Source organism: Candidatus Saccharibacteria bacterium oral taxon 488 (assembly GCA_013100805.1).
Lineage (GTDB): Bacteria > Patescibacteriota > Saccharimonadia > Saccharimonadales > Saccharimonadaceae > Nanosynbacter.
Genome location: CP040000.1, coordinates 115,344 through 173,014, shown reverse-complemented (window position 1 = coordinate 173,014; position 57,671 = coordinate 115,344). Strand labels below are relative to the sequence as shown.

Genomic DNA, 57,671 nt, shown 5'->3' with positions numbered 1-57,671 from the left:
GCATTTCGCAATGGCGCGACTGTGTTGAGCTCTATTATCCGTGCCATGGTATACTCTCGTCCACTCGTCTTCGTCCGATACCATACGACGTGGTAGAGGTCGTCTTCTGATGTCTGCTCGATCAGTTGGTCAAGCGCTGCCACCGCTTCATCAAGCTTTGTCAGTACGGCACCATACGCTATATCAGCATATTGCATATAGAACTTTTGCGCTACCGCACCATAGCCAGTGGTAATAATCGTCGGCACCATATGAGTCTGATGATATGCACTGCCCCACTCTAGCACCGTGGTAGCCCACCCTAGTAGGTAGCCGGCTAGCTGGTGAGGATTCATCATCGTGCCTTTTATCTGCCCCGGAAGCACCAGCTCATCCGCCCAGGGAGCGGCTGCCTCGAGCAGTGGCCACAGCGCCGCACACTCATGGCGAATGGCGTGCTGCAAGGCTGACTTGTGGGCTGGTATCGGCATGGCTACTCCTTATATAACTAAAATCACCTCTTCTGACTTCGAGAATCCGCTGGAGGTGCTTCAAACGGACGGTACCATCTCGATTCCAAAAGAAGTGATTCTTCGCGATCTTTGCCAAGTTGACCGGTATCCACGCACTCTTTTAGCGCTCAATCGTCACTTTGTCGCAGTGAGTCACGGCGGGGTCTAATCTCAGCTGATAAAAAGCCAATTTCTTCCCGCAGGCTTCGCGGTTGATAGTCGCTCATTTCGCGCTAATGTCGCCAAGACTACTACCCAGCACACGCGAAAACGCCCTACGACAATTGTAGCGCGTTTTCACCAAAATCCCAAGGGAATTATTTAACTTCCAAGCCGCCCAAAATACACTCACCCCTCAGGTGGATTATCTTTTTGGCAGAAGACTTCGGCGCAGTTTTATCCTCACTGCCGCCCAAAATACCGCGAACATCATTTTGGACAATTACGTCGTCCGGCAAACTAATGTCAATACCACCACAAAACGTAAACACATCAATCACTGCACCGTCCTTAATCTTTGCCTGGCGTAGATCCAACTCCACACCGCCAAATATCGCCGTTAGCGAGCCGCCAGTATAATCGCCTTTCACCCGCGATTCTTCGCCGTAAAAAATTGCAACTTTTTCGTTATCACTACCATCAGCGGCCAGCTTTTTAGATCGTCTGCGGCCCCCAGACCCGATACTCAGCATGATTACCAAGCCAACAATGATTAATATCACTGGCCAAAATAGCTTCCAGACACTAATATTAATCACATTATAAGCGTTCAGTCCGATCGCCGTACCAACAGCTATCAACAGTAGCCCCCATACCCAAGCCGCTGGTCTACGGGAGCTGAATAGTGCTGATAAGCCAGCCAGGAGAAATATACCTGCCCAAAAAGTACCCCAAAATAGGTGCCAGTCATCAAACTTAATAATCCCGAGATTCCGCAGCAGCAGAATCCCGCCGAGCGCCACAATGGTAATGCCTAAGAACGCTCTGACGAGAAAATTTTTCTTCATATGCCCAGTATACGGATACCAGCACCATTATTCAATACGCCTACTCTTAATTTATGCAAACAGCTCACGCCCGAATGTTGCCAAAATAACAACAACGATCACAACAGCCGCCAGCACCAACAGGAATGTATCAAATCCTCGATCAACAAACTTCCTCATACGTTTGCCACCAATCGCACCAGTCACCACATTATATCTCGTCAATCCGTAACAGACCAGCAGCATACCCGAATCTAGCGTCAAACACCACGGACACAGCGCACCAATATCGACATAGCTCATATAGAACATCCAGCCAGCAAACAACAGGCCGACCACCGCACCCAGCTGTGCACCCCACATAAACCATTTCGGAAACTTCGCACCTGCCAGCAATGCCACCCCGATAGTCACCATCACCGGCAGCGTCATCATGCCGATAAAGCTATTAGGGAAGCCGAGCAACGCCGCTGACCAGTGATTTGCCACTACCGAACAACTTATGGCCGCATTTAGATCGCAGTTCAGCACAGCATGCGAATTTTTAGCAAGCGTCAGCGCCTCGATCGACAGCACAAACGAGGCCAACAAGCCCAAACCGCTGCCGAGCAGCAGCGCTAATGCCGCGAGCTGCCGGCGTTTTGAATCTTTGTTCGAGAGCCACTTACGCAGCATGTCAAACATAAAAACTCACCTCACTAATCGTCGGTAGCGGTAATCCGCGCCACATGTTCTGCATCTGGCTATCAGCGCTCAGCGCGATAACAGTCGGGTATTCAACGATGTCGTATGTCCGGCAAAAATCGCTGCCCTCGGCCGAATCTGGGTCAAGCTCTTCAATCGTGTGCCCCGTCTGCCGACTAAAGTCATGCAGAAAACTAGTGACTTGGCGCGCGTAATCACTTTCCGCCCGGTATACGACAACGACTCGCATTATTCTTGTCCTTTCTGGCGACGCTGTTCCAATATCTTGACGAAATCATCCAGCGTTTCAAACTTCTGAAACACGCTGGCAAAACGCACATACGCCACTTCGTTACATTTCGCCAATTCATCCAGCACAAACTCGCCGATTTGCCGCGACGGTACTTCTGATGCACCGAGTGCATATAATTTATCTTCAACTGCCGTGATAATCGACTCAACTTCCTCGTCGGACTTGAGAAATTTGCCGACCGACTGGCGCACCGCATGCGCAAGCTTGACGCGGTCAAATAACTCGCGGCCACCGTTGTTCTTGATCACGATGAGATTTGGTTTTTCGACTCGCTCATAGGTGGTAAAGCGTCGTCCATCCGGCGTCTCGCGGCGGCGGCGAATCGCTACGCCATCAGAAACCTCTCGCGACTCAATCACGCGGCTATCACCAATGTTAAATCCGCTCATTTATTCCTCCTTGTTCTTTTTGCGGCGACGAAGGAATGCTGGCGTATCATCTTCGTCCGCCTCATCCTCGGCTGGCTGATCCCAGATATTATTTTCCTGCTCGGACGTAAAGTCTGTCGCTCCGCTCTGCTCACTGAGCTCCAGATCAATCCCTTCAACCACCTCGTCATCAACCTCAGTCTCTGATTCATGCGACGCTTCACTCGTCAAACTCACCTCATGATCATGATATGTCTCGCTATCAAACCCAGTAGCGATAACCGTGATGATCACCTCGTCTTCAAGCTCTGGCTTGAGCGTCGCTCCAAAGATAATATTAGCATCAGGACTGACCGCACTGGTAATTACCTCGGCTGCCTCCTGAATTTCTGCCATACTCATGTCATAGCCACCAGTCACGTTAAACAGCACACCCTTCGCGCCGTCAATCGACACTTCGATCAGCGGGCTCTCAATCGCTTGCTGAGCGGCCTGCACTGCACGGTTCTCGCCATCGGCCCGACCGATCCCCATCAGCGCCGAGCCAGCCCGACTCATCACTGCCTTGACGTCAGCAAAGTCGAGATTAATCAGCCCATGTTCGGTAATAAGCTCAGAAATACCCTGCACACCTTGACGCAGCACGTCATCAGCAATCTTGAATGTCTCGAGCAGCGGCGTCCGTCGATCAATCGTCTGCAGCAAGCGATCATTTGGAATGGTAATCAACGTGTCAACTTGTCGACCCAGGTGAGTAATTGCCCAGTCAGCATTCACTCGGCGCTTTTCACCCTCAAAGCTAAACGGTCGTGTTGCCACACCAACCACCAAGATGTCCATCTCGCGAGCGATCTCCGCCACAATGTGTCCAGCACCCGATCCAGTTCCGCCACCAGCACCAATCGTCACAAACACCATGTCCGCACCCTCAAGCGCCTGGCGAATCTCCTCGCGCGACTCATTAGCCGCCGCCTCACCAACCATCGGATCAGCACCGGCACCCAGCCCATTAGTCGTAGTGTGCCCGAGATGAATCTTGACATCCGCCTTGGAATTGTGCAGCGCCTGAGCATCAGTGTTCATGGCGATAAACTGCACGCCAGCGAGCCCCGCATCTTTCATCCGATTAATGGCCGAACCACCAGCTCCACCGACACCGACAACTTTGATACTGGCAAACGTTTGAACTTCACTTGGTGTAATCTGCGGCATTTTCCTCTCCCTATCTTTCTCTTATCAAGTATACCATCTTTGTCTACTAGCTTCTACTTAAACCTCGCTAGCAATCGACTAATCATTCCTCCGGCTTTCTTTGTCACCGAACCTACCTTGCTCTGCGCGTGCTCAGCCCGCTCGGCCCCTGCCCCGTCAATGAGCATCAGACCAATTGCCGCTGCAAACTCCGGCCCATTCGCCTCGTCGCTCACGCCCGCATATCCTGCCGGCACGCCTAGTTTAGCCGCCACGCCGAGGCTATTTTTCGCAAATTCGACCAGATCCTTAACCTTGGCGCCACCACCAACCAGCACCACACCACTTGGCAGCCGTCCGATACCGCCGGCCCGCTTCAACTCTTTGGCAACCAGCTCGAAAATCTCCTCATAGCGCGCCTCGACAATCTCGTCAATCTCGCTTTGTTCAAATGTATACACCTGTTTGTCGTATTTGGTATCAACGCGACCAGCCTTACCGCCGCCCAGCCGGGCGTGCACCAATTTGACCGCCTCAGCGATCTCCGGGTCGGTCTTTAGCCCAATCGCCACATCATTTGTCACGTTCTGCGCCCCCATCGGGATTACCGCCACATGCTGCAAATCGCCCTCTTCAAACACGGCCACACCGGTCGTGCTACCACCAATGTCGATAACCGCCACGCCGTTCTCAATCTGCGACTCACTGAGCACCGCTCGCGCCGCTGCCAACACGCTCGGTGTCAGGCTCGAGGCAGTGACATTCGCCATCTCGGCCGAGCGGCGTAAATTCGCCACATACGGCGTCAAGCCCGAGACCACATTTGCTCGTAGCTCCAGGCGCGTGCCGCTCATCCCCACCGGATCCTTAATATTGTCCTGCCCATCCAGCCGATAGGCATGCGGCACAATCTCCAAAATTTCTCGATTCGCCGGCACCTTCCCGGTCGTCGCCACTTCCTCAATCCGCAGCACATCCTCGTCCGTCACTTCACCGCCACTCATCCCCACCGCGATCATACCATCAGCCTTGGTGCTCAAGATATGCGACCCATTAACACTCAATGCTGCTGCATTGATATGATGACCGCTCATGCGTTCGGCCGCCTCTAACGCCTTGTCAATTGCTGCCGCCGGCCCCGTCAAGTTCGATACCGCGCCCTTACGCATGCCGCTATTCTCACTAACGCCAACACCAACGATGTTCGGCAGCCCCGACTCCCCGATATGCCCAACCACGCAGCGCACGGTCTTCGTACCAACATCAATTCCTACCACATATCGAGATTGTTCTTGCATATGCTTAGTATACCAGATAGCCTAGAGTGTCGTCAAAATCTCCGCACCCGTCTCAGTAATCAATACGGTGTGTTCAAAATGTGCACCCAAACTGCCGTCTTTCAAGCTAATCGTCCAGCCGTCGTCCTCGGTCACAATTTTCTCACTACCGAGGCTGGCCATTGGCTCAATAGCAATCGTGTCGCCTGCGTGCAGCACTGGGCCAGTACCGCGGCGGCCATAATTTGGAATCTCTGGGCTCATGTGCATTTCTAACCCCACGCCGTGGCCAACCAGCTCGCGAATGATACCCAATTTGGCTTTCTTCAATACTGCTTCCACGCCCGCCGAGATATCGCCAACGCGCGTTCCCTCGCCAGAAATCGCATCGATTCCGGCATATAAACTCTGTTCCGTCGCGTGCAGCAAATGCTTTTTAGCACCGCGCGGCTCTTCGTCAATCACCATAGTAAAAGCGCTATCCGTTTTCATACCACGGTAGCCAATCACCAGGTCAAAACTCACCACGTCGCCCTTCTCAAACACATATTCTGTCGGAAATGAGTGCACTAATTGCTCATTAGTCGACACGCAAATCACCCCTGGGAATTTCACCTCATCCGTCAAATACGTCGCTTCCGCACCGAAATCCTTAATTCGCCCAGCCACAAACTCATTAACATCCAGCTCGCTCATTCCAGCCGTCACCCGCTGGCGCAATTCATCATAAATCGTCGCCAACATCCGCCCACATTCGCGCATATCCTTCATCTGCTGCGGCGTTTTTTCGCCAGTAATTAAAGTTGGCATGCGTACGCCGCCTCTTCATAAATCCGGTCATGCACTTCGCCAGCCGTACCGACGCCATCCAAATGGACAATCCTAACGCCCGCCTCGGCAAAAATCCCCAACACCGGATACATTTTTTGCCGATAAATCGTCATTCGCCGGGCAATTGCCTCTGGCGTATCCTCCAACCGACCGCGCTTTTCTAGCCGCCGCATAATTTCCGCCTCCGGCACTTCCAGTGAAATCACCGTATCAATTTTCTCATTCATCCGCGCCATGTACTCATCCAGCCATGCCGCCTGCTCCTTCGTCCGCGGAAAACCATCAACGATAATATTCGAATATTTTTTATCGCGCGCATCCTGCACCGCCTGCTCAAACACTTGGTAAATCAATTCATCGCTCACCAACTCGCCCGAGCGTAAAATATCAATCACCGCCGGATCATTACTTCGGCGCAGCATCTCGCCGGTTGATAGCCATTTCCAACCCTGACGTGCCGCCAGCATCTGCCCCTGCATACTTTTACCAGCCCCCGGCGGCCCAAATAATAAGATCATCCTTTGCTCCTTTTCTGTGTTGTTATTGTTTTGCTAGCGTTTCTTTGGTAATTTTCGCAATCAAGGCGCCGTCAGCCGCATTGCCGGCTTTAGTCTTCACCGCGCCAATCACCTGACCCATCTGCTGCATCGTCGCACCCAAATCAGCAACCGCTGCCTCGACCATTACCCGAATCTCGTCTTCGCTCAGCTGTTTAGGTAAAAATTCCTGTAAAATTACTGCTTCTTTCTCCTCTGGTTCAGCCAATTCCGCCCGGCCATTCGCTCGGTATAACGTGGCGCTTTCTTTGCGTTTTTTAACTTCGCGGGCAATAACCTTCTCGACTTCTACATCGTTTAGACCCTCGTCACGCTTACCGAGCGACACCTCCTCGTTAAGGATTGCCGCCTTCAAATTACGCAACACATCGCCTCGAAAACGATGCCGCCCTAGAAGAGCGGCTTTCATCTCATCAGCAATATGCGCTTTTAGCGCCGACATTAACGCGTTGCCCCCATACGCATCCTGGCTGTTTTCTCGGCTCGGCGCTCGCGGCGAATAATTGCTTTCTTGCGGCGCTCAACTTTGGAAATCGGCTTGGCAAATCGCATCACCGACTTTGCCCGCGCGAGGACACCGCTCTGCAGCACCCTGCGATTAAAGCGACGAATCACATTCTCGTTCGCTTCTTTCTGATCTTTACGTGTAACTTGAACCATACTTTTTGGATTATAACAGATGAGAAATATTTTTGCAAAACAAAACCCTCGCCCTGATTAGCCTCGGAGCGAGGTTTTGTGTGGTGTCATTGTCTCAGAGGGATGTAGCCCGAGTATCTATACACCGATCTCTTCAGGATTCTGCTGAGCTTCAAGCCAACCCTGCAGCACCCGCATCTGGTCGAGATCTTTATTTTGCTCTTCAAGCGCAAGCTCTTTAAATGGCTTCGCTAGATCTGGGTTACCATACTCTGGGTCAAGTACCCACTGGTTACGCTCCAGCCAGTTAGCATGAATTAACGTACCATACTTTTCTTGCACCTCTGGGTCAGACAGATCCAAAGCACGGATGTTATCGGCGCCCACCTCATCCACCAAGCTAATGAGGAATTCTGCACCACCACGGTTCTGCCCTTTCCAATATTCAGAAAACTGATCGTACGGCGTATTAGCAATGTCAATCACCATTGGCTCCGCTAAAGTAAGAGCCACCTCTGGAGGATATCCTTCACTTTCTAGCTGCGCCGCCACATCTTCGGGAGACTTTCCTCGCAAATCTTTTTCGCCATTTGCCCCGCGCCATGCTGGTTCAAACGTACCATCTTCACGTTTTGGATAATTTTTTTCAGCATAATCCCGCGCCAATGGTATCGCTAACGACTCAACACGTGGGTCTAGACCTTGTTCTTTTTCAATTTTTTCATAATTTTGTGTCATGTTTGTTTCCTTCCGCATGTTTAGCAAGCTTTATATTATGGGCTCATATTACTCTCTCGCGCGCGATTTGTCAAGTCACCAACATTCCCTCAAAAACCACAAGCCCACACAACATAACATCGTTGCGAATTTCACAACGAAAAAACCACTGCACTCAAGCGACTAGCTGTCATCTCCAGACAAAAGTTGTAATTACCACGTCAATCAAACAAAGCCACGTGAACGAGCCGTCCCTCAACCGTCCGCACTCCCTGCCACTCGTTGACGGTTGACTGAAACCACGCCGCCACCTCGTCGCCTGGCTCGCGGAAAAACTCCTCTGGCGCGTTAAATGCCAGCATCTGCAACACTTTACCATTTTTATCACGCAGCGCTAATTTAACGTGTTGCCCGTCCGCGCCCATTCGTCGCATGCTCAAAACTGATGCCCTGGTAATTTTTAGCACTGGTTCGGGATTACCATTGCCAAATGGCTCCATTTTCGCCAGATTTGCCACCAATTCCTCATTAATTTCCGAAAAATCATCAATTTCTACATCAGCTCGTGGCAATAAATATCGCTCTTGGTTTGTCAGCTGCAGCGAATCATAAAACTCATTCACACGACGACGAAAATCGTTAATTCTCTCAGTCTCCAGTGTCACACCTGCCGCCGCTCCGTGCCCGCCGCCTTTGATGATAATGTCATCCGCTGCCCGCACGGCATCTGCCGCTGAAAAATCACCAAAACTGCGCGCCGAACCCGTTGCTTCCTCGCCGCGCTCGCCAATGATAAACACCGGCTTTTTATATTTTTCCACCAGTTTTGACGCCACGATGCCGATAACGCCGTGATTCCAGCCATCACTACTGACCACCAACACCCGATCATCAGCCAACTGCTCGGCTTGTACGCACGCTTCCTCAAAAATCGCGTCCTGAATGCCACGCCGCTTAACGTTCAACTCCTCCAACTTCTCGCTTGCCTCTAGCGCCGCCAGCCCATCACGCGCCGTCAGCATATCCAGCGCGTACTGCGCTGTTTCCAAGCGCCCAGCCGCATTCATCCGCGGCCCCAAACCAAATCCCAGATGCCGGGCATTAACCTGCTCTGGTTCAATACCCGCCACCGCCATCAACGCTTTCAGTCCTGGACGTTGTTGTTTTTTCAACACCTCCAAGCCCCAATACACATTTGCCCTATTTTCATCAGCCAACGTCACAATGTCACAAACCGTCCCCAACGCCACCAAATCGAGCAGCCATTTTTCATAGCCGTCAGGTAACCCATCTAGTTCTGTCTGCAGCGCCTGCACCAACTTAAACGCCACGCCCGCACCGCACAAATCGCGGAATGGGTATGTATGACCCGAAAACTTCGGATTAACTGCCGCAATACTCGGTGGCGGAGTCTCAGCGACATTGTGATGATCCGTCACCACCGTATCAATACCTAAACTAGTGGCATAGGCAATTTCCACATGGCACAAACTGCCGGTATCCACTGTCACGATCAAATCCGCTCCCATATCGCGCACCTTGTCCACCGCACCCATGGTCATGCCATAACCCTCAACAAAACGGTTCGGAATGAAAGCATCGACGTCCTCAAAACCAAACTTACCAAAGGCATCCAGCAGCAGCGCCGTAGCGCTCAGTCCGTCAATGTCATAATCGCCGTAAATGACAATTTTTTCGCCCTGCTCCCGCGCCTGTTTCAACCGTGCCACTGCCTTTTTCATGTCTGGCAGCAAAAACGGATCATGTTTCACAGCCATATAATCTGGCTGCAAAAAAGCCTGGCGCGCTGCCCGCGTCGTCAGACCGCGCGCCGTCAAAATCTGCTCGAATAAGGTCATCAATCTCTATCAACCGAGCCGCGCTTCGGCCGGGCCGCATGTTGCTGCGACTTAATCACCATACTCTGTAATTCCTTGAAAATCGGGAACTGCTTGTTCGTAAAGTATGCCCGCGAATTGCCCTGCTTTTCACTCCTCAGGAAACCAACCTTCTCTAGCCGCTTGAGCTCGCGCTGAATATTGCCGGGATCTTCCTTGATCAGCTTGGCTAGCCCCCGAACATGCGTATGAAAATCAGGATACTTGGCATACACAACTACGATTTTGCGTCTCACTCGTGATGTAATAAAAATGTCAAGCATTCTCTCCCCATATTCCCTTTCGTTACCACTCAGTGTATCACAATTTTACAACACCCGACAAGCTTTTTTCGACAATTATACGCCCTACCCTTCAGCATACGTGCTTACACCCTAAAACGCTCATGATTATATTCAACCAGCCAGCGCGGTATAATAAAGCAAGACATGCACTACTATTTGGTATCACCGATCAAGATCATTCGTGCCGATGCGCATTCGTTTACCTATGCACACCCTGAGCAGCTGCCAGTCGGTGCGCTGGTCGTTATAGAAGTTGGCTCAACTCAGTGCGTTGGCATCATTATGTCGGCAGTCGTTAAGCCCGAGTTTACGGTTAAAGAAATCGTCCAGCTTTTAGATGACGCTCCCGTGCCGCTACCGCTCATCCAAACGGCTCTGTGGATGAGCGGCTATTATCATACGCATCTCGCGACCGTCTGGCAAACCATTCTGCCACGCGGTTTGACGAAAAAGCGCCGTCACATACCCGCACGCGCCGCCAGTCCGCAGGCCTCACGACCACCGACAACAGCACTCACGCCCGACCAGAGAGCCGCCATCACTGCCGTTGACGACATGCTCCCCGGCAGCGCCCTACTACATGGCGTGACCGGATCCGGCAAAACGCATGTCTACATTGAGCTCGCCCGGCGGTTGGTGGACGAGGGTTTATCGTCAATTATTCTGGTGCCAGAAATTGCCCTCACATCACAACTCGTTAGCGAATTTGCGAGGTATTTCGACAATATTATCCTCACCCACTCGCGTCAGACCGAAGCCGAGCGGCACGTGACTTGGCAACATGTTATCAATTCACGCGACCCGCTCATCGTCATCGGCCCTCGATCAGCCCTGTTCATGCCCGTCCAGCAGCTGGGGCTCGTCGTCATTGATGAATGTCACGAACCCAGCTTCAAACAAAAACAATCGCCCCGCTACTCAGCGCTGCGTACTGCGGCCATTCTCGCTCGCCAGCACGAAGCCAAGCTTGTCCTCGGCAGTGCCACCCCTACGATCAGCGATTATTTTCTGGCAAAAACTGCTGGCCGGCCTATCATCGCTATGCCCACGCCCGCCCGTTCAGACGCCGTCAAGCCACGCATCTCGCTGGTTGATATGACCAAGCGCACAAACTTTACTCAGCATTTCTTTCTCTCTGATCAACTACTCTCGGCTATCACCGACTCGCTGAATGACGGTCATCAGGCCCTCATCTTTCACAATCGCCGCGGCACCGCCGCTATCACCCTATGTGAACAATGTGGCTGGAACGCCGGCTGTCCGCGCTGTTTTGTGCCACTCACCTTACACGCCGACCAGCACCAGCTCCTCTGTCATATCTGCGGTTTCACTGCAACCGTCCCTACCAGCTGCCCCGAGTGTCGTCATGCCGATATCATTCATAAAGGCCTCGGCACCAAGCGCATCGAGGCAGAATTACGCAAGCTCTTTCCCGCAAGCACCATCGCCCGCTTCGATGCCGATACAAGTACCAACGACGCGGCCGATAAGCGCTACAATGAGCTCAAAAACGGTTCAATTGGCATCATCATTGGCACCCAAGTGATCGCCAAGGGCCTCGATCTACCGCACCTACGCACTGTTGGTGTCGTCCAAGCTGACGCCGGGTTGACACTGCCTGACTTTTCCTCAAGCGAGCGCACCTTCCAGCTCCTCGCCCAAGTCGTTGGCCGCGTTGGCCGCTCCCATCACGCCACCGACGTCATCGTCCAGACCTTTCAGCCGGATCATCCCGCCATCCGAGATGGGCTTGCCCAAAACTATACTGATTTCTACGCCCGCACTATCGCCCAGCGACGCGCCACTGACTTTCCACCGTTCGTCTATCTACTTAAATTAACCTGCGTCTACAAAACCGAAGCTGCCGCCATCCGCAACGCCAAAAAGCTCGCCCAGACACTGCGGGCAGCTGCCCCGGCCGACGTACGCATCCTCGGCCCAACACCAGCATTTTATGAACGAGTCCGCGACACGTACCGCTGGCAGCTCGTCCTTAAAAGTCCCCGCCGCAGCGACCTTGTCAGTCTCCTTGATCTCGTACCACCCGCTCATTGGCAGGCTGAGCTCGACCCGACCAGCCTCCTCTAACCACCTGTGCTATAATAATCACAATGACTAAAGACGATATTATTGCCCTACCCAATCCGCACCTCCGCCAAAAATCAGCTAAAATTCACATCATCACCGACGAGGTGCGCCAGTTATCAGCCGATATGATCGCGGCCGCTCTTGACTGGGAAGATTCTCGCCCTCATGAAATCAGCGCTGCCCTAGCTGCCATCCAGGTTGATCGCCTCGAGCGCGTCATCATCGTCCGCAGCGACTTTGACGACAAAGCTACTCGCGAATTCACCACCTTGATCAACCCCGAAATTGTCAAATACGAGGGAGAAATTGTCGCCGATTTCGAAGGCTGCCTCAGCGTCAAGCACGTCTACGGCAAAGTCCCTCGCCATTCTAAAATCCGCGTCAAGGCTCTTGATCTCGACGGCAACGAGATTCGCCTCAAGGCCGAAGGCTTCCTCGCCCGTGTTATCCAGCACGAGATCGATCACACCAACGGTATTGTCTTTATCGACCATATCCGCGACCAGCACGACGCTTTTTACACGCTTGATGATTCTGGTGAATTACAGCCGCTTGATTATGAAGCCGACATCAAAGATAATGCTCAGCTGTGGGACTAACATGCCACCAATCATCTTTTTCGGCACCGAAGCGTACAGTCTGATTACCCTTAAAGCACTCTACGAGGCAGGATTTCCCATTTGCGCCGTCATCACCAAACCCGATATGCGTAGCGGCCGTGGCCACAGGCTCACCGAGCCGCCAGTCAAGACCTTTGCCCGCCAACACGGCATCCTCGTCTGGCAACCCAACAAACTCCGTGACCTAATCCCCGATATCACCGCCCTTCAGCCCGTCGCCGGCGTCCTTGTCGCCTACGGCAAAATTATCCCCCAGTCAATCATTGACCTCTTCACTCCTGGTATTATTAATCTCCATCCCTCGCTACTGCCAAAATGGCGTGGCCCTTCGCCCATTGAGGCCGCCATTGCACACCAAGACTCAGAAACCGGCATCTCCATTATGCAACTTGACGCCCAGATGGATGCTGGCCCAATTTACGCCCAACACCGTCACCCGCTCACCGGCACTGAAACCAAACCGCAGCTATATGATGAGTTGTTTGCTGCTGGCAGCGACCTGCTCGTACGCACGCTGCCGGGCATCCTCGCCGGTACGCTCCAGCCAACTCCACAAAACGACGCCGATGCCACGTATTGCCAACTGCTTTCCAAGGATATGTCGCTCATTGATCCTGCCACCATGACCGCCGCAGCCACCGATGCCCATGTGCGGGCGTATCTCGGCTTTCCACGTAGTCGTCTGCGCATTCATGACCGTGAACTCATTATTACCAAAACTCGTGCCTCAGACGCCCCAGAATCGCCGCTGAGCGTTAAGTGCTGTGATGGACGATATCTTTCTATCCTCGAGCTGATTGCCCCGAGCGGCAAACAAATGGCCGCAGAGGCGTTTCTCCGCGGCCATCAAGGCTAAGTTCATGAGCTAAGGCAGCTTAAAGGCTCGCTCTAAGCTTGTCCCGGCGCCGAGGATGCACCCATACCGCCTAAAATAGCCTCGCGGTTAGTTATAATCTCCTTCTTCAGCTCGTCCATCGTTGCCGCCACCACATCGCGATAATCAGGCCGGTTTACCTCTAGCCACTTCGTCGCCGCAAACTCGTCTTTTAGACCAGGATTATTCGGATCAGCCTTGGTCGCCTGCACCAGCCGCTGGAACATTGGCTCCTGCTGGTAATTTGGTGCGTGTTTGGCGAGAAATTCATCCACTGCGCCCGGCGCCTTGTCGATAATGTTCGCAAACTCATCCAGCTGCGCGTCGGTCATCCCCTGACTCAGCCGCTCGCCGACCCGTAGCTCCAACTCACTATAAATATGCTGCAAAAACGGCTTCTTCTGCTCATCCGGCAGCTGATCTAGTCCTAATTCTTTCAAAAAATTATCATCTAGTTGGAACATATCGTCTCCTTTGCTTCACTGCTCTTTTGTCTATTATATCAATTCTTCATGTTTATACCAACTCACTAGCGATTGCAGCCAAGAGACCCGACCCATAGCCACTAAAGATCTCTCTCGATATGCCTACCTCTCTACAAAACCTGCGCTTTTGCCCTGCGGCACTCTCACCTCTTTCCTGCGTTTGTTTTATTTGTTAGATAGCTCGTTATTATACGGCTCATTAATGCCAAGTAGGCGGATGGCCCCCCAGCCAAATATCTTCCTTATACTGGCTGCTCCCTTTTTTTCCGAGCCATTTTTCAACTCAAGGTCACTCCCCTGTTGCTTCTGCTTTGGGTCATCGCCTTCTCGCCCTGGATCTAGTTTGGCTGCTTCACCATCTCTATCAACAGTCAGGCGCGGTGGCTTATTATTCTGCCACCATGCAAACTCATCAAGTAACTTCTTTTCTTTTGATAGATAAAATTCTCTCACTTGTTTTGACAGGGAGGGCTTGTCAAGTCCCTCCTCCACCTCCTTGAGGGCGGTAATAACATCACGCACTTTACTGAACCACGAGATCAGATCATACTTAGAGACATCTTCTTCATAGCTATTCAGAAATTCTTTGTGCTTTTCATACTCTTGCTCGTAAGCCTCTCTCAGTTTCTTGACCTCGGCGACTGTTGTCAAGCGACCCTCTCTAGTATCATCACCCGAAGATCCCTCTGGTCCCGCGGCGCTAGACCGTCGTGACTGATCACTATTATCCGGTCCACTTGAAGCACCGCCGCCAAATATATCAAGCTGCTCATTAATCTTATCAATCATACTATCTACTATTCCAATACGGTGTAGCAGCCGACACCCCTTTTCACTTTCCTTATCTTTAAGATCGTCATGCTCTTTCTGCAGATTACGTCGCCGGACCTCTAGTCGACCGCGGTGGTTCTTTAACATCTCCGTTCTCTGCTCCTCCCCAGACAACTCACCTAAGCCCTCCGGCCCGCCTTGGCCACCGCCGCTTTCGCTGGTCACTAGTGCTGGTCGTCCGCCAGCTTTCAATGGATCAGTAGCCGAACTGTCGAGAGCGTCGTTTAGACCCTTCATCAGCTGTCGCACTTCACGCATCAGTGCAGCTTTGCTTACGAGATCAATATTTGGGTTACTGTTGCTAATAACTGCTTGCGCGTCGCGCATAAAGCCAACGGCTTCATTCATCAACTCTTTTTTTCCAGACCCTTCCCCTTCACTGCCTGAAGCCCCCTCTGGCCCCCGCACCGGCTTCACCGGAGCTGTTGGCACGGTCTGGGTTGGCTCGGACTGTGTCGCCGGGGCAGACTCTGGGGCTTGAGGTGTAGCTGGGAAAGAAAGGGTTCGCTGGGTGGCTGCTTTGGTGGCTTTTTCTTTAGCGACATTTTCGGCGTTATCCATGATCTTAGTAAGCTGACGGATACGTTGGTCGATGGCTTCTTGGCTTAGATCGTAGGTTTCGGCTCGTTCAATGAGTCTTTGGAGGATCTCGTCTTGGAGATCATCAGCCATAGTCTTGTCGCCACGAGCAAGGGCTTCTCCGGCAGCGGTTGCGAGGTCAGTGAGACTCGTGGCCTCACGCTCACGGCGTGCTTCGTTGAGGGTTTGGTTATAGAGGTCTTCTTCGGATGGAAGTAGGTTGCCATTTGGATCTTTGCCGTATTCGTCGGGGCGTTGGTTGAGGTAGGCTTCCCAGTCATCTTGTGCGAGTTGTGCGAGCTGCGCTTCTTCCATTTGTGCGAGCCGATCTTCTTCCTCTTGCTTTCGTAGATCTGGGTCAAAGAGCGCTTCAGTGCCGAGATCGTTGGCGTCAAGCTTTCCCGTAAAGCGAGGGTCTGAGTCTAGGGAATATGACGAGGAGGTTGCGGCCTCTGGATTGAGAGACTCAGATGAGGGTACTGGTGGGCGGTTTGGGTTTTTGAGCATTGTGGTGGTTCCTTTCTGGGGGGATCGCGGTCGGCACTTTTGCTACCGACTAGCTTATGTTTTGAATGGTAGCAGATTTTTGGGGGAAAGTCAACCTATTCGTAACTAGTCTTAACAGGACTGTGCGGCATAAGCCTACAGCGTCTTCTTCACCAGCTCCCGCGTAAAGAACTCCAGCGTGTCACCTTCCTCGACAACGACTTTTCGCGTAGTTTTGAGGCTGAGCCCACACATTTCACCCTCAAACACCTCTTTGGCTTCCTGATGTTGACGCTGGACGGACGATACTTCAACCTCGGCAATATGCTCATCGCCACGCTTCAGGCGCGCCAACAGGCCCTTATAAACCTTACCCGTCATCACTTCACCACCAGCGATCACCTCTTCGCGCACCGTTCGGAACACGCCCTTAACGCTCAGCTGGCCGACCTCGGTCTCGACGACCTCTGGGGCCAGTAACGCTTCCATGGATTGCTTGGCGTTATCAAGTAGTTCATAAATCACTCGATACAGCCGCACCTCAACATGCTCACGTGCTGCCAGGCGCTTCACTGCTGGCGGCAGATCAACATTAAAACCATAAATGACCGTGTTCTCGCCAACTGCCAGATGAATGTCATTTTCTGAAATATTACCAACCCCACTACCGATGACATGTAGATCCACCAAGCCACCTGTATCAATCAATTTCAGGCTATCAATCACCGACGTGAGCGACCCCTGAACATCAGCCTTGACGAGAACATTGAACGACTCAGCGTCATGCTGCTGACTCATCATTTTCAAAATATCCGAGCTGGTGACATTGGTGCTGGCAGCCATTTTTTCCTGCTCTAGGCGCGCTGCCTGCGCCAAATGCCGCGCCTCTTTCTCATTTTTAGCCAACCGAAAGCTATCACCAAACTGCGGCAGCTCCTTAAATCCAGTTACGTTAACAGGTGTACTCGGGCCGGCCATTTTCATTGTCTGACCACGAAAGTCCGACATTGTTCGTACTCGACCGTACGCCGTGCCGGCCACCAGATAATGCGCTGGTTTTAGCTGACCGTGCTCGACGAGTAGCCCAACCACCGCGCCGCGCCCAGTTTCCATATGTGCCTCAATTACCAAGCCCTCCGCCGGGACATCCTCATCCGCCCGTAGATCTTCCATATCTGCTACGAGTAGCACCATGTCAAGCAGCTTATCCAAATTCTGGCCAGTTTTAGCACTGACTTCCACCATCACCGTATCGCCGCCCCACTCCTCAGGATTAAGGCCATGCTCAGATGCCAGTTGCGTTTTTACCAGCTGTGGGTTGGCGGTATCTTTGTCAATTTTATTGATCGCCACCACGATTTTCGCGTTAGCCGAACGGGCAAATCGAATCGCCTCGACCGTCTGCGGCTTGACGCCATCGTCAGCCGCTACCACAATAATCACCACATCAGTCAGCACCGCACCATGTTGCCGCAGCGCTGCAAATGCCTCATGCCCTGGAGTGTCGAGCAGTGTAATCATCCGCCCATTACGCCTCGTTTGGTAGGCACTAATGTGTTGCGTAATACCACCGGCCTCGCCTGCAGCAGTCTTGTTACCCAAAATCGCATCCAGCAAGCTCGTCTTGCCGTGATCAACATGCCCCATCACCGCCACAATCGGTGGACGCGGCACTGCCCGTTCCGACAGCGTATGCTCCACACGCGCATGACCAACGGCCGCCTCCTTTTTCTTAAGCGTTACCTCAAGGCCCAGCTCTTCAACGATAATCGACGCCGTCTCAAAGTCCAACCGCTGATTAATCGTCGCCGCGATACCATTCTTAAACAGCTCGCCAATGAGCGTCGTGACCGGTAGATTCAAGGTAGTAGCGAGCTCTCCGACGGTTACTGAATCTGCAATTGCGACAATCTTTTCTGTCATCTGCTCGTGCTCCTTTCATCGCCGGCGTGACACCTCGGCGAACTGTTTACATTACTCTTTTTCTATAGGCTATTTTTTCTTGCCGCCAGCCAGCGACAGCGAAATCTTGCGATTATCTTTATCAATTTCGAGCACCGTAAAGGTCTTGCGCTCATTTAATGTAAAGACTTTCTCCGGGTCAGTCCCATCGCCACCCAGCTCCGAAACGTGAACGAGAGCCTCGACAGCTGGACTTAGCTGCACAAATGCACCAAACGGTGTAATCCGTGTGACTGTACCTTCGACGTCCTCGCCTGACTTGAACTGCTCCACTTCATCCAGCCATGGGTCCTTCGTCAGTTGCTTCATGCTCAAGCTGAGGCGCTCCTTGTCGATGGCGATAATCTTTGCCTCTACGGTCTGACCAACCTTGACGTAATCGCTCGGATTGTTGACCCGCTCCCAGCTAATTTCTGAGATATGAATCAGTCCCTCAATTCCCTCAACGTTCACGAATACACCAAAATCTACCACGCCAGTCACGATACCCTTGACGGTATCACCAACCGACAATTTCTCAAACCGCTCCGCCAGGCCCTCTTTGATGGCCTCTTTTTCGGAAAAGATGAGCTTGTTCGCCTTGCGATCAGCATCCAAAATCCGTACGCGAATCTCTTTGTTGACCAGCACGTTAAGCCGCTGCAAGATCTCGTCCTTGTCACTTGAACCAACTCGCGGATAATGCTCAGCCGATAGCTGCGATACCGGCAAGAAACCGCGCACCCCTTCATATTCAGCCAACAGACCACCACGATTGGCGTCATACGGCGTCACCGTTACAATTTCACCGCTCTCCAATTTGGCTGCAACCTCGTCCCAACCACGATCGCGCGCCGCTTTACGCATACTGAGCAGTGAATAACCGTTGTCCAGCTCAACCTCGACAACACTCGCAGTTACCTCATCACCTTCGGCGTAATTGTTCGACATGCTCACCTCGCGGCGCGGCACCAAGCCAACGCCCAAAGGCCCCAGATCAATCAAAACTTCGTGTTTCTTTATTGATAAAATAGTTCCGTGCACAACCTCGCCCGCGGTCAGCTGTTTCACGGAGTCGCTCGCCTGAGCAAGCAGATCGTCCATGGTCAATGGATTTGCCATACGTCCAAATAGACTCCCATATTACGTTAATATTCTTATCCAAGCGGCCTGCCAAAACAGTCACCTCTTGGAGGTCTCGCTTTATTATATCGTAGATAACGCCTCGAGTAAAGAGAAGGAAGCTAAACTACCAACATTGACCGGCGATAAGCAAAGCCCGCGGCCACAATCAGCCCCAACACGAAGCCAACTGCCAACGAGTCAGCCGGCCCAGTTGCTGGTAAGCGGGATGACCCACGGCTATTGTTTTGAGCTGGCGGCGTTGGTTGATTCTGCGCGTGTTGTTGAGGCTGCTGCTGCGCGGACTTATTTGACTCAGCCGAAGAAGTGTCTTTTTTCTCATCGCTCTTCTCGTTCTTCTTTTTGTCGGCCGATTTATCGTCAGGCTTCGTGTTGTTCGTCTCTTTTTGCTGCTCACTCGTCGCAGCATTTTCCGTCGATGAGGCAGCCTGGTTCTGTGCTGATAATTGTCGCAACCCGTATAACGTTGCCAAAGCGATCGCCGCCAAAATAATCCCTACAATCACGTAGATTACGACATATCCTCGCTGGCGGTTCTGCTTCATACTATTATCTCCCTGATGTTACTAATACTTACTGTACCATATTGTCACCGCTCTCGTAAAGGGGTATACTAGCTTCATGATTATTGCGATTGATACTGGAGGCACAAAAACATTAGTCGGACGATTTACCGACAACGGCACACTAGAGACAACAACTCGGTTTGCCACCCCAACAGACATTACGGCGTATATCAAACAGGTCATTGACACTATCGCCGTGATCGCCGAGGGCGCACCTGTTACAGACATCTCGATCGGCCTACCCGGCACCGTCACTGACGGTGTCGCTACATATTGCATTAACCTCGGCTGGTGCGAGGTGCCCATCCGCGACCTCCTGGCCGACCACTTTCCTGACGCCCAAATCATCCTCGAAAATGATGCCAACCTCGCCGGCCTCGCCAGCATACGTCGCCTTGAACCACAACCAGCCTGCGGCCTCTACGTCACTATCGGTACAGGCATCGGCACCAGCATTATCCTCAACGGCACACTCCACCCCAGCCTACGCAGCAGCGAAGCCGGTCATATGCAAATCGCATATCAGTCAACCATCGATTCGTGGGAAAACCTCGCTTCCGGACGAGCGCTCAGTCAACAGTTTGGTGAATTATCGGACGCAACACCGCCCGAAGCTTGGTTTGAGGCTGCCAAGAGACTCAGCTTAGGACTGCAGGCACTGATCGCTGCTATTCAGCCAAACGTTATCGTTATCGGCGGCGGTGTCGGCCGCTACACCGATAAATTCTCTGCATCACTAGCCGGACTTATCACCGAGAAACTACCGTCATTTATCACCTGCCCGCACATCGTTGGTGCAGCACACCCCGAGGAGTCTGTACTCTATGGTTGCTACGATAACGCTATCGTCCATCGTTAAGCAGCTGGCCAGCGATTACCCAGAGTATCAGTTCCGAGCTGGCGATGTTTTTTCGTGGTCACACCATTCACGGACTATCACTTATATCAACGAGGCGTCACCAGCTGCTACCGCCCAGCTGCTCCACGAAACTGCCCACGCCATCCTAGACCATCATCACTATACTCGTGATATCGACCTAATCGCCATGGAACGCCAAGCCTGGGAGCTAGCTGTCCATCAGTTAGCCCCGCGCCATAACATTACTCTAACTATGAATGACGACGTCGTTCAGGATGCGCTTGATAGCTACCGCAAGTGGCTACACGCCCGCAGCACGTGCCCGACATGTAGCGCTGTCGGTATAGAAATCGCCAAGCACCACTATCGCTGTCTCCACTGCGCTAGCAACTGGCGCGTCAACGAAGCTCGATCCTGCGAACTCCGCCGCTACCGCGAATAGCCCTCTACGAAAAGAGGGCTACCGCATCATTTTAAGCAGTTTGGCTACGCGGCCAGCGTCACGTCGTCTTGGGTCGTTGTCTGTACTGTTGATACCGTCGTTGCTGGATTAACTGTTGTCGTGGCCGTCGTCGTTGCCTTACGCCGACGAGAAATGCGACCACCTTTAGCACCAGCGATCCGTGCCAGAGCTGGGTTTGCCGCAAAGCCACCGGTCCGTCCGTTCCGACCGCCCTTCGCGCCGATCTTGGCATAAAAGTCTGGGTCACGCGCTAAGTTTTTCGCTGCCGCTTTCATACCGCCAATTTTTGTACCTGCCATGTGAGTTTTCCTCCCTAATTAAAAAGATTTCCACATCATTTACTATGGAAACCCTCGCCTTTATATATCACACATGATATGTGTTATGTATACATATTATCATACTGCTCATACTTTGTCAACATTTACATAAGCTATTTTTATTGTGAATAAAATATTGCAATCAGCGATTTACTTCGCTATAATAGAACCTGTCACTTTGTGACGGCACCTGTTGGAGCTTAGAAATGATGAGTTCCACCACTCAAAAACCACCCTTTCTGCGAGATGGGTGGTTTTTGATTGTGAAAGGAATTTCGCCAATAGCTAAAATTGTCTACATCGAAAGTTACCCCGACAACGAGAAAAATACGTATACTCATCTTCAACTTTCCGACTACAAAGCCCGCGTCTATAGAGCTAGCTCAATGACAAAGACGCGAGGGGCCTGGCTATACCATCCTCACTTCAGTACCGATTAATGCACCGCCAACAGCTGCGCCGCCGGTCCAGCACCAGCTGTCATCGCCACAAACTGCGCTCTCGTCCAATAGAGTCGTCCTGCGATCGGGTCATTAACATAGAACCCGAGCGGATCGTGCGGCTCACCGCGAACCCCAACAATGAGGCGTACATGCATCGGTATTGGCCCGCTGACCGTCCGACCTGACGGCGTCCTCCAACTATCAATTTTTGCGCCAATCCGCCATACGCCCCACGCAATGACTGGATTACCGTTATGAATTTGCTGTGCTACGAAATTCGCATTGGCACCATATGCCACTGACGTCCTGCGACCATACTGCCCAGCCGCCCGTGCCACCGGACCAGCATATACACCCCAGCCCGTTCCCGTACCTTGGTTGCCGTTTACGTCGCCCACAAACTGCGCATTCGGATCGTCCCACTCATTTGTCGCCTTGTCTCGTGGTCGTGGACGGTACCCGAAACGCTGCAAAATGTTCCAATCATTATCATGTACACCACGATATGCCAAGGCCATACGCAGCGAGGCCGCTTCGCAGCTTTGGGCGTACGCCTGACGATAGAATGGTACGTTATTGAGTTTGACGACCCGTGAATTAGTTGTGAACGATGTCGCAATTCGCTCTACACTCGGCAGTCCAAATACTGGCTGCACGCCCGGCTCTACCCAAACCTGGACTTGCCGCTGAAAGCCCATATTGACCACCCGAGCAACCATCGTATTACCACGCCAGGAAATACTCTGAACTGTACCAGATGAAACCCTAAGGCGATCCTGGGCGCTCTTGTGGTCAACTGCCTGATCAAAGGTTATCCATACATCCTGCGCCGCTTGATCAACAGTGGTTCGCCACGGGGACGCCCCCACACCACGCACATGCCCATTAGTGGTAAATATCTTTTTTACTTCCTCGACGAGAACACCTCCACGAGCTGTCCGTAGGCCTTTAGGAATGGTGTATGTGTATGTCTTGCCCGGCTCCAATTTATCTGCCTTGAATACGTACTCGGTATCGCTCCGCCACGAACCATTACCAGCCGTGTCAACCGCTATATTTGGCCGATCCTTTGCATCAATTGCTTCCTGAAACGTCAACTTCAATTCATCTGATGGCGTTACTGAATGCTCTTTAATCGGTGACCCAATCGCCGGTAGTGGCGCACTCTTCACCGTAAAACGTTTTAACTCTTCCTTCTGGGCTTTATCGTATAACTTGAAGGTGTACTGCGTGTCAGGTGCTAGTAGGCCAGCATATTTCCATGAAAATGTTTGATCATCAGACGACTCACGCTTCAGCCCAAGCGCTGGCTCAGTCGTCAATTCTAGATCGCGCAATTTACTCGCCCGCGACCCCAAACGCACCGTCAACGCCTGGTCCATCGCGATCACCTCTTTGCCGTCCAGCGATGTCGTATCCACTCGTGGTGCTTTTTGCGTCTTGAACGATACATCATGGATTGTCGCATTACCAAACAGCGAACGTCTCGCCCCCGGGAACGCCACGGTGTAATTTGTATCAGCTGCCAGTGGCTGGTCGGGCGTAAACTCCATCTCAAAAACGCCGAACAACTGTCGCTTTTCGCGCCACGTACCACGCACTTCTGGCTTAATCTCTGGCCTCACCTCGCCAAGCTGTTGATTAAACTTCAGGCGAATCGGCCGGTCAATCGCCTGCAAATCCTCGTCGGACACGCGCTCAGCGCCGACATTGCCACGCGTTGTGATAACAAACAGCACTCCAACTACTACCACCGTCAATGCAACAATACCGCCACCAATAATAACCCACGATTTTGGCCGCCTCAACCAAGACGCGCACATCACCACAAACCCCCCACGCTCCGACCTCAGGGACTCTGGCTGTTCTGTTTGTTTTTTATCCATTTCCTCATCATTATATCATACTTATGCTACTCGCAAGCGCCTCTGGCAAAAACGAAAAAAGACTCCCTATTCGGAAGTCTTTTTTATAATTCGGCACCGTGCTAGTTTCCCACTTTCGCAGTATAATCGCCGCTGAGGAGCTTAACTTCTGTGTTCGGGATGAGAACAGGTGTTTCCTCCTCGCCATGGGCACCGAAGGAGGGGGTTTAAAGCGCTTGGTTCCACATATACTCGCGTGGTGGGCCAAACCCCTTTCTTCGATGTCCAATCAAATCAGCACGAAATTGAATTGTTAATTGGCTGGTACTTGTTGAAAAGCACCAATTACTAGTCAAGTCTACCTTATCCGCGAGCGTTATGCAAGCATAAACGCTAGCAGACAAGGACATAAAAAGGCAATGGGACTATTAGTACGCTTTAGCTCCATGCATTGCTGCACTTCCACCTTGCGCCTATCAAACAGATAGTCTTTCTGTGTCCTCATAGGGAAACCTTATCTTGAGGTTAGTTTCGCGCTTAATATGCTTTCAGCGCTTATCTAGTCCGCACATAGCTACTCGACAATGCAGCAGGTGGCCACAATCGATACACCAGAGGTGCGTCCGCCCCGGTCCTCTCGTACTAGGGGTAGATCCTCTCAAGTTTCCTATCGTCCATACCGGATATAAACCGAACTGTCTCACGACGTTCTGAACCCAGCTCGCGTACCACTTTAATCGGCGAACAGCCGAACCCTTGGAAGGTGCTCCCCCTCCAGGATGTGATGAGCCGACATCGAGGTGCCAAACAGCGCCGTCTATGTGAACTATTGGGCGCTATAAGCCTGTTATCCCCAGGGTAACTTTTATCCGTTTGCGCTGTCGATCCCACATTCATGTACAAATGTACGTACAGCGGATCACTTGCTCCGACTTTCGTCTCTGATTGGAATGTACTCCTCACAGTCAAGCTGGCTTGTGCGCATACACTATCACTTCGATTTCCATCCGAAGTTAGCCAACCTTTGAACGCCTCCGCTACTCTTTAGGAGGCAACCGCCCCAGTTAAACTACCCACCATACACGGTCCGCTAACCGGATAACGGTCAGCGTGAGAACACAATCACAACAAGGGTGGTATTTCACTTGGTGACTCCACAAATACTGGCGTATCTGCTTCAAAGTCTCCCACCTATGCTACACATGTTGAAACCGTATTCAATGTAAAGCTGTAGTAAAGCTCCATGGGGTCTTTTCGTCCTGGTACGGACAGACGGCATCTTTACCGCCAATGCACTTTCACCGAGTCCTTCGCTGAGACAGTGCCCACATGATTACTCCATTCGTGCGGGTCAGAACTTACCTGACAAGGAATTTCGCTACCTTAGGACGGTTATAGTTACCGCCGCCATTGACTAGGGCTTCAGTTCGCACCGTGAAGCGCTCCCCTTAACCTTCCAGCATTGGGCAGGAGTCAGCCCCTATACATCCACTTTCGTGTTAGCAGAGACCTGTGTTTTTGATAAACAGTTCCGTGGGCTCTTTTGCTGCGGCCCCCACATCGTTAGATGCCAGAGATTCGCGTTCAAAAGAACAATTCATTTGCTCTATCTCAGAAAATTCGTTTTGTGATTAAAAATGTACTCTTTAACCTATTATTCACTGAGTGAACGCGGCTGATATCCACCGAAGTGGGGGCAGACCTTATCCCGAAGTTACGGTCGCTGTATTGCCGAGTTCCTTAGCGAAGGTTCGCTCGTAAGCCTGAGTCTACTCGACTCGAGCACCTGTGTTGGTTTGCGGTACGGGCGGCTAAGTCCACTAGGTACACCTGCTTTTCTAGCCAGGGCTTTCACCAAAATTGCGACTCCGAAGAATCACTTTCACTCCCTTTGCGTTCCCGCTCGGTTGGACGGATAAACCATGAATCCGCTTCGATTACTTCCCCGTGAACAGTGTACAAAACTTAACCGGTTCAGGAATATTAACCTGATGTCCATCGCCTACGCTCTGCGCCTCGGCTTAGGCCCGACTAACCCTGAGATGATTACCATGGCTCAGGAAACCTTGCTCTTACGGCCGAGAGGATTCTCACCTCTCTTATGGTTACTCATTCCAGCATTCTCACTTCCTACCGCTCCACCGAACCTTCCGATTCGACTTCACCGCTGATAGGAACGCTCCTCTACCACGCCAGATAAATCTGACATCCATATCTTCGGTATAACGTTTTAGCCCCGTTACATTTTCCACGCAAGATCTCTTGACTAGTGAGCTGTTACGCACTCTTTAAATGAATGGCTGCTTCTAAGCCAACATCCTAGCTGTTTAAGAAATCTCACCTTGTTTCCCACTGAACGTTAATTTAGGGACCTTAGATGATGGTCTGGGCTGTTTCCCTTTCGAGCACCGATCTTAGCACCGATGTTCTAACTGCCGTGGTTACACACATGGTATTCGTAGTTTGTTAAGGGTGGGTACAGTTGCCCGCCCCAGTCCTTTACAGAGCTCTACCCCCATGTGCTACTAACACGACGCTAGCCCTAAAGCTATTTCGAGGAGAACCAGCTATCTCCGAGTTCGATTGGCATTTCACCGCTAACCACAAGTCATCCAAACACTTTGCTGCGTATCCTGGTTCGGTCCTCCACCACCTGTTACAGTGGCTTCAACCTGCTCATGGTTAGGTCACCCGGTTTCGGGTCTAATCCTTACAACTAAACGCCCTATTCAGGCTCGCTTTCACTGTGGCTCCGTCAATTGACTTAACCTCGCTGTAAAAATTAACTCGCTGGATCGTTCTACAAAAAGCACGCCGTCACCGGACAAGCCGGCTCCGACTCCTTGTAGGCACTAAATTTCAGGATCTATTTCACTCCCCTCCCGGGGTTCTTTTCACCTTTCCATCGCTGTACTAGTTCACTATCGATCGTATATTATATTTAGCCTTGGCTGGTGGTCCAGCCAGATTCAAACAGGGTTTCTCGTGCCCCGTCCTACTCGATAAAACATACATAAGGTCAGCGTCGTTTTCGCGTACACGGCTTTCACGTTCTTTGGCTAGTCATTCAAACTATTCTGCTAACCACGCAACTTTCTTACCTTACTACCAGTTGATAGCCTGGTATCACAAATCAGATTATTTGAACGAATCAAATGCTCTGACTTGGTCATATGTAATATCACAACCCCTTGTTAAGTATTCGTCTATCAACTTATTTGCCTAAATAAATAGGCAAAAACTTAAAAGGTTTGGGCTGTTGCGATTTCGCTCGCCACTACTTTCGCAATCGTTATTTACTTTCTCTTCCTCATCCTACTAAGATGTTTCAGTTCAGATGGTTCCCGCTCGCTTGCCTATGTGTTCAGCAAGTGGCAACATGACATGACTCATGCTGGGTTTCCCCATTCGGAAATCCCCGGATCAAAGCTTGTTGACAGCTTCCCGAGGCTTATCGCAGTCTTCCACGTCCTTCTTCGGTAATATACGTCTAGGCATCCATTTAGCGCCCTTGAGTACCTTTTTATGCATTGACTTAACTAGTAGTTGCTACTTTACAATTACTGTTACCGTCAATTAAAAACTCAATTTCTTCTCTTCAAATTGTTAATGATCATGCATCGCGTTTGAGTGCACATCTCGACCCGTCAAAATAACGTAATCTAATCTACACTCAACGATATTATCACCACTGCCCTCGCACGTTTTTGCAGTGTGTTGCCAGAGGTTCTCCTGAACATTCGCGTAACTAGTAATCAACTATACAGCAGCTGTAGTTGTTTTGCAAGAGTTTTTTCAAAGTTTTTTCACCTTTTTTGACTCGCTGCGAAAATCCGCGCCAACTGCCTCGGAGATATGAGAAAAACCATCCTTTTTTAATAGCTCCACCAGTCCGCGATTAATTCGCCCGATTAGCTGCGGCCCTTCAAAAAATAGCCCGGTAATCAGCCCCACCAGGCTAGCACCAGCCTTAATTTTGGCATACGCATCCTCAGCCGAAAACACTCCGCCGACGCCAATAATCGTCAATCTATCGCCGTATTTCTTATATGTATGGCGAATTAGATCTAGGCTATGCTCGCGCGTTGGCTCGCCGCTCAACCCGCCGCGAATTTCATCAGTCAGCGGATCTTTGATGTCAATTTTACTACGGTCTTTTACCAAATTAGCCACTGTCACACCCTGGACGTTATGCTGAACAATAACTTTCAGTAGCGAATCGAATTGTTCTATATCGTACAAATGCGGCATTTTTACCCAAAACGGCACATCGCGCGACACGCTGTCAAGTGCTGTTAATAATGCATCAAGCGACTCTGTCTCAATAAACGGCTCCTTACCGGCGTTGGGGCAGGATATATTAATTTCTACAACACTCGCCAATTTGTTGTCACTAATATATTCTGTTGCTTTTTTCACATCGTCAATAATTGCTTCCTTCGTTAGTCGAGTACTCATACGCTCACGTGTTGTTTTATTTGCTACAACTGCCACTGACACAACTGTTGGCATGTTATCCAACCGCCGTCGATTACGACGAATATATCTGCTAATCTTTCTGAGACCATAATTTGGCATACCAGCATACACCACCACCGACTTTGTCTTCGGCAAACGATGAAACCATGGCCGCCGATTCCCTTTCCTCGGCTCTAGCGTCACCGACCCGCCCGAAGCAAACCCAAAGCCAACACTCTCCATCAGCGGCGACAGCTGGACATTTTTATCAAATCCTGCCGACAAGCCGATCGGATTACAAAAAGTAATACCGCCCACCTCCCGCCGGAGCGAGTTATCTTGAAAACTCCACGACTTACGGATGGCCCACCGAACAGGCGGCGGTGCCTGTGCCACACGACCGCAGAAAACAATCAGCTTATGCGTAAAGTCTGGCGTTAGCAAAAATAACAGTGGTTTTATAACATATTTATACATCTACTTACAGTATAGAGTAATTATTTATTAAAAGCGATATTCGTAAATAAAAACACCCCCAAACGGGATGACTGTTTATTTGGTGGGCGACAAGGGACTCGAACCCCTGACCCTCTCGGTGTAAACGAGATGCTCTAGCCAACTGAGCTAGTCGCCCTTATCAAAAACGTGATGGGTAATAGGATTACCCTCCAAAAGGTCATTATACCTCGCTCTGTTCAACATAATGACGTTATGGTGGGCGATGAGGGACTTGAACCTCCGACCTCGTCATTATCAGTGACGCGCTCTAACCAGCTGAGCTAATCGCCCTCATTGCAGTCTTGGTGGAGTGTCGTAGACGTAAGCCTACTTCACCCCATATGGTGGAGGCACAGGGACTCGAACCCTGGACCCCCTGCTTGCAAAGCAGGTGCTCTAGCCAACTGAGCTATGCCCCCATCTCGCCAAGACTTTATTCATTGTACCGTATCTTTTTTATTCTGGCAAGTGTATAATGGAGATATGTATTATAAATTTACCTTTGGATCTTTTTTTGTCGGCCTCATCGTTTTGATTATCGGCGCCGTCATGACTGTCTACCACCAAAAGTTAGCGGACAATCTCGCGAGCGGCATCAGTAGCTACGAGCGCTTCAAGTTCTGGGGTCTGGTCGTCTGTGGAGTTGGCTTTGGGATTATGCTGTGTCTCCACACTATCCCGCTAGGCTGGCTGGCAGAATCGCTATTCGGTCGCCGATAGTTCCGCAGCCATCGCCATATCGCGTTCTGCCTATGCTCAGCCACACTGAAAGGAAAGGCCCCGTCATTAGTCATAGACGACAAAACACCCTCCAAACAGGAGGGCGTTTTTATATTAACAACTTGATTGTGCAATTCATCAATCGACTTATCGTAGAGAAGGTTTTGAACTTTGTCTCGTCCCTAGAAGGACTATTGTAAATATGTAAGCTCAGCATATTTACGAGACCGACCTAGCTCAACTTGTGATTGCTCGACAAGCTGGCATCTATTCTCCCTAGAAAGGAGGTAATCCATCCGCACCTTCCGGTACGGATACCTTGTTACGACTTAACCCCAATCATGCCCCCCACCTTAGGCCGACGAATCGGACTTCGGGTGTTGGTCACTTTCATGGTTTGACGGGCGGTGTGTACAAGACCCGGGAACGTATTCACCGCAACTTGCTGATTTGCGATTACTAGCGATTCCGACTTCATGCAGGCGAGTTTCAGCCTGCAATCCGAACTGGGACTAGCTTTGATGCGATTTGCTTCACCTCGCGGCTTCGCTGCGCATTGTACTAGCCATTGTATTACGTTTCTAGCCCAGGACGTAAGGGAAATACTGACCTGACATCATCCCCTCCTTCCTCCCCGTTACCGGGGCAGTCCAAGTAGAAAAATACAACTACTTGCAAGGGTTGCGCTCGTTGAAGGACTTAACCTAACATCTCACGACACGAGCTGACGACGGCCATGCATCACCTGTCACAGGGTTCCAAAAGGCACAGTCTGCTTTCACAGACCTTCCCTGGATGTCAAGCCCTGGTAAGGTTCTTCGGTTATCATCGAATTAAAGAACATAATCCACCGCTTGTGCGGGTCCCCGTCAATTCCTTTATGTTTTAGCCTTGCGGCCGTACTCCACAGGCGGGATACTTAACGCGTTAGCTTCGCTACTGAAGGGGTCGATACCTCCAACAGCTAGTATCCATCGTTTACGGCGTGGACTACCCGGGTATCTAATCCGGTTCGCTCCCCACGCTTTCGTGCCTTAGCGTCAGAAATGGCCCAGTAACCTGCCTACGCCATTGGTGTTCCTTCTTATATCTACGGATTTCACTCCTACACAAGAAATTCCAGTTACCTCTACCATTCTCGAGTTTAACAGTTTGAATAATAGTCTGTATGGTTGAGCCACCAGGTTTCACTATTCACTTATTAAACCGCCTACGCAACTCTTTACGCCCAGTCACTCCGGATAATGCTCGCACCCTACGTATGACCGCGGCTGCTGGCACGTAGTTAGCCGGTGCTTATTCATGAGTTACCGTCATATTCTTCACTCATAAAAGAAGTTTACAACCCGAAGGCCTTCATCCTTCACGCGGCGTTGCTCCATCAGGCTTTCGCCCATTGTGGAAGATTCCTCACTGCTGCCTCCCGTAGGAGTCTGGACCGTGTCTCAGTTCCAGTCTGGCTGATCATCCTCTCAGACCAGCTATGGATCGTCGGCTTGGTAGGCTATTACCCTACCAACTACCTAATCCAACGCAGGCTTCTCCCAAAGCGGATAAATCCTTTAATCCGAAGACCATATGCGGTATTAGCTACCCTTTCGGGCAGTTATCCCTCACTTTGGGGCAAATTCCTACGCGTTACTCAGCCGTTCGCCGCTCGCCGACATTCTGCACCATCAATTCGAAATCACCCTAGACACTCACTCCTTTCGAAATGATACGGCTGATTTCCTTCGGAAATCCCCGCGTCCAGGCTTCAAGTTGACAGTGCAGAACTCGCTGCCGCTCGACTTGCATGTGTTAGGCACGCCGCCAGCATTCATCCTGAGCCAGGATCAAACTCTCCGTTAAAAATCTACTTTGTATCAAAGTATTAAGGCTCTACAAAAATATAAACTGACGATGATATTGCACAATCAAATTGTTAAAGACCATAGTCGGGTTTGTGTACCGCTTTCGCTTCACCTAACAAATTAGCGTGATTGTCGCTTGGCTCGCACTCCAGCAACCAGACTGATATTCATCTTACCTGATATTAGTGGTCAGGTCAAGGGTTATTAGCAATTATCTTGTAGCGAAAATTACAACAAAGGTTACAACCGTGCCCACGGCCGCCCCGACAAGCATTTCTGGCAGTGTATGACCATGTGCCACCCTAATCGTTGACAGCTTTGGATAATCTTTTCGCACCACTCTATTGAGCAAGTCACCTTGCTGCCCAGAGGAAAATCGCACCATCACCGCATCATACAACACGATCGCCGCGAACCACGCAGCCAGGCCAAACAGCGGACTTCCCCACCCCTGGTAGTGGCCGATGGTCAGCGCAAGCGACACCACCGTTGCACTGTGAGCACTCGGCATACCACCCGAAAACAATACCGGCGAACGAGGGTTCGACTGCGTGACTCGACGATTACGGCCAAACAGCCGGGCCAGATGCTTTGATGACTGCGCTACAAACCACGCGATGCCCGGTATCAGGAGGTATTGCATCGGCACTTGGCTACTCCTCCTCTGGACGTTTCTCCATTAGGCCAATCGATGACACCGCATCGCCATCACTCAACCGCATAATCGTCACACCCTGGGTTGTTCGACCGAGCAACTTGATGTCACTCAAGCCCAGGCGAATTGTTTGACCATTTTGCGATACTAACAGTGCTTCATTCATCGTCGGATCAATTGTCTGCACTGAGATAATTGGGCCAGTCTTTGCTGTCACGATTGCCGCCTTTATCCCGACACCACCGCGCTTATGACTTGGGAAGTTAGTCACTTTCGTGCGCTTACCAAAGCCCTTTTCGCTAATGACCAGTAGTGTCTGCTCATCGCTGGTAACGATATCCATGCCAACAACGCAATCGTTCGGACGTAGACGCACCCCGCGTACGCCACGAGCCGCTCGACCCATCGGCCGGGCATCCTGCTCGTTGAAACGAATCGCTTGACCAGCTGATGTTGAAATAATTACATCACTTTTGCCATCTGTTTTCTTGATCCAGCGCAGCTCATCACCATCGTCTAGCTTAATAGCAATAAGCCCGTTCGTCCGGATATTGGCATAGTCGCCAAGCGGAGTCTTCTTCACCGTACCATGCTTAGTTGCCATAAATAGGTAGCCCTGGTCACCAGCGTTCTTCTCGTGTTTAATGATAGCGGTGATCTTCTCTTCTGGCTGCAGCTGGAGCAGGTTCACCGCCGCTACACCTTTGGCACTGAGACTGGCAGCTGGCACTTCATACGCCTTCAGACGGAAAATCCGACCTCGATTCGTAAAGAACAACAAATAGTCATGGGTGTTTGCTGGCACCACCTGGTCAATGATGTCCTCCTCTTTGGTGGTCATGCCGCGCTTGCCCTTGCCGCCACGGTTTTGCTTGCGATAGTCACTGAGCAGGGTCCGCTTGATGTAATTCTCGCCAGTTAGCAAAATGACCGCTTCCTCATCTGGAATTAGCTCCTCATCAGAGAACTTACCCAGTTCATGGTTGATAATTTTACTACGCCGCTCGTCGCCGTACTTTTCCTTCATCTCTAGAAGCTCAGTCTTGATAATATTCAAAATCTCTTGCTCGTCGGCCAAGATAGCCTCTAACCTTGCGATCAGCTTCAGAAGTTCGCGAAGTTCATTCTCGACCGCTTCACGCTCAAGTCCAGTCAGGCGTCGCAGCTGCATTGCCAAAATAGCCTTGGCCTGGATCTCGCTGAGTCCAAACTTAGCGCGCAGATTCTTTTCCGCTTCATCCTGGGTTTTTGAGGCACGAATCGTCTTGATCACCTCGTCAATGTGATCCAGCGCAATCTTATAGCCTTCCAGAATATGCGCCCTCGCCTTGGCCTTTTTCAGCTCAAACTCAGTACGGCGGCGCACCACAGACTGGCGGTGTTTCACAAATTCGCTCAGAATATCGTGCAAGCCTAAGATCCGTGGCTGCATAGTGTTGACCAATGCCAACATGTTGTAATTAAAACTCGTCTGGAGCGCTGTTAGTTTGTACAGCTGATTCAATACTTTCTTTGGATACGCATCTTTTTTCAGCTCAATGACAATGCGGACCTTACCTCGAGAACTTTCATCGCGCAGGTCAGCCAGTTGTACTCGCTTTTCTTTATGCAATTCACCAATCTTTTCAATTAGTGTTGCTTTATTTACACCATACGGGATCTCTGTGACGACGATCTGATGCCGCCCCTTCTTGGTCTCCTGAATCTCCGCCACTGCCCGCATCATTACACTACCGCGACCAGTCGCATATGCCTGACGCATCGGCGCGCCTCCATAGACAATCGCCCCCGTCGGAAAGTCCGGGCCCTTAACGTGCTTCAGTAAATCATCAACTGTCGCCTCAGGATTATTGATCAGCTCAACCGTCGCATCCACCAACTCGCCCAAGTTGTGCGTCGGGATACTCGTCGCCATACCAACAGCGATACCAATCTGACCGTTCAATAGCAAGTTTGGTAATTTTGCCGGCAGCACGATTGGCTCACGCTCTGAGCCGTCAAAGTTATCCTTGAAATCAACCGTTTCTTTCTCGATGTCAGTTAGTAGTTCTTCAGCTGGCTTGTCGAGTCGCGCCTCAGTATAACGGTGAGCGGCTGGTGGATCTCCGTCCATTGAGCCAAAATTTCCCTGGCCCTGCACCAAGGTATAGCGCATCGCCCAATCTTGCGCCAGACGCACCATCGAATCATAGATAGCTGAGTCACCATGCGGGTGATATTTACCCATCACATCACCAATGATACGCGCTGATTTAACGAATTTTGCAGTACTACGATTGCCGTTTTGGTTCATTGAATACAAAATACGGCGATGCACCGGCTTTAGACCATCGCGCACATCCGGTAATGCCCGGTCAACAATGACACTCATCGAATAGCGGAAGAAATTATCTTGCATCACATGTTCGAGTCGACGTCGCTCTAAGCCTGCTGATGCCTCGGCTATCATGTCTGGTGTTGCCTCAATTGACTCGTGGTCACTGGTTGATTGTATCTGTTTGTCCTGATCACTCATGATTAAATATCCAAATCCTCCAAGTTAGCATTTTTTGCCCAGCTTTGAATAAAGTTTTTGCGCAAACTCACGTCATCGCCCATCAACCGCGTAAAGATTGCGTCTGCCTCCTCGGCATCTTCCACGCTGACCTGAATCAATACACGATTTTCTGGATTCATCGTTGTCTCCCACAGCTGGTCGGCATCCATCTCACCAAGCCCCTTAAACCGTGAGATCGTCACGCCAGCCTGTTTGGTGACATCCTGCTCATCGTCAATCACCGTGCCACGATTCTTCTTATCAGCAATCAAATCTGCCAAAACTTTGTCTTTCTCCGCCTCGTCATATGCGTAGATTTTCTTCTGCCCGCGGTTGATGGAGTATAGCGGCGGTTTAGCAAGATATACATAGCCACCCTCAACCACCTCTTTCATATAGCGGAACAAAAAGGTCAGAAGCAACGTTGCAATGTGACTGCCGTCAACATCAGCATCGGTCATGATGATAATTTTGTGGTAACGCAAACCATTGATATCAAACTGATCACCGATACCAACACCAAATGCCTGAATCATCGCTACAATTTCTTTATTGGCAAACATTTTGTCAAGTCGCGCCCGCTCAGTGTTCAGCACCTTACCACGAAGCGGCAAAATTGCCTGGGTTTTACTGTCGCGGCCCTCTTTGGCCGAACCCGCTGCCGAGTTACCCTCAACAATATAAATTTCGCTATCACTCGGGCTCTTACTTGAACAGTCCCACAACTTACCTGGCAGTCCCATACCATCAAGCGCACCCTTACGGATCACATTGTCGCGAGCTGCTCGCGCTGCCTTGCGTGCTCGCGCCGCCAAAGTCGCCTTACCGACGATCTTCTTGGCAACGCTAGGATTCTCCTCCAGGTAATATGAGAAGTATTCATTCATCACCTGCTCAACATAGCGGCGCATCTCTGGATTACCAAGTTTATTCTTGGTCTGACCCTCAAACTGTGGATCGGGCAATTTAACCAAGATAATCGCCGTCAAGCCCTCGCGAATGTCGTCACCGGTCAGGTTATCTTCCTTTTCTTTCAGCAGGCCATTCTTACGCGCGTAGTCGTTGATAACCCTCGTTAAGGCTGAGCGAAAACCGATCAAGTGCGTACCACCATCTGGTGTTAACACGTTGTTGGCGAACGGCTTTACTGTCTCAATGTAAGTATCATTATACTGTACGGCAATCTCTACCATGCAATCTTCAACCTGTCTCTCAACATAAAAGACATCGTTTGATAAAATATCTTTACCAATGTTGAGGTGCTTCACGTAGCTCTGAATACCGCCCTCAAAGTAAAATGACTGTCGCTCACCTGTTCGATTGTCGATAACCGAGGTGTGCACGCCTTTGGTGAGGTATGCCTGGTGGCGCAGATAACTAACCACCCACTTATAGTCAAACTCCACCGTCTCCTTAAAAATCGTTGGATCTGGGTAGAATATTATGCGCGTTCCGGTTGACCGATCAGTTTTACCAACCTTCTTCAGTGGTTCAGCGATACCACCAGTTGCAAACACCACGCGGTACAGCTGACCATCACGCACTACTTCAGCGATCATTTTGGTTGAAAGCGCGTTTACCACGCTTGAGCCTACGCCGTGGAGTCCAGATGACACTTTGTAGCCGCCGCCGCCAAACTTACCACCAGCATGCAGCACTGTCAGCACGGTTTCTAGAGTAGACAAACCAGTTTTTGGATGTTTATCAACCGGAATACCGCGCCCATCATCAGTCACCTGCACACCACCGTCTTCTAACAGCACCACCTCTACTCTCGTCGCATGGCCCGCGATTGCCTCGTCAATTGAGTTATCAGCGATCTCCTTAATCAAATGGTGAATACCATCATACCCCGTGCTACCAATGTACATTCCCGGCCGCTTACGCACCGGTTCGAGACCCTCCAAAACCTGGATTTGCGAGCCATCGTAGGCTTGCTTATCTGTTTGTTTAGCCATGCTTCCCTCACTATTTCTGATTTGTCAGCTATTTACAACTCCCCCATTATACCGCAAAAAAAGTGTTCACTCAAGCTATTTGCGTAAAAGCGATCACTGTGCTATAGTGGAGACGGAATTTTTACGAAAACATAAAACTAATGGAAAATAAGGAACGGCATGTTTAAGAAAATCGTCTCCCACCTCGCGTTTAGCCCAAGCCTCATCCAAGAGCTCGGCTTTTACGCGAAACGCCTCCACAAAGAGGAAATCACTCGCAAAACCGGTCTCATTCTGACCGCCCTAGCGCTCATCGTGCAGTCATTTGCCGTTTTTCAACCACCTGAATCTGCCAATGCCGCCAATGCTTCAGACCTTGTTTATGGCGGTATTCATACGAAATCACAGCTGCTCGCCGCGTGGGACAATAACTCGCAAAATTATCGTGACATGCTGCAGCACGCTGGCATCACACGCGAGAACTTGGCGAGTGCTCGCGACTCTGAGATCAGTACTCGCAGCAGCGGCCGCGATAATGGCTGGCAGTCCTGGAGCCGAGTTTCACGCTTCGGCCTTCAGCGCGGAGAAGTCCAGTTTCAGGTTGGTAGCCTGACGCTATATTCGCGACCAATGGCTGAATTTGACACCGGGCGCAACCGCAGCGGCTCAGGCTCATGGTATAAATCATTTGTCGGTACGACTAGCGAGGGCAAACCGTTTGCTATCATGAAGGCCTGTGCTAACATTATGCTCAAAGAATTGCCAAAACAAAAACCGAAACCAACCGCCGCCTGTAAATTACTCGAGCGGCCCGTCGTCACCGACCGTACCAAGGTCTCGATGACAGCGTATGGCGATGTCCAAAATGGTGCGACTATCGCTGGCTATACCTTTATCATTAAAAACTCAGCCGGCACCGAGGTGCTCCGCAAACGTGTCAATACCACCGCTACGAGCACGTCATTACAGCACACACTCGACAAGGACGGCACGTATACCGTGTCCGTTATTGTCCACACCAGCCTCGGTGACCAGACGAATAGTGCCTGTGCTTCGACCGTTACGATCAGTCCAAAACCACGCTGTCCACTTAACCCAAGCCTACCGATAGACCATCCCGACTGCCAGCCGTGCCCAGGCGACGCCACAATTTGGGTCAAAGACACAACCTGTAAAGCCCAGGTTACCCGCACCAAGGCGGCACATAACCTGACCTCTGGCGGCGATGCCACCAAGAAAAAAGCCAACGCCAGCGACCGCATTGAGTATAAGCTAACCGCTAAAAACGAAGGCAAAGCTCCAGCAACAGTTGATCTGAAGGACGAGTTATCCGATGTACTAGAATATGCCGATATCTATGATAATGGTGGTGGCACCTTTGATAAGGAAAAGCGCACCCTTTCTTGGCCACGAGTCACCCTTAAACCAGGCGAGCAAAAGGTTATAACCTACGTCGTCCAGCTCAAGGGTCAACTTTCGGCTAAGCCACGCGGCACCAGCGACCCGTCATCGTATGACTGCCGTATGACAAACGTCTTTGGTACCAGTGTCGAAATCGTTGTCAACTGCCCAACGCCAAAGGTCGTCGAGCAGACCGTCGCTACCCTGCCGCGAACCGGCCCTGGAGAAAACATGTTATTTGCCGGTATCATTGCGGCTGTTGTAACCTTCTTCTATTGCCGCTCACGACAACTGAGTAAAGAGGTCCGCATCATTCGCCGTGATATTACAGCGGGAACGTTATAACATAGGGAGGGTAAATATGTCAGAAAAAATTCATGGGGCTAATCCAGAGTTAACAGAGAACGCTCGCGAACTTGAGCGGTCAGCCGGCGAAGTAGAACGCTCAGCGGCTGAAAAATTAGAGGAGCGGGCTGAACGAGCCGTCGAACAGCAACACGAAGGTATCGACAAAGCTCACCGTGAGGCATTAGAACAAGCCGAGACAAGCCAAACCGCTGAAACGGAGAAGCCAGCAGCCTCAGAAACACCTCGCCAGATCACCAAAGACGACCGCACTGCTAGTTACCAAAAGACGATGAAAAAAATGCAGAGCGAACTACCGCCAGCCTCACGCGCCTTTAGCAAGGTTATTCATAACCCAGCTGTCGAAAAAGCCAGCGAGGCTATCGGCAACACCGTCGCACGCCCGAACCTCATTATTGCTAGCGCACTTGGCGCAATTTCCTCAGTCGTCGTCTACTTTATCGCCCGCCATTACGGCTACGTTCTCTCTGGATCAGAAACGATCATTCTCTTTGGTTGTGGTTGGGTTATCGGTGCCATTATTGAGTACGCTCGCGTTGGCTTTCTTAACAAAAGATAATTTAGCTCACGCTTAGCGTAGCTTAATCGATACCTCACCATTATCGTTGTTATCACCACGCAGGTCGAGGCGATTTTGCGGCTCTGCCTGCCGCAGTTCTGCCGCCATTCTATCAGCAATTGATAGCGGCGCGGCCTGCGCAGCCACATCCGAACCAGTCACTGTTGGCGCAGACGCCAGATGTCGATCCAGCGATCGTGAATTATCATGATGGGGGATATCTATCGGCTGCCCCGATGGCCTGTTCAACGAAGCACCAACTCCCTGCGGCATCTGGCCAGCCGTCTGGGCGGGCATAGCAATACCTTGTGGCGCAGCGCCCTGCCCAATCTGTGACGGCCGCATAGAAGCCGACTGCGGTTGTGTGCCCGCCAAGCCCGGAGTCGGCGATACTAATCGCGACGGAGCTGGCTGCCCCGGCTGCGGAGCTAGTGGCGATGGCGCGCCCAATCGAGACCGCCCCGCACCTGGAGCAGCAGCACCCACAGCCCCTGGTTTACCACCACCAAGTTGTTGACGTTTTGACAACCACTCGTCCAGGAAAGACGAACCGCTCTTTGTAGCCGGCCGATTGAGTGATGGGCCAGTCGACGAAGCCGCTGGCTTTTTATTGCGACCAAGCCGCTCAAATATCTCCTTCTCAACCACCGCGCGTGGCTTGCCATACTTTGCTGCCGATAGTCGCACCAACGCATCGCGAAGCTGATTGTTAACCTGCCCCATCGGTGGCACCCAGTTCATGCTAAACGGCGCCGACGGCACATTATTGATCATCACCGAAGCGATCGACTGGAAATTTGGTAGCTTTGATAAGTCATCAATATCAAACACCGGCTGAAACTTCTTGACCATCAATTCCGCGTCGGTGATACCAATACGCCCCGAGATAACCGTACCAATGTTACCGATGATAGCCTCGCGAATCTTCTCTGTTAGCTGTGTCATAAACTGGTTACCCATGATCAAACTCAGCTTATATTTTCGCGCCTCAGACAAAATTGATTCAAAACTATCAGTCGCAAAGTTCTGAACCTCGTCAACATATAGTGAAAAGTCTTCACGCTGCTCTTCCGGGATATCAGCCCGCGACATAGCCGCCGCCTGAAACTTCATGATAAAGATAATTCCTAGTAGCTTAGCGTTCAGCTCACCAAGCTTACCTTTCGACAAATTAACTAGCAGAATCTTCTTATTATCCATAATCTCACGGATATTAAAGCCTGACTTCGTCTGACCGATGATATTACGCATCGAATCATTAGAGATAAATGGGCCAAACTTCGAGACCACCCACGATATCACCTCACCGGCCTCATTTGATCGCTGTGAGGCCGGAAATTCCTTCGTCCAGAAATCAATCACCTGCGGATCAGTGACGTACTTCAGCTTGCTCTTCACAAATTCTGGATCAATGAGACACTTTGGTACATCAATAAATGTTCCGCCAGCCGGATCCGCCATTAGCAGCAGCGCACAGTTACGGAAAATATGCTCAAGCCGTGGCCCCACAATACCGGTATGTCCCGGATCGTACAGTCCATACAGCATGTTAATCGCCTCCTGCACCAGAAAGTCCTTTTGATCTGGACTGTCGAATTCAAACATATTAAGGCCAATCGGATTTTCCATATCGGCGGGGTTGAAATAGATAATATCTTCCACTCGCTCTTTCGGCACCTTCCCCATGAGCGACTCGACCAAATCACCGTGCGGATCGATCAGCGCAAATCCTCGGCCATCCATCATGTCTTGATACGCCATATTTTCCTGCAATACCGACTTACCAACACCAGTCTGACCGATGATGTAAACGTGGCGACGGCGGTCCTTCGTACCGATACGAATTGGCTTTTTCGTACCGCGAAATTCATTGTAACCAATCAATAATCCCTCGTCCAAGACATCAGTCGGCCCATCAACCTGCTTGGACATCTGCCGCTTAACCTGTGAAGTTGGGATGGCAGTTGCGCTCGGCAAGTGAAACAGAGTCGCCATCTCAACACTATTAAGGATATTACTGCGAATATGCTGCGGGAAAAACCGCATAATATACGCCGTAGTCATTTCCTCAATATTATTTGTCAGCGAAAAACGAAAACCATTATTGCGTGGCGAGTCAAACATCGCAAACGCAGCGATAATATTTTTAAGCAGCACCTGTGAACGAGCGGCAGTATTTGATGAAATTACCACCCGCACCAATACCTCATACGCCGGATAACGCGTCTTCTCGCTAACGGCATCAACCTCTGCCTGCTCTAGTGACGATAGCTGTTTATCCTCAGGCTTGATCTCACCTTCTTTTTCTTTTGCCGACTGTGGTGGTTTCCACAACGCCTCAAAAATATCCCCGACCATTGAGATATCAACGCCCGCCACCTTCGTTGATTTCTTGCCCTTGTTCTTCTTCATTTTCTCAACATGCTCTTCTGAGGCACGCGACCAGCCTTCCCGCGCCGGCCGAACCAAGAACTGCAAGCCGATACCATCGTCTTTTGTCGCCGCCGACATGGCATTCAGTAGCGCCCGCGACGCATCTCGCTTTGACTCCTGATATGTTGCGATAGGATAGACGAACGACTTACGAAGCGAGAATTCGCCGCCAATTGTCCCGCTCATCTTGCCAATTTTACTAAACACATTCGTATCAGCCACCTCCTCCAACCGCGCCGCCGGATAAGCCGCCGCAATCGCTTGGCGAATTACATCAACCAATACCGTCGGTACCACGGCATAATAATGCACCAAACCGCCACGCGCAATAATCTCGAATGACAAATGGCGCTGTCCATAGAGTCGACTCTTGAATCCTTTCGTGGCCGTGCTTGATATAATGTTATACATCACTTGCGCTTGGCTAAGAATTTCTTCCGTCAAATCACGCTGGTCACGACTCGCCCCATCAATATCTTCACTTGATGGCGGCAAGTGAATCAGTAGCGGCACCATTTTTAGCCCGCGCTCATAATTTTTTGCTTCACGTAGCATCTTGCGATACTGCAGTGTAACAATCGTTACACCGATCGCCAACACTACGACGACGATAAAACCAGTAATTAACGGTCCGCTATCCATATTCCTATCCGTTCGATTGGCCCATCTCCCTGTTGTATCTCTTTTTGAGGTAGTCGGCCTGTAGCTGCGCAATTACCCGCGCTCGCTCGTATGGATCATCTTTTGTCAAAGTAATAATCCGTTTCAATTTGTCAACCCACTCCTTCTCAATCAAATCATCATCACCAGCTATCAGCGGCGTATCGTCAGTTGACGTCGTCGTCGACGCGGGAGCCTGCACCACTGGAGGCACCGGCACCGGAACGGTCGGTAGTACCGTTGCTGGCATCGGTGAGTTCGCCACATTTACCGCTGGGCGTTCGGCAGAACGTCCCTCAGCCTCTACCTGATTTGCATCACCATCCAGCCGAAACTCACCGCTTGAAGCAGGCGGTAAACTCTCAACCGGTGGACGCACCTGAGGCAACTCTGGATTCATACCTATATTGTACCACGTTACCGATAGAGTTCCTACGCTCTAAAATCGTTTGTGTATGTAAAAACAACCAAGGCCCAAAAAAAGCACCAGGAGCAAGATATCCCATGCCGTGACGCCACCAATTGATTGCATGCCAAGTAAGATAACCGGTATAAGCCCGATGATACTCGCATAATAATATAATTTCAACGGCGTTACCGAGGCCAAGCCACGATACATATTATGTCGAACAACACGCATTGCCACACGCCTCGCCGCGACCATCACTAAGTAACAGCACGACGCAGTTGCTACATACAGACACACAAAAAACGCCAGGACGCCCAACGGACCAACGCTCATTGGCGTCACCGTGTGCACCAATACGACATCTGCTGTCACAGCCAGCGCCGCGACTATAGCAACATACCGACACTTCATACTCACACTATACCATAGACTAAGGGAGCCCAAGCGACGAACCATTATATGATCAAGTGAACCATCCGCCGCACTCAATAACTATTAGGGCGCGGTCACCTGTTCAAAGTCCGCCGCTCAGGGCAACTGACCGCTCCGAATTTCGGAGCATGTCCTTGCGCAACGTTCCTCATCCCGCACATCCAGTAGTCTCATTGCTAATCGCCTAACAAGGATTAACTGGATGCGCAGTGGTACTAATTATACGCGCGCTCAACGCGTCACATTGCAACCATCAACTGAACGTTAACGGTTATGGTTCGGCGGAGCATCGGCAACACTATGGCAGAATAACCTTTTTGTTATTCCGGCTTCATACTGCTGCCGACTATACGCCAAACGACATGCGTTACTGTGAATTCGGTCACGTAAATTGTTAATGTTGTTATTATTGTACTGATTTTTGCTTTTTATTTTCCTAAAAGCCTGCACTAATACTATCATGTATATGTTTATCGGTCAATACTTCACATAAAAAATATGTTGTATTTATAACATTTTTGTAGCGATCTTTACATATTTTCATCTGTTATGTTCTATGAAATGTTTTATACACAACATTGTAATATAAACATATGCTTATTATACCGCCCGCTAGTCCATAGTTCTTGTATAGCCACTCCATACGACATCATAAATCTAACAAATAATCTAGCAATTAATGCGGCCCGCTGAACGTCCATACAAATAAAACACCAAAACAACCAAGCCCTCAGCATATCCCGTTTCGCCATCTCGCGGGTAAAACACCGGCTGTGCGGGGTACCAACCAAGAACCGCCAGGGCTCAACCGCCTCGTCCGGCAACAACCTATATTTTTCATCAAACTGCTTCACTAACCCTCTAAATTATGTGGTATTTTTTACCTAGATTTTTTCTCAAAAATTATTGACATAACCATTTTTATCATTTACTATAGGGGTAGCTTCTGAATAAAAAAGTTATACACAACTTATCAGGGGCCAAAAATAAACAGCACACGTAAAACTCCACTTTTTGAAAACAACCACTACTCGCAGGTGGTTGTTTTCGTCTCCTGGCAACACGCTCGAGCTGCATTCTCACTGATTACGATAAAAAATAATCGACCACCCTGGGTCGATATATCACTATATGGTGGAGCTGCCGGGTACCGCCCCCGGGTCCAACTGGTATCATGACATTCGTCTACGAGCATAGGTTCTTTTAATTTATTTTATAACGTTGCTCGGCTTAAAAATAAACCGAAAAAACCAAGCTTCGTTACGCGGAGAAAGTCCCGCATGTCCGCCGCTTCCGAACATGCAGCCAGCAACATATATATGACACCCTAGGCTTTGCCTGTTGCCGCAAAGCAAGGACGGTCGCTTAAATTAAGCAGCGACTGGTGCAGCAGCCATCGGAGTGAAAACGCTCTTTAAGCTAGCAAATACACCTGCAAGTTTAGACTTTGCAACTAAAACATACGTTACGCGTATCGTCGGCCCGCAGAATACCTTGATAAAGTCCAATTGTCGAAAGCTATATCAGCCCCATCAATCCACCTCAATTATAGCAACCTTCCCTTTTCAAGTCTAGCTATCTATGTTTTACTAGGTATATGGTTAGCAAGGTAGCTTCAGCGACACCATATGGCTTTCACGGTCAGCTTATTGAAATTGAAGGCGACATATCACGAGGACTACCTGGACTACAAATCGTCGGACTCGGCAACAAAGCAATCGATGAATCACGTGATCGCGTTCGCAGCGCCATCAAAAACTCATTACTCGATTTTCCAAAAGGCAAAATTACCATCAACCTCGCCCCGGCGGAACTGCCAAAAGACGGTACGCAATTTGACCTACCGATAGCCCTCGCAATTCTCTGCCTTGGCAAGCAACTTCCTCAAACCGCCCTGGAGGGAGCGCTATTTGCTGGTGAATTGGCACTCAATGGTAGTCTTCGCCCCATTCGCTCGGCCATCACCATCGCCGAAACCGCCAAACAACACGGTATCTCAACCATATACCTACCGGCCTCCAACAGCAAACAAGCCCTGCTCATCCCCGACATTACTATTATCCCCATCAATAATCTAACGGAATTATTCCTCCACCTCAAACAAGAAAAACTCATCCAACCCGCAGTAAAAACAAAGCGGCAATATCGCCAAAAGAAACGCGGCATCATCATTGATGACATCCGCGGACAAGAGCAGGCCAAGCGAGCCGTCGCCATTGCCGTCGCGGGTAGGCACAATATTTTGCTGTCCGGACCACCGGGATCCGGCAAGACCATGCTAGCACGCGCACTCAATTCACTCCTGCCGCCGCTATCTGACGCTGAAATTATCGAGGTGACAAAACTCCACAATCTTGACGGCAATCAAGTTAGTCATGATATCGTTACCGACCGACCGTTTCGCACACCACACCACACCGCAAGCCGCATATCAATGATTGGTGGTGGTGCAAAGGCCACGCCCGGCGAAATTAGTCTCGCGCACCACGGCACACTTTTCTTAGACGAATTATTAGAATATCCACGAACTACATTGGAGTCGCTTCGTCAGCCGCTTGAGGATAAGCAGATCACAATTTCCCGCGCCCAAGGTAAATACTACTACCCCACCAATTTTATGTTAGTTGCCACGATGAACCCTTGTCCATGTGGTTATCTGGGCGATCCAGAAAAAAGTTGCCGTTGCTCATCGACACAAATCTTGAACTATCAGAAGCGATTATCTGGCCCGCTCCTTGATCGTATTGATCTAACAATCAATGTTTCCCGCGTCGCACATGAAGATTTGTTGTCCCGTAAGTCATCGTCGGATTCACAACAAAAACAGTTTGAAAATATGATTAAGGTAGCCCGTACACTACAAACTAACAGATACAGTAATAGTAATAAATACAACGCTGATATAGATAGTAGTAGCGTTGATAAAATAGCTGCACTAACGGCTGAGGCCAAGCAATTTCTCCTTGCAGCCGCCAAAAAGCTTGACCTAAGCGCTCGTGGCTATTTCAAAGTTATCAAGGTCGCTCGCACTATCGCTGATCTTGAGTCGTCACTAGAAATAACCATTCCTCATGTCGCCGAAAGCCTACAATACCGGCAGATTATCCCGACCTAGCGCTTGAAATCCACCCTTATACCTGATACAATGACTGATGAAATTAATCTAAAATTGCTTCAAAAGGAGAGCTAGGAGATTAATAAATCAATTCGTATCAACGGAGCGATCCGTGCTCGGGAACTGCGCGTTGTTGGTTCTGATGGTGAACAGCTGGGGATAATGCCCCTGCGCGACGCCCTTCAGGCGGCGGAGGATGCGGGACTTGATCTCGTTGAAATATCACCAAATGCCAATCCACCAGTCGCCAAGATTATTGACTGGGGCAAGTTCCAATATCAGAAGATCAAAGACCAGCAGCGCAACAAGCGCGCGGCAAAAGTCGGCGATCTTAAGCAAATGCGCTTTGGCCTGAAGATTGGCGCTGGCGACCTCGAAGTCAAGCTGCGCAAAATACGGGACTTTCTCGCCAATGGACACAAGGTCCGTATCCAAGTCGTTTATAAGGGTCGCGAGATGGCGCATAAAGAAATCGGCTACGAATTGATCCAAAAAATCACTGATCAGCTTGAGGAGGAAGCAATTCTGGAACAAAAGCCTCAGATGGCTGGTCGCAATCTGAGTGTGGTAATAAGGAGTAAATAATGCCAAAACTAAAGACCCACAAAGGTACCGCGAAGCGCATTAAGTTAACGAGCTCTGGCAAGTTAACTCGTCAACGTGCATTTGGCGGTCACTTCTTAGCCAAGAAGTCAAAAAGCCGTAAGCGGGCAATTAATACAACAGCAAAGGTAACAGGCTCGATGGCAAAAAATGCCCGACGAGCAATGGGAGTTTAATTTATGAGGGTGAAACGAGGCGTCCCTGGACACGCAAAGCACAAGAAAATTCTAAAAGCCGCTAAAGGCATGCAGCACAATCGAACTCGTAGCTTTCGCTTAGCGAAGCAGGGGGTAATTAGAGCTCTGCAATATGCCTACCGTGATCGACGCAATAAAAAACGAGACCTCCGCAGCCTGTGGATTACCCGCATTAACGCGGCCGCTCGTCAAGAGGGCACAACGTACGGTAGGCTCATGGCTGCTCTCAAGGCAAAGAATATTGAGCTTGATCGAAAAGTGTTGGCAGAGCTGGCCGTTAACGAACCTACGGCCTTTACCGCGATTGTTAAAGCAGCACTATAAGAAAGTGCTTTCAGTAAACTAAAGCCTTCTCCGCTGAGAGAAGGTTTTAGTTTACAGCCTACCGATAAGCCGGGTTCTGTCGCGAGCGATCATCTATCTAGTTTACCTGTTGCCAGATAAATCAAGCGGTTATCGGCCTACGAGCGGACAACTCATTTGTAGGCCTCCTTGCAGTCGACAGGGTTTACCTCTCCTCTGTGTCACCACCGAGGACTGTAAGCTCTTACCTTACTCGTTTCACCTTTTCCTTTGTGTCTATCGCCACAAAGGTAGTCTTGTTTCTGTGGCACTTTCCCTAGGGTTACCCCCGGTCGCCGTTAGCGACTGTCGGTGTCCTTTACTGCCCGGACTTTCCTCTTGGCTTCACTGCCAAGCGATCGCTTAGTAGGCTGCCCTATTATTATACATCATAAAAGCCCCAAGCAGTGCAAGCGCGTGATATTCCCCCGCATAAATGCAAGGTGGGTATCCGCAACCAGTCACCACGATGACTGACCATTAGGACTCCCTATCATATGATGTTAGGAAAATCATATGCACCCGCCTACCTGAGGCTATCTCTATTATACACCAAAAATCATGCAAAAGAATTGGATAATACCGTTCGTAGCGAACGTCATAATTCGCCCAATTGCCGCCTGTCCGATCATAATGATAATGAACACCACCATTACCCCGTAGCGCTCAATCCACTCCATGCCACGGCGCACACTCTCTGGAGCGAGCGCGTACAGCACTCGCGATCCATCAAGTGGTGGCAGCGGCAACATATTAAACACGAAAAAGCCTAAATTAACCAACACGACGAGGCTAGTGATTTGCCCCGCTAACGTATTTTGAATCAGCCCGCCGCTAGTAATAACCCCGCTGACGACACCCACGCCAAACGCTAAAAACGCTAAAAACAAATTAGTCAGTGGCCCAGCAAGTGCTACAAACGCTGCACCCCATTCACCGTGTCGTACGCGCTGAGGATTAAATGGCACCGGTCGAGCACCACCAAAAATTGGCAACCCTAGCATAGCTAGTAATAATGGCAGCAAAAGCGTCATGAATGGATCAATATGCTTCAGCGGGTTTAACGTCAGCCGCCCCTCCGCCTTGGCTGTGTCATCTCCAAGGAAATAGCCCATAAACGCATGCATCGCCTCGTGTAGCGTCATTGAAACGAGAATGACCACCAAGACCATACCTAAATATGCCAAATCCATAATTACCATTATAACACCTTGACTAATTATAGAAATACCGCTACAATACGATAGATTGTTTAGTTAATATAAAGCGAGGTTGGAAATGGCATCACGATGCGAACTAACCGGCAAGGGCAAGCAACACGGTCACAACGTTAGCTTTTCCCTTCGCCGCACCAAGCGCACTTTTAAGCCAAACCTACAGAAGAAAACTCTTGTAGTAGATGGTCAAAAAGTCACGTTGGTTCTGAGTACTCAAGCAATTCGTACTCTTAAAAAGAAAGGGCTGTTACGCCCAGTACAGACAAAAACCGCCTAAGCTCAATCCCCCCTCCTGACAAGGAGGGGGGTTATTAGTGCAACGTATCGACTGGCCTAGCTCCGCGCGACAGTAATGATTGATAGTTGTTCAGGTAAAGATGTCACCCCCTTCACCTTCCACTTTGGCCCAGCGTCAACAGTCTCCACGCCCATTTCACTAACAAACACCGACAGGTCGTCTTGTGGCACTTCATAGTGTAGCGCGCCATCAGCATAATGCACCGGGATAACTACTTTCGGCTCCAGCTGGCGTACCATATGAGCCGCAGATGTCGCGTCAAGCGTGTAACCACCACCGCCAACCGGTATCACAACAACATCAACGACACCAATCTCCTCTAGCTGAGACTCTGACAATTTTGGGGCAACGTTACCTATAACCACAACACGCACACCGCCAATTGTTAAACGGTAAATCGTTGATTTTTTAACATCAGTTTCCGTATCAATGTGTCGCCAGGCTGCCACCCCTTTCAGAGATACGTCGCCGACCTCATATTCACCCGGACCGCTGAAGAGTAACCGTGGTGTTACATTACTTGCGGCAAATCTATCCTCTGACAATATCTCAACATCCTGCCCCCCGAGATTATCCTTAAGACCAACCAGCGATAACGCTGGATCAAACGCAATTTTTACCATTTTCGTTGTAAAAATAACATTATTTGCACCTTTGTATTCTACTTCAAACATATACGTCTCCTTATCCTAGTATGCTCTCTGCGTCTACCACAACCGAGTGCTTACTATTCATTATTTCCATCACAAACTTATCTCTAACGCTCAGACGATAGTAAAAATCATCATAGCTCATTACAGCATAATTCAGCTCTCTCCCCTCGGCTTTTTCAATTTTCTTAATGGCGACACCCACTCTCGACTCCGATAGCCGACCAACTAACAGTATATCAACCCGACTCGTTGATCCACGCACTAACGCACCGGCAACTATAGCGATCTTCAGCCCGAACAGCCGAGCAATATCGCTCACCCACGGTATACTGTTCTTCTTGTTATGGTCAACCTGTTCACTCGGTCGTTCATCGGCAAAAATCATCTTTAGTGGCGTGAAGTATGCATACTGCTGATTCGCAGCATAATACAACTTATTGTCATAATTATTCGAAACAATGACTCCGACTCTGAGCATATTTGATAGTTCACGCCGTACCGAGTTAATTTGCTCGCCGATCAATCGCGTAATCTCTCTAACATAAAACGATTTTTCAGGGTTCGCTAAAAACAGGTGTAGTAACTTCACCCTCGTTTTTGAGCCAAACAGCGCATCAATCATGTATTAAAAATTGTACCATAAATTTTACGCCTGAGCCAAAAGTTGTGACAAATAGTGTTCAGCAGAGTCAAGCGTCGCCCACATGATAAACGGGTTACGCCGCAGCCACGTCATCTGTCGCTTCGCTAACCGCCAATCAGCTACAACAAATTGCCGCTTTAATTCACTTTCGGTAATATTTTTATTCAAAAACTCTCGGACCAACGGATAGACATTACCTGTCATGGCCTCATTATCCCAGCCATATTTCCGGGCCAACAGCACTGCTTCATCCACAACATTATTTAAAAATAATTGTTCAGATCTGAACATAATTCTTGTTCGTAATATTTCCTTATTTGTTGCTATACCTACAACGATACTATTATCTCTAATCATAAATTCATATCTGTTATTTTTATTTTTTTGTTCAATAGCACGTATAAGATAGCGCTTATTCTTGTTATTCTCTGGTAATTTTATGTTGTATTTACAACAATAATATTGCAATTCAGCTACCGTCTTTTTTTCTAGCTCACACCGTAAAACAGAATCAGGAGGGTCTCCAAATTGAAAATCAAAAAGTACTGCATCAATATAAAGACCCGTACCACCAACAAGAAATGGTAACCGCCCCCGAGAGCGAATTTCACTTATTTTTTGCAAAGCATACTCCTTAAACTGTGCGGCGCTAAATGCCTCGCCCGGACTAACTAAATCAAGGCCCCAATGAGGCACTACTTCTCGCTCAGCCATAGTTGGCTTTGCCGTACCAATATCCATATCTCGATATATTGTTCTGCTATCGGCACAAATTATTTCGCCATTATACTGTTTTGCCAGGCGAATTGCTAGCGAGGTCTTACCACTAGCAGTCGGCCCCGCGATAACAACTAGGGGTAATTTTGCTTTTATAGTTTCGGCCGCCATCGTCGTTCCTCAAAATCAATTATCCGCCACCTCTCATCGCAATAAATACCATCTTGTTCAAGTAGCTGCCTTTGCACACCTTGCCCACCCGGAAAACCTACCGCCAAGCCACCTTTCGCGTTCACTAGGCGATGCCACGGCAAATTCTCTGGGCCACCATGCGCTATCCCACCCACAATTCGCGCTGCGTGCGGGTGTCCAGACAGTGCTGCCAAGTCACCGTACGTCGTCACCTTGTCGTCAGGTAGCTGCGCCATGAGAATATAGATCCGGTCTCGCAAGCTAGCTATTGGCAATTCGCTCAATTTCCACCTCCACTTCTGACCACGAATGGCATCGCACCACTCTATCCGGCAAGCTATCTGCCCTATTCCAAGTATAATCACCAAATAAGATGGCGTTACGACCAGTCTCGGAAACAGCTAAACAATGTTTCAACTGATCATCAATTAAAACATCAGCATTAATTTGCGTAATTAACTCTGTTTTTGTCAGTTTATGAGAGTCCTCGTGCACCGTATCCCATAGGCCAGAGAAGTAGACCGCAGAACTGGCGAAAACCCCTGGAAAATGCTCCTCGATCCAAAGCAGTGTATCGCTTTGCACCTGCAAGCGACGCGAAGTAGCCACCATGAGATGATGCACCTGCGACATGCTTCTAAGCACCTCCTCCGCCCCCCCTATATGAGCATATCCCTTTATCGCACCAGAGTCGTGAAAGACATGAGCACGCCGTTCTGCCTCCTCGCTATCAACATGCCACATCTCTGACCAATGTTCGCTATAGTCATCAACCCTCAATCGTGTGCTCCACCGTTCATTGCTAAACGCCACAAACCCGATTGCATTTTCTGCTAGAACATCGTCGATATCAATTGCAATTCTTAGCCTACGCACAAGATTACAGTCCCCGTACATACTCAGCTAGCTGTTCAAGCGGAATTTGCTCTTCACCCGCATGCGTCCTGATGCTTACGACACGTGCTATCTGATCCTTTGGCCCAACAATAATCTGTATTGGTATTTTTACAACAGTCGCCTCACGAATCTTTTTCCCGAGGGATTCATTACGACTATCTATTGTAAATCTTACATCGTTGTATTTTATCGGTTTCATTAAGGTCACCTCTGATAAAATCGATGTAATTTCATCAACATAGTCTAAGACGGTGTCATTAATCGTTAGAATGCGTACTTGTTCCGGCGCCGCCCAAAACGGGAACCAGCCACCCGTGTGTTCAATGAAGACACTCAAGAATCGTTCAATCGACCCGAGCAGCGCACAGTGAATCATCACAGGTGTTGTAAAATTACCATCACTCTCGGTATACTCTAAGCCGAACCGTTGCGGCTGCACGAAGTCCAGTTGCACCGTCGCAACTTGGTGCTCACGGCCAATAGCGTCAGTCGCCATAAAGTCAATCTTTGGACCATAAAAGGCGGCCTCGCCTTCCTGCTCAAAATAGTCCAAACCAACTTTTTCAACTGCTGATTTCAACTGATTTTGTGCAGAAGCCCACAGCTCACGTTCGCCCAAGTACGCATCAGAGCCATCACGATAACTCAGTCGAACCCGCAGTTTCATATCAATAGTACCGTACAGTTCCTGGGCGGCAGACAATAAATTATTGATCTCTTGCTCAATTTGATCTGGACGACAGAAAACATGACTATCGTCCTGGGTTAATGAGCGCACGCGATTCAGACCACCAAGCTCACCGGTTTTCTCGTCACGATAATCAGTGGTCGTCTCCAAGTAGCGCACCGGCATATCGCGGTAGCTACGAGGTTGTGAAACAAAAATCTGCGTATGGTGCGGGCAATTCATCGGCTTTAACGCCATTTCATCACTGGTTTCCTGACTTTTAACCAAAAACAGCTCTTCGCCAAATTTGGCCCAGTGGCCCGACGTTTCATACAGATCCTTTTTGGTAATATGCGGCGTCCAGACTTTTTCAAAACCAAACCTCTGACGCAGTTGGTTTGAGTATTGGGCCACGATATCACGCAGAACAGTTCCACGAGGTGTAAATAACGGCAGGCCTACACCCACTAACGGTGAGGTTGTATATAGATCAAGTTCCCTGCCTAGCTTTCGGTGATCACGTTGTTTGGCTAGCTCTAATTTCTTCAAATATTTATCCAGCTCTTCCTGCGTAGCAAAAGCCACGCCGTATAGTCGCTGCATTTGAGGATTCTTTTCATTGCCCCGCCAATAGGCGCCCGCAACCCGCATCAGCTTAAACGCGCCGACCTCACTGGTATTTGCAACATGGGGTCCACGGCACAAGTCCTTAAACGATCCGTTTGTGTAGAATGAGACTTCATCAAGCGCACTATTACCTTCAGCAATTGTACCCATTTCTGCAGCGTCCAGATCTTTTGCTACCGTTGTCCCGGCACGTTTTAGGTCATTAAGGAGTTCTTCTTTATACGGCTGATGGCTGTCTTTGGCCCATTGAATTGCTTCATCAATCGGGTATTTTGTGCACACAAAATCTTGCTTTTCGGCAATGATCCGTCGCATTACCTTTTCAATTTTATTGAACTGCTGCTCACTGATCTTCGTTTCACCAAGATCAATATCGTAATAAAACCCATGCTCAACGACCGGACCGACTCCGAATTTGGCATCTGGCCATAATCGCTGCACGGCCGCCGCCATAATATGCGCCAGGCTGTGTCGCATTGCATAGAGTTTATCTTCACTCATAAAACCTCCTTTAAAGTAATTATAAAAGCACGCCCAACGCATATAGCGTGCGTGCCTCGGTCCTGGGGACAAGCCAGGAGGTTCCACCTTGGCGATGACTCTTGCTCCGGCTGGTTTCGTGCGCCGCAACCGCTTTCACGTTGCTCGAGAGGTGGTTAGTCTCCGTCCTCGCTACTCTCACCGTAGCATAGTTAAAAGCTCTGGGCAACCTTTATCGTATTTACTAGGTAGCGGATCCGTAATGCTACGCCAAGAAACGACGTGACGGCCGACCCCTACACTCTCCGCAAGAGGTAATTGCATTCACCACTAATTCCTGCTATTATTGGGAATAGACGGGCGATTAGCTCATTTGGCTAGAGCGCTTCATTGACGTTGAAGAGGTGAGAGGTTCGAATCCTCTATTGCCCACCATTATTGCATACAACCCTCGCAGTGCGGGGGTTTTTAGTTTTTTCTATTTTACACATTTTCATATACTTTTCCACTAGTATTTTTTATAGCGATATGTCAATATATTGATATGATTTGTATAAATTGTTTTCACGATAAAACTACTACCAAAAACTCCCGCAAGCACACGAAACACCCCAGCGTCTGGCGGCGACGGGCCTGTCCAGAATGTGGTGCAGTCTTTACGACATACGAACGGGCTACGCTAGACGGGCGCATGGTGCTAACACACGACGGGTCAACCACCCCTTTCAATCTAGGAAAGCTCATCATAAGCATTAGCCGTAGCTTTCAACATAATAAGCATGCTGCAGCACATGACAGCTACTTCCTTGCACAAACTGTGCAGGAACAGATTATCAAGCAAGGTAAGCCGCTATCTACACAAATCATCGCTCAAATAACACACATGATTCTCCAACGTTACGACCCGGTAGCGGCACTCCAGTACGCCGCCCAGCACCGACTCATCACTTCTCGGCGACGCGGGAGGCCTTCGACCGTTTACGTGCAGTCGCCTTCTGGCGAGCATTAATCGCCGCTGTGGCTTTTTCGGTGACGTCAAACTTATCAAGATACCGCCCAACTAACAGACGGGTCTGTGCAGTGAATGCTGCGGCGGAGCTATAGACAATGGCCGTCACCGGCATCAGCACCCACTGCAAGAGCATCCAGATATTCCGGCGGCGCGTGTAGCGAATTGGACGTGACGGTAAAAGCTTGAAGGCACTAAAAATCGCTATCGCCATACCAATTAGCGCAATTTGCTGCAGCGTGCTCACCGTATCAGGCAATTGATGCGCGGCGACACTACGGGCGGCCTCGGCATTAATGATAAGTGGTACCCAGCCACCAAAAGCGATCAGAATTGAAACACAGGCTAACGTCACGTGTCCATCAAGCAACCTGACAAATCGCGAAAAGCCAGCCCAAAATGGTACATTACGCTGCTTGGTAAAGACCCGTTCGCCAACATACGCGACATCAGATGCTCCATACGCCCAGCGACGAAGCTGAATAAACTGCGCTTTGAGCGTTTTCATATACGTGGCTGACAATACCGCGTCTTGATAAATCGGTACATGGAGTGGTACGACCCCGTAGTTACCACCAAAATAGAAATAACTGCGCCAATATTGGTGGCCATCTTCGACGATCGTTCGAACACTCCAGAAGTCCATCTCAACGAGCGCATCCATCGGTTGAGCATGTGAAGCAAAATTACGTAGCGAATGAGGGCGCATTGAGCTAATAATATTCCAAAATGAGTTACCCGTCGCGACCACACGCATCGGCGCCGGCACGTCCCAAATGTTACTAGTGAATAGGCAAACTGGTTGATATGAGTAGTGCTTACGGTCCTCGCGGACGATATATTCGTATGTCAGGTAATCAAAGTAGGTTTCATGTGGCTTGTTGTCACAATCCATCGTCGTAACAATAACGTTACTATACGGAATATGCTGCTCCTTGAGCCACCCCTTCAGCCAGCGCCCGGCATGCGTAATATTGCCACCCTTGCCGATCACCTCATTTGGAATGTCTTTTGGATGCTTGACAATGTGAAAGGCGTGAAAATACTTGCCATAGCGTTTTTGTAGTGTCTTGGCAGTTGTGTCAATATCCTTACCGCCCCGCTCCTCATACGCAAACACCATAATCATGTGTTTTTTGTCGTACGTAGTGGCAATCACTGATTGAATGGCTGGCTCAATCACCTCAATACTCTCATTGTAGGCGGGCATGATAACTGCGTTATAAATTTCCGACGGCTTCGGGAAAAACCCTGGCTGCGCGGAAGCGATGAGGCGTAAGTTTTCTTTATGCTGCGTAAAACCAACCTCCTTATGTCGTTGGTCGCGAATACGTGCATATACCGCCTGTGCGTCTTCAAGATCTTCAAGACGCGCATGCCAATCAATCAGACTCGCTTTATCCATTTTGGCGCGGCCAGCAACCATATGATACGTGATACCGACAACGCGTACCATCATCGACAGAATAATAATGAGCAGATAGAGCGACGCGATCAGCGGGCTAAACATCGACAACACGATAAGAAGAATAACCGCGCCATAGCTTAACAGACCCGGCAGGACCTCCAAGAATCGATAGAATGGCTTTCGTTTACCAAGTGGTATCTCTATATCCATAACCCTACACCACCGACGCAATTACGATTATTGAGTAAGCAAACAGTGCTAGCATAACTGATATAGCAATTGTGAACCAAAGGAACGCCAACGCTAAATCACGACGCTGGGCCGCAGCAAGCTTGGCACTCAACATAATGTGTCCAACCGTAATCATAAGCTGCAGCACGCCGTACGCCCAGAGTGAATACCAGTGACCGCGATACAGCCCCGTCACACTAAACGCACTGTGCTGAACAATGATCTGAGTTTCCTTGGGTTTAATAGTAATAGCAAAGGAGATAATGATTACTAACGCCAACAAGGCATTAGCAACGACGAGACCAAACAGCCAGCGATCTTTCATCATCTGTCGTAATGTGCTTGTGATATGCTTCTTCATATTACTCTGGAGCCGCTGACCGGATTCGAACCGGTGACCTACGCTTTACGAAAGCGCCGCTCTACCAACTGAGCTACAGCGGCATGCCTCCTCAAGGATTATAGCAGATGGGCAAGGCTTTCGCAAAGATGACAATGGATAACGGAAGGCTATTTCTGCTCACTTGACTTTTGTTCAGCCGGCTGGTCGAGGTGGACATAATACGTGACTTTTTTACCATTAATCAGCTTATCAAAATTAGTCTTGAACGTCGTCAATGGAATCTTGAGATATGAATAAGTGACTGAACTATCGTCTCGCGAGCGTGGCTGAACAAAGTAATAGCCATCGCCACCGAGCGGTTTAATAACCCCAGAGATCGTACCATCTGCAGTTTTAATCGCCGCCTCGGTCAAGCCACCGTCTTTGTTGGTCTTCGGAACAACCGTCTCTGGCATTACTTGTACTCGTTCACCTAACGCCGCTGCGACATCCGTCAACGATTTACTGGCCTTGAGCTGCGCTTCGACTTCCTTAACAAGGTTGGCCGCCGCTTCATCAACAGCGAATGATACCTCCCAGCGCAGCAGCGATGCCCTAATACCATCACGCGCCTCATCAAGCGACCAGCCTATCATATCTTTTACCGCCGAACGGTAGGCTTCTTTTGACAGGCCGGCATCCTTTTGCTGGCGGTCCATCTCTTCATCAACTCTTCGATCATCAACCGATATACCCCTTTCTCTCGCTAACTTGCGCACATATGCATCCTGCACCGCTTGGTTCATGGCTCGCTGCCGCTGAAAAGCAACTTTATCACCAGCCTGATCTTGACCCTGAGTCTTAAGCACCGCCATATTACCGCGATTATATAGTAAATAATCGCTATAGCGTACAAATTCCCCTTCAACTGAACCGGCCGGTAGCGGCAAAATTTTGGTAATACGATATGCTAAATCGCTCGTGTCCTTCCAAACATAGAGCTGAAGATATAATAGAACAATCACCGTTACAAGCCCGGCTATGCTAATAAAAATCGTGTTCCAGACTAGCTTATGCTTGGAGTACTGTATCGGATATTTGTGTTTACGCCCACCAGCCAGCACCTTTTCGCGATGCTCCGCGACCGTGTCATTGGTAATCCGTGACGGCAGTGAACGCTTGTCCTTTTTTTTACCCTTCGTTGTTTTCTTTGGCACGATCACTCCTTTCAGCGGCGAGGTCCACCGCATCTTGCAGCTTATTATAAATCTTATCTGGATGTTCAACGTTTTTGATGACAAGATCACCAACAAACGTCTGAATAACTATTGTACCAA

General features: G+C 49.9%; 51 protein-coding genes, 5 tRNA genes, 3 rRNA genes, 2 other RNA genes and 1 pseudogene (2 of these 62 cut by a window edge). 14 read left to right on the top strand and 48 right to left on the bottom strand.

From position 1 onward, the window contains the following. From FBF27_00885 to FBF27_00820, 14 genes are all read right to left on the bottom strand, one after another. On the bottom strand, positions 1-470 hold the 5' portion of the coding sequence (locus FBF27_00885) for a ClbS/DfsB family four-helix bundle protein (protein QJU08975.1). The gene continues 61 nt to the left of window position 1, outside the view; only the first 470 of its 531 coding nucleotides appear in the window; the start codon lies at positions 468-470; its stop codon lies beyond the left edge, outside the window. A 338-nt stretch (positions 471-808) separates the two neighbouring features. Further along, positions 809-1,498, bottom strand: coding sequence for a hypothetical protein (locus tag FBF27_00880; protein ID QJU08974.1), 690 nt, complete (start codon positions 1,496-1,498; stop codon positions 809-811). Positions 1,499-1,549: 51 nt separating this feature from the next. Continuing rightward, positions 1,550-2,161, bottom strand: coding sequence for a vitamin K epoxide reductase family protein (locus FBF27_00875; protein ID QJU08973.1), 612 nt, complete (start codon positions 2,159-2,161; stop codon positions 1,550-1,552). Then, a complete protein-coding gene (locus tag FBF27_00870) occupies positions 2,154-2,411 on the bottom strand; it encodes a hypothetical protein (GenBank protein QJU08972.1) in 258 nt (85 codons plus the stop codon). The genes FBF27_00875 and FBF27_00870 overlap by 8 nt, the downstream gene beginning before the upstream one ends. Then, positions 2,411-2,863, bottom strand: coding sequence for a transcriptional repressor NrdR (gene nrdR, locus FBF27_00865; GenBank protein QJU08971.1), 453 nt, complete (start codon positions 2,861-2,863; stop codon positions 2,411-2,413). The genes FBF27_00870 and nrdR overlap by 1 nt, the downstream gene beginning before the upstream one ends. Beyond that, positions 2,864-4,054 (bottom strand): cell division protein FtsZ, encoded by a 1,191-nt coding sequence (ftsZ, locus tag FBF27_00860; protein QJU08970.1) that lies wholly within the window; start codon positions 4,052-4,054, stop codon positions 2,864-2,866. 53 nt (positions 4,055-4,107) lie between these two features. Continuing rightward, positions 4,108-5,331 (bottom strand): cell division protein FtsA, encoded by a 1,224-nt coding sequence (gene ftsA / locus FBF27_00855; GenBank protein ID QJU08969.1) that lies wholly within the window; start codon positions 5,329-5,331, stop codon positions 4,108-4,110. Positions 5,332-5,352: 21 nt separating this feature from the next. After that, positions 5,353-6,120: a type I methionyl aminopeptidase gene (gene map / locus FBF27_00850; protein ID QJU08968.1), complete on the bottom strand. Its 768-nt coding sequence runs from the start codon at positions 6,118-6,120 to the stop codon at positions 5,353-5,355. Continuing rightward, on the bottom strand, positions 6,108-6,659 hold the full coding sequence (locus FBF27_00845) for an oxidoreductase (GenBank protein QJU08967.1): 552 nt from the start codon (positions 6,657-6,659) through the stop codon (positions 6,108-6,110). The genes map and FBF27_00845 overlap by 13 nt, the downstream gene beginning before the upstream one ends. A 22-nt stretch (positions 6,660-6,681) precedes the next feature. After that, positions 6,682-7,140, bottom strand: coding sequence for a GatB/YqeY (locus FBF27_00840; protein QJU08966.1), 459 nt, complete (start codon positions 7,138-7,140; stop codon positions 6,682-6,684). After that, positions 7,140-7,358, bottom strand: a complete 219-nt coding sequence (locus FBF27_00835; GenBank protein ID QJU08965.1) for a hypothetical protein — start codon at positions 7,356-7,358, stop codon at positions 7,140-7,142. The genes FBF27_00840 and FBF27_00835 overlap by 1 nt, the downstream gene beginning before the upstream one ends. A 117-nt stretch (positions 7,359-7,475) precedes the next feature. Then, the gene (locus tag FBF27_00830) at positions 7,476-8,075 is read right to left on the bottom strand and encodes a hypothetical protein (protein ID QJU08964.1); all 600 of its coding nucleotides are present in this window, start codon (positions 8,073-8,075) and stop codon (positions 7,476-7,478) included. A 200-nt stretch (positions 8,076-8,275) separates the two neighbouring features. Continuing rightward, positions 8,276-9,913, bottom strand: a complete 1,638-nt coding sequence (gene recJ, locus FBF27_00825) for a single-stranded-DNA-specific exonuclease RecJ (protein ID QJU08963.1) — start codon at positions 9,911-9,913, stop codon at positions 8,276-8,278. Then, positions 9,913-10,215 carry an ArsR family transcriptional regulator gene (locus FBF27_00820; GenBank protein QJU08962.1) on the bottom strand — a complete coding sequence of 101 codons (303 nt, stop codon included), beginning with the start codon at positions 10,213-10,215 and terminating at the stop codon, positions 9,913-9,915. The genes recJ and FBF27_00820 overlap by 1 nt, the downstream gene beginning before the upstream one ends. 165 nt (positions 10,216-10,380) lie before the next feature. On the opposite strand from FBF27_00820, the gene priA reads away from it, so the two are divergent. Genes priA through fmt form a run of 3 tightly spaced genes read left to right on the top strand, consistent with a single transcriptional unit; the run spans position 10,381 to position 13,800 of the window. Continuing rightward, positions 10,381-12,324, top strand: coding sequence for a primosomal protein N' (gene priA, locus FBF27_00815; GenBank protein QJU08961.1), 1,944 nt, complete (start codon positions 10,381-10,383; stop codon positions 12,322-12,324). 23 nt (positions 12,325-12,347) lie between these two features. Beyond that, positions 12,348-12,923, top strand: a complete 576-nt coding sequence (gene def / locus FBF27_00810; GenBank protein QJU08960.1) for a peptide deformylase — start codon at positions 12,348-12,350, stop codon at positions 12,921-12,923. Between the two features lies 1 nt (position 12,924). Next, positions 12,925-13,800: a methionyl-tRNA formyltransferase gene (fmt, locus tag FBF27_00805; protein ID QJU08959.1), complete on the top strand. Its 876-nt coding sequence runs from the start codon at positions 12,925-12,927 to the stop codon at positions 13,798-13,800. 32 nt (positions 13,801-13,832) lie between these two features. On the opposite strand, the gene FBF27_00800 is transcribed toward fmt, so the two are convergent. The 5 genes from FBF27_00800 to FBF27_00780 form a co-directional block, all read right to left on the bottom strand. Further along, a complete protein-coding gene (locus FBF27_00800; protein QJU08958.1) occupies positions 13,833-14,282 on the bottom strand; it encodes a hypothetical protein in 450 nt (149 codons plus the stop codon). 186 nt (positions 14,283-14,468) lie between these two features. After that, positions 14,469-16,220 (bottom strand): hypothetical protein, encoded by a 1,752-nt coding sequence (locus FBF27_00795; protein ID QJU08957.1) that lies wholly within the window; start codon positions 16,218-16,220, stop codon positions 14,469-14,471. Positions 16,221-16,355: 135 nt separating this feature from the next. After that, positions 16,356-18,122 (bottom strand): translation initiation factor IF-2, encoded by a 1,767-nt coding sequence (locus FBF27_00790; protein QJU08956.1) that lies wholly within the window; start codon positions 18,120-18,122, stop codon positions 16,356-16,358. A 69-nt stretch (positions 18,123-18,191) separates the two neighbouring features. After that, entirely contained in the window at positions 18,192-19,262 is a 1,071-nt protein-coding gene (locus FBF27_00785; protein ID QJU08955.1) for a S1 RNA-binding domain-containing protein, read from the bottom strand. A gap of 122 nt (positions 19,263-19,384) precedes the next feature. Then, a complete protein-coding gene (locus FBF27_00780) occupies positions 19,385-19,828 on the bottom strand; it encodes a hypothetical protein (protein ID QJU08954.1) in 444 nt (147 codons plus the stop codon). 76 nt (positions 19,829-19,904) lie between these two features. Between FBF27_00780 and FBF27_00775 the strand changes: the two genes are divergently transcribed. Both FBF27_00775 and FBF27_00770 read left to right on the top strand, forming a co-directional pair. Continuing rightward, positions 19,905-20,708, top strand: coding sequence for an ROK family protein (locus FBF27_00775; protein ID QJU08953.1), 804 nt, complete (start codon positions 19,905-19,907; stop codon positions 20,706-20,708). After that, positions 20,674-21,150, top strand: a complete 477-nt coding sequence (locus FBF27_00770; protein QJU08952.1) for a hypothetical protein — start codon at positions 20,674-20,676, stop codon at positions 21,148-21,150. Before FBF27_00775 ends, FBF27_00770 begins: the two co-directional genes overlap by 35 nt. A gap of 44 nt (positions 21,151-21,194) precedes the next feature. Here the strand turns inward: FBF27_00770 and FBF27_00765 are convergent, their stop codons facing one another. From FBF27_00765 to FBF27_00730, 8 genes are all read right to left on the bottom strand, one after another. Next, the gene (locus tag FBF27_00765; GenBank protein QJU08951.1) at positions 21,195-21,470 is read right to left on the bottom strand and encodes a hypothetical protein; all 276 of its coding nucleotides are present in this window, start codon (positions 21,468-21,470) and stop codon (positions 21,195-21,197) included. Between the two features lie 457 nt (positions 21,471-21,927). After that, positions 21,928-23,820, bottom strand: a complete 1,893-nt coding sequence (locus tag FBF27_00760; GenBank protein QJU08950.1) for a hypothetical protein — start codon at positions 23,818-23,820, stop codon at positions 21,928-21,930. Positions 23,821-23,908: 88 nt separating this feature from the next. Next, positions 23,909-24,017 (bottom strand): 5S ribosomal RNA (gene rrf, locus FBF27_00755). A gap of 192 nt (positions 24,018-24,209) precedes the next feature. Then, a 23S ribosomal RNA gene (locus FBF27_00750) occupies positions 24,210-27,323 on the bottom strand. A 271-nt stretch (positions 27,324-27,594) separates the two neighbouring features. Then, positions 27,595-28,734: a dihydroorotate dehydrogenase (quinone) gene (pyrD, locus tag FBF27_00745; protein QJU08949.1), complete on the bottom strand. Its 1,140-nt coding sequence runs from the start codon at positions 28,732-28,734 to the stop codon at positions 27,595-27,597. Positions 28,735-28,814: 80 nt separating this feature from the next. Then, a tRNA-Val gene (locus tag FBF27_00740) sits at positions 28,815-28,891 on the bottom strand. 78 nt (positions 28,892-28,969) lie between these two features. Then, a tRNA-Ile gene (locus FBF27_00735) sits at positions 28,970-29,046 on the bottom strand. Positions 29,047-29,097: 51 nt separating this feature from the next. After that, positions 29,098-29,174, bottom strand: a tRNA-Ala gene (locus tag FBF27_00730). A 64-nt stretch (positions 29,175-29,238) separates the two neighbouring features. Between FBF27_00730 and FBF27_00725 the strand changes: the two genes are divergently transcribed. After that, entirely contained in the window at positions 29,239-29,475 is a 237-nt protein-coding gene (locus tag FBF27_00725; GenBank protein QJU08948.1) for a hypothetical protein, read from the top strand. A 277-nt stretch (positions 29,476-29,752) separates the two neighbouring features. Here the strand turns inward: FBF27_00725 and FBF27_00720 are convergent. The 4 genes from FBF27_00720 to gyrB all read right to left on the bottom strand — a co-directional run bounded on the left by FBF27_00720 (position 29,753) and on the right by gyrB (position 36,477). Beyond that, a 16S ribosomal RNA gene (locus FBF27_00720) occupies positions 29,753-31,329 on the bottom strand. 210 nt (positions 31,330-31,539) lie between these two features. Beyond that, a complete protein-coding gene (locus tag FBF27_00715) occupies positions 31,540-31,971 on the bottom strand; it encodes a divergent PAP2 family protein (protein QJU08947.1) in 432 nt (143 codons plus the stop codon). Positions 31,972-31,981: 10 nt separating this feature from the next. Continuing rightward, positions 31,982-34,498 (bottom strand): DNA gyrase subunit A, encoded by a 2,517-nt coding sequence (gene gyrA / locus FBF27_00710; GenBank protein QJU08946.1) that lies wholly within the window; start codon positions 34,496-34,498, stop codon positions 31,982-31,984. 2 nt (positions 34,499-34,500) lie between these two features. After that, a complete protein-coding gene (gene gyrB, locus FBF27_00705) occupies positions 34,501-36,477 on the bottom strand; it encodes a DNA topoisomerase (ATP-hydrolyzing) subunit B (protein ID QJU08945.1) in 1,977 nt (658 codons plus the stop codon). Positions 36,478-36,636: 159 nt separating this feature from the next. Between gyrB and FBF27_00700 the strand changes: the two genes are divergently transcribed. Continuing rightward, positions 36,637-38,202 carry a hypothetical protein gene (locus tag FBF27_00700; GenBank protein QJU08944.1) on the top strand — a complete coding sequence of 522 codons (1,566 nt, stop codon included), beginning with the start codon at positions 36,637-36,639 and terminating at the stop codon, positions 38,200-38,202. A gap of 16 nt (positions 38,203-38,218) precedes the next feature. Further along, entirely contained in the window at positions 38,219-38,782 is a 564-nt protein-coding gene (locus FBF27_00695; protein QJU08943.1) for a hypothetical protein, read from the top strand. A gap of 501 nt (positions 38,783-39,283) precedes the next feature. Here FBF27_00695 and FBF27_00690 read toward each other — a convergent pair. The 4 genes and pseudogenes from FBF27_00690 to ssrA form a co-directional block, all read right to left on the bottom strand. Beyond that, positions 39,284-41,857, bottom strand: a pseudogene (locus FBF27_00690) (ATP-binding protein). A gap of 4 nt (positions 41,858-41,861) precedes the next feature. Continuing rightward, positions 41,862-42,275, bottom strand: coding sequence for a hypothetical protein (locus tag FBF27_00685; protein ID QJU08942.1), 414 nt, complete (start codon positions 42,273-42,275; stop codon positions 41,862-41,864). Positions 42,276-42,314: 39 nt separating this feature from the next. Continuing rightward, positions 42,315-42,695, bottom strand: a complete 381-nt coding sequence (locus FBF27_00680) for a hypothetical protein (GenBank protein ID QJU08941.1) — start codon at positions 42,693-42,695, stop codon at positions 42,315-42,317. 1,153 nt (positions 42,696-43,848) lie between these two features. Beyond that, positions 43,849-44,247, bottom strand: a transfer-messenger RNA (tmRNA) gene (ssrA, locus tag FBF27_00675). 66 nt (positions 44,248-44,313) lie between these two features. On the opposite strand from ssrA, the gene FBF27_00670 reads away from it, so the two are divergent. The 4 genes from FBF27_00670 (at position 44,314) to rplT (ending at position 46,955) form a co-directional block, all read left to right on the top strand. Further along, complete coding sequence (locus FBF27_00670; GenBank protein ID QJU08940.1) at positions 44,314-45,831, top strand: ATP-binding protein; 1,518 nt, start codon at positions 44,314-44,316, stop codon at positions 45,829-45,831. A 90-nt stretch (positions 45,832-45,921) separates the two neighbouring features. Next, complete coding sequence (locus FBF27_00665) at positions 45,922-46,416, top strand: translation initiation factor IF-3 (protein ID QJU08939.1); 495 nt, start codon at positions 45,922-45,924, stop codon at positions 46,414-46,416. Continuing rightward, positions 46,416-46,610 (top strand): 50S ribosomal protein L35, encoded by a 195-nt coding sequence (gene rpmI / locus FBF27_00660; GenBank protein QJU08938.1) that lies wholly within the window; start codon positions 46,416-46,418, stop codon positions 46,608-46,610. The genes FBF27_00665 and rpmI overlap by 1 nt, the downstream gene beginning before the upstream one ends. A 3-nt stretch (positions 46,611-46,613) precedes the next feature. Beyond that, the gene (gene rplT / locus FBF27_00655; protein ID QJU08937.1) at positions 46,614-46,955 is read left to right on the top strand and encodes a 50S ribosomal protein L20; all 342 of its coding nucleotides are present in this window, start codon (positions 46,614-46,616) and stop codon (positions 46,953-46,955) included. A 49-nt stretch (positions 46,956-47,004) separates the two neighbouring features. On the opposite strand, the gene rnpB is transcribed toward rplT, so the two are convergent. Then, positions 47,005-47,348: RNase P RNA component class A (gene rnpB / locus FBF27_00650), an RNA gene on the bottom strand. Positions 47,349-47,518: 170 nt separating this feature from the next. Next, positions 47,519-48,166, bottom strand: a complete 648-nt coding sequence (locus tag FBF27_00645) for a site-2 protease family protein (GenBank protein QJU08936.1) — start codon at positions 48,164-48,166, stop codon at positions 47,519-47,521. Between the two features lie 85 nt (positions 48,167-48,251). On the opposite strand from FBF27_00645, the gene rpmB reads away from it, so the two are divergent. Further along, positions 48,252-48,467, top strand: coding sequence for a 50S ribosomal protein L28 (rpmB, locus tag FBF27_00640; protein ID QJU08935.1), 216 nt, complete (start codon positions 48,252-48,254; stop codon positions 48,465-48,467). A 56-nt stretch (positions 48,468-48,523) separates the two neighbouring features. Here the strand turns inward: rpmB and FBF27_00635 are convergent, their stop codons facing one another. From FBF27_00635 to FBF27_00610, 6 genes are read right to left on the bottom strand one after another with little or no spacing between them, the layout of a single operon-like run. Then, positions 48,524-49,162 (bottom strand): Zn-dependent hydrolase, encoded by a 639-nt coding sequence (locus FBF27_00635; GenBank protein ID QJU08934.1) that lies wholly within the window; start codon positions 49,160-49,162, stop codon positions 48,524-48,526. 10 nt (positions 49,163-49,172) lie between these two features. Next, entirely contained in the window at positions 49,173-49,763 is a 591-nt protein-coding gene (locus FBF27_00630; GenBank protein ID QJU08933.1) for a transcriptional regulator, read from the bottom strand. Between the two features lie 24 nt (positions 49,764-49,787). Next, on the bottom strand, positions 49,788-50,672 hold the full coding sequence (locus tag FBF27_00625) for a tRNA dimethylallyltransferase (protein ID QJU08932.1): 885 nt from the start codon (positions 50,670-50,672) through the stop codon (positions 49,788-49,790). Then, a complete protein-coding gene (locus FBF27_00620) occupies positions 50,654-50,977 on the bottom strand; it encodes a cysteine methyltransferase (protein ID QJU08931.1) in 324 nt (107 codons plus the stop codon). The genes FBF27_00625 and FBF27_00620 overlap by 19 nt, the downstream gene beginning before the upstream one ends. After that, positions 50,955-51,590 carry a hypothetical protein gene (locus FBF27_00615; GenBank protein ID QJU08930.1) on the bottom strand — a complete coding sequence of 212 codons (636 nt, stop codon included), beginning with the start codon at positions 51,588-51,590 and terminating at the stop codon, positions 50,955-50,957. The genes FBF27_00620 and FBF27_00615 overlap by 23 nt, the downstream gene beginning before the upstream one ends. Further along, positions 51,574-53,385 carry a threonine--tRNA ligase gene (locus FBF27_00610; GenBank protein ID QJU08929.1) on the bottom strand — a complete coding sequence of 604 codons (1,812 nt, stop codon included), beginning with the start codon at positions 53,383-53,385 and terminating at the stop codon, positions 51,574-51,576. Before FBF27_00610 ends, FBF27_00615 begins: the two co-directional genes overlap by 17 nt. Positions 53,386-53,722: 337 nt before the next feature. Here FBF27_00610 and FBF27_00605 point away from each other — a divergent pair. Continuing rightward, positions 53,723-53,799 (top strand) — tRNA-Val (locus tag FBF27_00605). A gap of 509 nt (positions 53,800-54,308) precedes the next feature. Here the strand turns inward: FBF27_00605 and FBF27_00600 are convergent. The 5 genes from FBF27_00600 to FBF27_00580 all read right to left on the bottom strand — a co-directional run. Further along, positions 54,309-55,991 carry a glycosyltransferase family 2 protein gene (locus FBF27_00600; protein QJU08928.1) on the bottom strand — a complete coding sequence of 561 codons (1,683 nt, stop codon included), beginning with the start codon at positions 55,989-55,991 and terminating at the stop codon, positions 54,309-54,311. A 4-nt stretch (positions 55,992-55,995) separates the two neighbouring features. After that, on the bottom strand, positions 55,996-56,373 hold the full coding sequence (locus FBF27_00595) for a hypothetical protein (GenBank protein ID QJU08927.1): 378 nt from the start codon (positions 56,371-56,373) through the stop codon (positions 55,996-55,998). Between the two features lie 7 nt (positions 56,374-56,380). Continuing rightward, positions 56,381-56,456, bottom strand: a tRNA-Thr gene (locus tag FBF27_00590). A 66-nt stretch (positions 56,457-56,522) separates the two neighbouring features. Beyond that, entirely contained in the window at positions 56,523-57,551 is a 1,029-nt protein-coding gene (locus FBF27_00585; protein ID QJU08926.1) for a hypothetical protein, read from the bottom strand. Further along, a protein-coding gene (locus FBF27_00580) for a PH domain-containing protein (GenBank protein QJU08925.1) crosses the window boundary here: on the bottom strand, positions 57,526-57,671 show its final stretch. Its footprint extends 388 nt past the window's final position; only the last 146 of its 534 coding nucleotides appear in the window; its start codon lies off the right edge, out of view — the gene reads right to left on this strand; it ends in the stop codon at positions 57,526-57,528. The genes FBF27_00585 and FBF27_00580 overlap by 26 nt, the downstream gene beginning before the upstream one ends.

Bases quoted from the DNA above. Each gene is read 5' to 3' on its own strand.
- FBF27_00880 (QJU08974.1), bottom strand. From the start codon at position 1,498: ATGAAGAAAAATTTTCTCGTCAGAGCGTTCTTAGGCATTACCATTGTG.
- FBF27_00875 (QJU08973.1), bottom strand. From the start codon at position 2,161: ATGTTTGACATGCTGCGTAAGTGGCTCTCGAACAAAGATTCAAAACGC.
- FBF27_00870 (QJU08972.1), bottom strand. From the start codon at position 2,411: ATGCGAGTCGTTGTCGTATACCGGGCGGAAAGTGATTACGCGCGCCAA.
- nrdR (QJU08971.1), bottom strand. From the start codon at position 2,863: ATGAGCGGATTTAACATTGGTGATAGCCGCGTGATTGAGTCGCGAGAG.
- ftsZ (QJU08970.1), bottom strand. From the start codon at position 4,054: ATGCCGCAGATTACACCAAGTGAAGTTCAAACGTTTGCCAGTATCAAA.
- ftsA (QJU08969.1), bottom strand. From the start codon at position 5,331: ATGCAAGAACAATCTCGATATGTGGTAGGAATTGATGTTGGTACGAAG.
- map (QJU08968.1), bottom strand. From the start codon at position 6,120: ATGCCAACTTTAATTACTGGCGAAAAAACGCCGCAGCAGATGAAGGAT.
- FBF27_00845 (QJU08967.1), bottom strand. From the start codon at position 6,659: ATGATCTTATTATTTGGGCCGCCGGGGGCTGGTAAAAGTATGCAGGGG.
- FBF27_00840 (QJU08966.1), bottom strand. From the start codon at position 7,140: ATGTCGGCGCTAAAAGCGCATATTGCTGATGAGATGAAAGCCGCTCTT.
- FBF27_00835 (QJU08965.1), bottom strand. From the start codon at position 7,358: ATGGTTCAAGTTACACGTAAAGATCAGAAAGAAGCGAACGAGAATGTG.
- FBF27_00830 (QJU08964.1), bottom strand. From the start codon at position 8,075: ATGACACAAAATTATGAAAAAATTGAAAAAGAACAAGGTCTAGACCCA.
- recJ (QJU08963.1), bottom strand. From the start codon at position 9,913: ATGACCTTATTCGAGCAGATTTTGACGGCGCGCGGTCTGACGACGCGG.
- FBF27_00820 (QJU08962.1), bottom strand. From the start codon at position 10,215: ATGCTTGACATTTTTATTACATCACGAGTGAGACGCAAAATCGTAGTT.
- priA (QJU08961.1), top strand. From the start codon at position 10,381: ATGCACTACTATTTGGTATCACCGATCAAGATCATTCGTGCCGATGCG.
- def (QJU08960.1), top strand. From the start codon at position 12,348: ATGACTAAAGACGATATTATTGCCCTACCCAATCCGCACCTCCGCCAA.
- fmt (QJU08959.1), top strand. From the start codon at position 12,925: ATGCCACCAATCATCTTTTTCGGCACCGAAGCGTACAGTCTGATTACC.
- FBF27_00800 (QJU08958.1), bottom strand. From the start codon at position 14,282: ATGTTCCAACTAGATGATAATTTTTTGAAAGAATTAGGACTAGATCAG.
- FBF27_00795 (QJU08957.1), bottom strand. From the start codon at position 16,220: ATGCTCAAAAACCCAAACCGCCCACCAGTACCCTCATCTGAGTCTCTC.
- FBF27_00790 (QJU08956.1), bottom strand. From the start codon at position 18,122: ATGACAGAAAAGATTGTCGCAATTGCAGATTCAGTAACCGTCGGAGAG.
- FBF27_00785 (QJU08955.1), bottom strand. From the start codon at position 19,262: ATGGCAAATCCATTGACCATGGACGATCTGCTTGCTCAGGCGAGCGAC.
- FBF27_00780 (QJU08954.1), bottom strand. From the start codon at position 19,828: ATGAAGCAGAACCGCCAGCGAGGATATGTCGTAATCTACGTGATTGTA.
- FBF27_00775 (QJU08953.1), top strand. From the start codon at position 19,905: ATGATTATTGCGATTGATACTGGAGGCACAAAAACATTAGTCGGACGA.
- FBF27_00770 (QJU08952.1), top strand. From the start codon at position 20,674: ATGGTTGCTACGATAACGCTATCGTCCATCGTTAAGCAGCTGGCCAGC.
- FBF27_00765 (QJU08951.1), bottom strand. From the start codon at position 21,470: ATGGCAGGTACAAAAATTGGCGGTATGAAAGCGGCAGCGAAAAACTTA.
- FBF27_00760 (QJU08950.1), bottom strand. From the start codon at position 23,820: ATGGATAAAAAACAAACAGAACAGCCAGAGTCCCTGAGGTCGGAGCGT.
- pyrD (QJU08949.1), bottom strand. From the start codon at position 28,734: ATGTATAAATATGTTATAAAACCACTGTTATTTTTGCTAACGCCAGAC.
- FBF27_00725 (QJU08948.1), top strand. From the start codon at position 29,239: ATGTATTATAAATTTACCTTTGGATCTTTTTTTGTCGGCCTCATCGTT.
- FBF27_00715 (QJU08947.1), bottom strand. From the start codon at position 31,971: ATGCAATACCTCCTGATACCGGGCATCGCGTGGTTTGTAGCGCAGTCA.
- gyrA (QJU08946.1), bottom strand. From the start codon at position 34,498: ATGAGTGATCAGGACAAACAGATACAATCAACCAGTGACCACGAGTCA.
- gyrB (QJU08945.1), bottom strand. From the start codon at position 36,477: ATGGCTAAACAAACAGATAAGCAAGCCTACGATGGCTCGCAAATCCAG.
- FBF27_00700 (QJU08944.1), top strand. From the start codon at position 36,637: ATGTTTAAGAAAATCGTCTCCCACCTCGCGTTTAGCCCAAGCCTCATC.
- FBF27_00695 (QJU08943.1), top strand. From the start codon at position 38,219: ATGTCAGAAAAAATTCATGGGGCTAATCCAGAGTTAACAGAGAACGCT.
- FBF27_00685 (QJU08942.1), bottom strand. From the start codon at position 42,275: ATGAATCCAGAGTTGCCTCAGGTGCGTCCACCGGTTGAGAGTTTACCG.
- FBF27_00680 (QJU08941.1), bottom strand. From the start codon at position 42,695: ATGAAGTGTCGGTATGTTGCTATAGTCGCGGCGCTGGCTGTGACAGCA.
- FBF27_00670 (QJU08940.1), top strand. From the start codon at position 44,314: ATGGTTAGCAAGGTAGCTTCAGCGACACCATATGGCTTTCACGGTCAG.
- rpmI (QJU08938.1), top strand. From the start codon at position 46,416: ATGCCAAAACTAAAGACCCACAAAGGTACCGCGAAGCGCATTAAGTTA.
- rplT (QJU08937.1), top strand. From the start codon at position 46,614: ATGAGGGTGAAACGAGGCGTCCCTGGACACGCAAAGCACAAGAAAATT.
- FBF27_00645 (QJU08936.1), bottom strand. From the start codon at position 48,166: ATGGATTTGGCATATTTAGGTATGGTCTTGGTGGTCATTCTCGTTTCA.
- rpmB (QJU08935.1), top strand. From the start codon at position 48,252: ATGGCATCACGATGCGAACTAACCGGCAAGGGCAAGCAACACGGTCAC.
- FBF27_00635 (QJU08934.1), bottom strand. From the start codon at position 49,162: ATGTTTGAAGTAGAATACAAAGGTGCAAATAATGTTATTTTTACAACG.
- FBF27_00630 (QJU08933.1), bottom strand. From the start codon at position 49,763: ATGATTGATGCGCTGTTTGGCTCAAAAACGAGGGTGAAGTTACTACAC.
- FBF27_00625 (QJU08932.1), bottom strand. From the start codon at position 50,672: ATGGCGGCCGAAACTATAAAAGCAAAATTACCCCTAGTTGTTATCGCG.
- FBF27_00615 (QJU08930.1), bottom strand. From the start codon at position 51,590: ATGTACGGGGACTGTAATCTTGTGCGTAGGCTAAGAATTGCAATTGAT.
- FBF27_00610 (QJU08929.1), bottom strand. From the start codon at position 53,385: ATGAGTGAAGATAAACTCTATGCAATGCGACACAGCCTGGCGCATATT.
- FBF27_00600 (QJU08928.1), bottom strand. From the start codon at position 55,991: ATGGATATAGAGATACCACTTGGTAAACGAAAGCCATTCTATCGATTC.
- FBF27_00595 (QJU08927.1), bottom strand. From the start codon at position 56,373: ATGAAGAAGCATATCACAAGCACATTACGACAGATGATGAAAGATCGC.